General features: G+C 69.8%; 50 protein-coding genes and 1 pseudogene (1 of these 51 only partly in view). 36 read left to right on the forward strand and 15 right to left on the reverse strand.

Annotation, left to right across the window (positions count from 1 at the left end; all coding sequences use genetic code 11):
* The 4 genes and pseudogenes from MET9862_RS29795 to MET9862_RS03095 all read left to right on the forward strand — a co-directional run.
* Window positions 1-254, forward strand: a pseudogene (locus MET9862_RS29795) (hypothetical protein); the annotation flags it as partial.
* A gap of 22 nt (window positions 255-276) precedes the next feature.
* Window positions 277-930, forward strand: coding sequence for an HAD-IA family hydrolase (locus MET9862_RS03085; protein ID WP_142581648.1), 654 nt, complete (start codon window positions 277-279; stop codon window positions 928-930).
* A 70-nt stretch (window positions 931-1,000) separates the two neighbouring features.
* Window positions 1,001-1,789 carry an ATP12 family chaperone protein gene (locus MET9862_RS03090; RefSeq protein ID WP_142581745.1) on the forward strand — a complete coding sequence of 263 codons (789 nt, stop codon included), beginning with the start codon at window positions 1,001-1,003 and terminating at the stop codon, window positions 1,787-1,789.
* A gap of 137 nt (window positions 1,790-1,926) precedes the next feature.
* The gene (locus MET9862_RS03095; protein WP_142581649.1) at window positions 1,927-3,459 is read left to right on the forward strand and encodes an acyl-CoA carboxylase subunit beta; all 1,533 of its coding nucleotides are present in this window, start codon (window positions 1,927-1,929) and stop codon (window positions 3,457-3,459) included.
* Between the two features lie 46 nt (window positions 3,460-3,505).
* Here the strand turns inward: MET9862_RS03095 and MET9862_RS03100 are convergent, their stop codons facing one another.
* Window positions 3,506-4,573, reverse strand: coding sequence for a GSCFA domain-containing protein (locus tag MET9862_RS03100; RefSeq protein WP_142581650.1), 1,068 nt, complete (start codon window positions 4,571-4,573; stop codon window positions 3,506-3,508).
* 79 nt (window positions 4,574-4,652) lie between these two features.
* On the opposite strand from MET9862_RS03100, the gene MET9862_RS03105 reads away from it, so the two are divergent.
* A complete protein-coding gene (locus MET9862_RS03105) occupies window positions 4,653-5,681 on the forward strand; it encodes a WcbI family polysaccharide biosynthesis putative acetyltransferase (RefSeq protein ID WP_142581651.1) in 1,029 nt (342 codons plus the stop codon).
* Between the two features lie 9 nt (window positions 5,682-5,690).
* Here MET9862_RS03105 and MET9862_RS03110 read toward each other — a convergent pair whose 3' ends face one another.
* The gene (locus tag MET9862_RS03110; RefSeq protein ID WP_142581652.1) at window positions 5,691-6,086 is read right to left on the reverse strand and encodes a response regulator; all 396 of its coding nucleotides are present in this window, start codon (window positions 6,084-6,086) and stop codon (window positions 5,691-5,693) included.
* 409 nt (window positions 6,087-6,495) lie between these two features.
* On the opposite strand from MET9862_RS03110, the gene pal reads away from it, so the two are divergent.
* The 5 genes from pal to glmM all read left to right on the forward strand — a co-directional run bounded on the left by pal (window position 6,496) and on the right by glmM (window position 12,683).
* The gene (pal, locus tag MET9862_RS03115) at window positions 6,496-7,005 is read left to right on the forward strand and encodes a peptidoglycan-associated lipoprotein Pal (RefSeq protein WP_142581653.1); all 510 of its coding nucleotides are present in this window, start codon (window positions 6,496-6,498) and stop codon (window positions 7,003-7,005) included.
* Window positions 7,006-7,175: 170 nt separating this feature from the next.
* On the forward strand, window positions 7,176-8,144 hold the full coding sequence (ybgF, locus tag MET9862_RS03120) for a tol-pal system protein YbgF (RefSeq protein ID WP_142581654.1): 969 nt from the start codon (window positions 7,176-7,178) through the stop codon (window positions 8,142-8,144).
* Window positions 8,141-9,148, forward strand: a complete 1,008-nt coding sequence (tilS, locus tag MET9862_RS03125) for a tRNA lysidine(34) synthetase TilS (protein ID WP_142581655.1) — start codon at window positions 8,141-8,143, stop codon at window positions 9,146-9,148. Before ybgF ends, tilS begins: the two co-directional genes overlap by 4 nt.
* Window positions 9,149-9,229: 81 nt before the next feature.
* Complete coding sequence (gene ftsH / locus MET9862_RS03130; RefSeq protein WP_142581656.1) at window positions 9,230-11,152, forward strand: ATP-dependent zinc metalloprotease FtsH; 1,923 nt, start codon at window positions 9,230-9,232, stop codon at window positions 11,150-11,152.
* Window positions 11,153-11,342: 190 nt separating this feature from the next.
* Complete coding sequence (glmM, locus tag MET9862_RS03135) at window positions 11,343-12,683, forward strand: phosphoglucosamine mutase (protein WP_142581657.1); 1,341 nt, start codon at window positions 11,343-11,345, stop codon at window positions 12,681-12,683.
* Between the two features lie 7 nt (window positions 12,684-12,690).
* On the opposite strand, the gene MET9862_RS03140 is transcribed toward glmM, so the two are convergent.
* On the reverse strand, window positions 12,691-13,941 hold the full coding sequence (locus MET9862_RS03140; RefSeq protein ID WP_142581658.1) for a NupC/NupG family nucleoside CNT transporter: 1,251 nt from the start codon (window positions 13,939-13,941) through the stop codon (window positions 12,691-12,693).
* 360 nt (window positions 13,942-14,301) lie between these two features.
* On the opposite strand from MET9862_RS03140, the gene MET9862_RS03145 reads away from it, so the two are divergent.
* From MET9862_RS03145 to MET9862_RS03155, 3 genes are read left to right on the forward strand one after another with little or no spacing between them, the layout of a single operon-like run.
* A complete protein-coding gene (locus tag MET9862_RS03145) occupies window positions 14,302-15,153 on the forward strand; it encodes an SDR family NAD(P)-dependent oxidoreductase (protein WP_142581659.1) in 852 nt (283 codons plus the stop codon).
* Window positions 15,154-15,155: 2 nt separating this feature from the next.
* On the forward strand, window positions 15,156-16,043 hold the full coding sequence (locus MET9862_RS03150) for an alpha/beta hydrolase (protein WP_142581660.1): 888 nt from the start codon (window positions 15,156-15,158) through the stop codon (window positions 16,041-16,043).
* Window positions 16,040-17,518, forward strand: coding sequence for a flavin-containing monooxygenase (locus MET9862_RS03155; protein ID WP_142581661.1), 1,479 nt, complete (start codon window positions 16,040-16,042; stop codon window positions 17,516-17,518). Before MET9862_RS03150 ends, MET9862_RS03155 begins: the two co-directional genes overlap by 4 nt.
* Window positions 17,519-17,528: 10 nt before the next feature.
* Here the strand turns inward: MET9862_RS03155 and MET9862_RS03160 are convergent, their stop codons facing one another.
* From MET9862_RS03160 to MET9862_RS03185, 6 genes are all read right to left on the reverse strand, one after another.
* The gene (locus MET9862_RS03160; protein WP_142581662.1) at window positions 17,529-18,404 is read right to left on the reverse strand and encodes a polysaccharide deacetylase family protein; all 876 of its coding nucleotides are present in this window, start codon (window positions 18,402-18,404) and stop codon (window positions 17,529-17,531) included.
* Between the two features lie 102 nt (window positions 18,405-18,506).
* Window positions 18,507-19,139, reverse strand: coding sequence for a TPM domain-containing protein (locus MET9862_RS03165; protein WP_142581663.1), 633 nt, complete (start codon window positions 19,137-19,139; stop codon window positions 18,507-18,509).
* Entirely contained in the window at window positions 19,129-19,887 is a 759-nt protein-coding gene (locus MET9862_RS03170; protein WP_142581664.1) for a TPM domain-containing protein, read from the reverse strand. Before MET9862_RS03170 ends, MET9862_RS03165 begins: the two co-directional genes overlap by 11 nt.
* A gap of 92 nt (window positions 19,888-19,979) precedes the next feature.
* Window positions 19,980-20,618 carry a LemA family protein gene (locus tag MET9862_RS03175; RefSeq protein WP_244612536.1) on the reverse strand — a complete coding sequence of 213 codons (639 nt, stop codon included), beginning with the start codon at window positions 20,616-20,618 and terminating at the stop codon, window positions 19,980-19,982.
* A gap of 243 nt (window positions 20,619-20,861) precedes the next feature.
* Window positions 20,862-21,401, reverse strand: coding sequence for a GcrA family cell cycle regulator (locus tag MET9862_RS03180; protein WP_142581665.1), 540 nt, complete (start codon window positions 21,399-21,401; stop codon window positions 20,862-20,864).
* A gap of 384 nt (window positions 21,402-21,785) precedes the next feature.
* A complete protein-coding gene (locus tag MET9862_RS03185; protein ID WP_244612537.1) occupies window positions 21,786-22,220 on the reverse strand; it encodes a hypothetical protein in 435 nt (144 codons plus the stop codon).
* A gap of 259 nt (window positions 22,221-22,479) precedes the next feature.
* Here MET9862_RS03185 and MET9862_RS03190 point away from each other — a divergent pair, with 259 nt between their 5' ends.
* The 3 genes from MET9862_RS03190 (at window position 22,480) to MET9862_RS03200 (ending at window position 26,658) form a co-directional block, all read left to right on the forward strand.
* On the forward strand, window positions 22,480-23,238 hold the full coding sequence (locus MET9862_RS03190; RefSeq protein WP_244612538.1) for a PRC-barrel domain-containing protein: 759 nt from the start codon (window positions 22,480-22,482) through the stop codon (window positions 23,236-23,238).
* Window positions 23,235-24,599 carry an MFS transporter gene (locus MET9862_RS03195; protein WP_142581666.1) on the forward strand — a complete coding sequence of 455 codons (1,365 nt, stop codon included), beginning with the start codon at window positions 23,235-23,237 and terminating at the stop codon, window positions 24,597-24,599. Before MET9862_RS03190 ends, MET9862_RS03195 begins: the two co-directional genes overlap by 4 nt.
* 295 nt (window positions 24,600-24,894) lie before the next feature.
* On the forward strand, window positions 24,895-26,658 hold the full coding sequence (locus tag MET9862_RS03200; RefSeq protein ID WP_142581667.1) for an ABC transporter ATP-binding protein: 1,764 nt from the start codon (window positions 24,895-24,897) through the stop codon (window positions 26,656-26,658).
* Window positions 26,659-26,780: 122 nt separating this feature from the next.
* Here MET9862_RS03200 and MET9862_RS03205 read toward each other — a convergent pair whose 3' ends face one another.
* Complete coding sequence (locus MET9862_RS03205) at window positions 26,781-27,176, reverse strand: response regulator (protein ID WP_142581668.1); 396 nt, start codon at window positions 27,174-27,176, stop codon at window positions 26,781-26,783.
* A 490-nt stretch (window positions 27,177-27,666) separates the two neighbouring features.
* Here MET9862_RS03205 and MET9862_RS03210 point away from each other — a divergent pair, with 490 nt between their 5' ends.
* From MET9862_RS03210 to MET9862_RS29140, 3 genes are all read left to right on the forward strand, one after another.
* Complete coding sequence (locus MET9862_RS03210; RefSeq protein WP_142581669.1) at window positions 27,667-28,458, forward strand: class II glutamine amidotransferase; 792 nt, start codon at window positions 27,667-27,669, stop codon at window positions 28,456-28,458.
* Between the two features lie 121 nt (window positions 28,459-28,579).
* Complete coding sequence (locus MET9862_RS03215) at window positions 28,580-30,022, forward strand: NAD-dependent succinate-semialdehyde dehydrogenase (protein ID WP_142581670.1); 1,443 nt, start codon at window positions 28,580-28,582, stop codon at window positions 30,020-30,022.
* 58 nt (window positions 30,023-30,080) lie between these two features.
* Complete coding sequence (locus tag MET9862_RS29140) at window positions 30,081-30,245, forward strand: hypothetical protein (RefSeq protein ID WP_185156739.1); 165 nt, start codon at window positions 30,081-30,083, stop codon at window positions 30,243-30,245.
* A gap of 120 nt (window positions 30,246-30,365) precedes the next feature.
* On the opposite strand, the gene MET9862_RS03220 is transcribed toward MET9862_RS29140, so the two are convergent.
* Entirely contained in the window at window positions 30,366-31,376 is a 1,011-nt protein-coding gene (locus tag MET9862_RS03220; RefSeq protein WP_142581671.1) for a 1-aminocyclopropane-1-carboxylate deaminase, read from the reverse strand.
* A 127-nt stretch (window positions 31,377-31,503) separates the two neighbouring features.
* Here MET9862_RS03220 and MET9862_RS03225 point away from each other — a divergent pair, with 127 nt between their 5' ends.
* On the forward strand, window positions 31,504-31,992 hold the full coding sequence (locus MET9862_RS03225; RefSeq protein ID WP_142581672.1) for an Lrp/AsnC family transcriptional regulator: 489 nt from the start codon (window positions 31,504-31,506) through the stop codon (window positions 31,990-31,992).
* Window positions 31,993-31,998: 6 nt separating this feature from the next.
* Here the strand turns inward: MET9862_RS03225 and MET9862_RS03230 are convergent, their stop codons facing one another.
* Both MET9862_RS03230 and MET9862_RS03235 read right to left on the reverse strand, forming a co-directional pair.
* Window positions 31,999-33,417 (reverse strand): DEAD/DEAH box helicase family protein, encoded by a 1,419-nt coding sequence (locus MET9862_RS03230; protein ID WP_142581673.1) that lies wholly within the window; start codon window positions 33,415-33,417, stop codon window positions 31,999-32,001.
* Window positions 33,418-33,439: 22 nt separating this feature from the next.
* Window positions 33,440-34,318 (reverse strand): NAD(P)-dependent oxidoreductase, encoded by an 879-nt coding sequence (locus MET9862_RS03235; RefSeq protein WP_142581674.1) that lies wholly within the window; start codon window positions 34,316-34,318, stop codon window positions 33,440-33,442.
* A 226-nt stretch (window positions 34,319-34,544) separates the two neighbouring features.
* Between MET9862_RS03235 and MET9862_RS03240 the strand changes: the two genes are divergently transcribed.
* From MET9862_RS03240 to MET9862_RS03270, 7 genes are all read left to right on the forward strand, one after another.
* Window positions 34,545-36,602 (forward strand): carbon starvation CstA family protein, encoded by a 2,058-nt coding sequence (locus MET9862_RS03240; RefSeq protein ID WP_142581675.1) that lies wholly within the window; start codon window positions 34,545-34,547, stop codon window positions 36,600-36,602.
* A 4-nt stretch (window positions 36,603-36,606) separates the two neighbouring features.
* A complete protein-coding gene (locus tag MET9862_RS03245; RefSeq protein ID WP_142581676.1) occupies window positions 36,607-36,828 on the forward strand; it encodes a YbdD/YjiX family protein in 222 nt (73 codons plus the stop codon).
* A gap of 99 nt (window positions 36,829-36,927) precedes the next feature.
* Window positions 36,928-37,128, forward strand: coding sequence for a DUF3606 domain-containing protein (locus MET9862_RS03250; RefSeq protein WP_142581677.1), 201 nt, complete (start codon window positions 36,928-36,930; stop codon window positions 37,126-37,128).
* 111 nt (window positions 37,129-37,239) lie between these two features.
* Complete coding sequence (locus MET9862_RS03255) at window positions 37,240-37,674, forward strand: tellurite resistance TerB family protein (protein ID WP_142581678.1); 435 nt, start codon at window positions 37,240-37,242, stop codon at window positions 37,672-37,674.
* A gap of 26 nt (window positions 37,675-37,700) precedes the next feature.
* On the forward strand, window positions 37,701-38,975 hold the full coding sequence (locus tag MET9862_RS03260) for a DUF898 family protein (RefSeq protein WP_142581679.1): 1,275 nt from the start codon (window positions 37,701-37,703) through the stop codon (window positions 38,973-38,975).
* The gene (locus MET9862_RS03265) at window positions 38,975-40,117 is read left to right on the forward strand and encodes a M48 family metallopeptidase (RefSeq protein ID WP_142581680.1); all 1,143 of its coding nucleotides are present in this window, start codon (window positions 38,975-38,977) and stop codon (window positions 40,115-40,117) included. The genes MET9862_RS03260 and MET9862_RS03265 overlap by 1 nt, the downstream gene beginning before the upstream one ends.
* A 453-nt stretch (window positions 40,118-40,570) precedes the next feature.
* Window positions 40,571-43,831, forward strand: a complete 3,261-nt coding sequence (locus tag MET9862_RS03270; RefSeq protein WP_142581681.1) for an efflux RND transporter permease subunit — start codon at window positions 40,571-40,573, stop codon at window positions 43,829-43,831.
* An 85-nt stretch (window positions 43,832-43,916) separates the two neighbouring features.
* On the opposite strand, the gene MET9862_RS03275 is transcribed toward MET9862_RS03270, so the two are convergent.
* A complete protein-coding gene (locus tag MET9862_RS03275) occupies window positions 43,917-44,606 on the reverse strand; it encodes an HAD family hydrolase (RefSeq protein WP_142581682.1) in 690 nt (229 codons plus the stop codon).
* A gap of 188 nt (window positions 44,607-44,794) precedes the next feature.
* Between MET9862_RS03275 and MET9862_RS03280 the strand changes: the two genes are divergently transcribed.
* The 8 genes from MET9862_RS03280 (at window position 44,795) to MET9862_RS03315 (ending at window position 53,368) form a co-directional block, all read left to right on the forward strand.
* On the forward strand, window positions 44,795-46,750 hold the full coding sequence (locus MET9862_RS03280) for a putative bifunctional diguanylate cyclase/phosphodiesterase (RefSeq protein WP_142581683.1): 1,956 nt from the start codon (window positions 44,795-44,797) through the stop codon (window positions 46,748-46,750).
* Window positions 46,751-46,822: 72 nt separating this feature from the next.
* Complete coding sequence (locus MET9862_RS03285; RefSeq protein WP_142581684.1) at window positions 46,823-47,284, forward strand: hypothetical protein; 462 nt, start codon at window positions 46,823-46,825, stop codon at window positions 47,282-47,284.
* Between the two features lie 169 nt (window positions 47,285-47,453).
* A complete protein-coding gene (rpiA, locus tag MET9862_RS03290) occupies window positions 47,454-48,182 on the forward strand; it encodes a ribose-5-phosphate isomerase RpiA (protein ID WP_142581685.1) in 729 nt (242 codons plus the stop codon).
* Window positions 48,183-48,226: 44 nt separating this feature from the next.
* Window positions 48,227-48,760, forward strand: coding sequence for a DUF2059 domain-containing protein (locus MET9862_RS03295; RefSeq protein WP_142581686.1), 534 nt, complete (start codon window positions 48,227-48,229; stop codon window positions 48,758-48,760).
* 18 nt (window positions 48,761-48,778) lie between these two features.
* The gene (locus MET9862_RS03300) at window positions 48,779-49,990 is read left to right on the forward strand and encodes an O-antigen ligase family protein (protein WP_185156735.1); all 1,212 of its coding nucleotides are present in this window, start codon (window positions 48,779-48,781) and stop codon (window positions 49,988-49,990) included.
* Window positions 49,987-51,372 carry a glutathione-disulfide reductase gene (gene gor / locus MET9862_RS03305; protein WP_142581687.1) on the forward strand — a complete coding sequence of 462 codons (1,386 nt, stop codon included), beginning with the start codon at window positions 49,987-49,989 and terminating at the stop codon, window positions 51,370-51,372. The genes MET9862_RS03300 and gor overlap by 4 nt, the downstream gene beginning before the upstream one ends.
* Window positions 51,373-51,422: 50 nt before the next feature.
* The gene (locus tag MET9862_RS03310) at window positions 51,423-51,749 is read left to right on the forward strand and encodes an RNA polymerase sigma factor region1.1 domain-containing protein (RefSeq protein WP_142581688.1); all 327 of its coding nucleotides are present in this window, start codon (window positions 51,423-51,425) and stop codon (window positions 51,747-51,749) included.
* 236 nt (window positions 51,750-51,985) lie between these two features.
* Window positions 51,986-53,368 (forward strand): class II 3-deoxy-7-phosphoheptulonate synthase, encoded by a 1,383-nt coding sequence (locus MET9862_RS03315; RefSeq protein WP_142581689.1) that lies wholly within the window; start codon window positions 51,986-51,988, stop codon window positions 53,366-53,368.
* A 263-nt stretch (window positions 53,369-53,631) separates the two neighbouring features.
* On the opposite strand, the gene MET9862_RS03320 is transcribed toward MET9862_RS03315, so the two are convergent.
* Window positions 53,632-56,478, reverse strand: coding sequence for an EAL domain-containing protein (locus MET9862_RS03320; RefSeq protein WP_244612542.1), 2,847 nt, complete (start codon window positions 56,476-56,478; stop codon window positions 53,632-53,634).
* A gap of 227 nt (window positions 56,479-56,705) precedes the next feature.
* On the opposite strand from MET9862_RS03320, the gene MET9862_RS03325 reads away from it, so the two are divergent.
* On the forward strand, window positions 56,706-56,865 hold the 5' portion of the coding sequence (locus tag MET9862_RS03325) for a cupredoxin domain-containing protein (RefSeq protein ID WP_142581690.1). 206 nt of this gene lie beyond the right edge of the window; 160 of the gene's 366 nt are visible here — the first part of the coding sequence; the start codon lies at window positions 56,706-56,708; its stop codon lies off the right edge, out of view.

Consider the following 56,865-nt stretch of genomic DNA (forward strand, 5'->3'; position numbering starts at 1 on the left):
CAGCGGCCCAGCCGCCGGCGGCGCCTTCCGCCTCGGTCGGCCGCGCCGGTCCAGCCGGGACCCGCGCCGAGCGGCGCCGGCGCTCCTACGCAGCCTGCAACCGCGCCTCTCACCAGCGCGGCCTCAGCGGTGGGCGCCGGCGCCGCTTCCTGATCCGCTGCCGCCTCGGTTACGAGCGCCCACGTCAGCCCCCGGCGGTGCAGGCGGCGCCTCCGGCGCCGACCCAGCAGCCTGCACAGGGAGCGCGGCCGTGAGGCGGCCCGCCCGCGCCCAGCCGTGAAGCTCGTCGTGTTCGACGTCGACGGCACCCTCGTCGACAGCCAGCACCTCATCGTCGCGGCGCAGGGGACGGCCTTCGCCGAGCACGGCATCCCGGCGCCGGGCCGCACCGAGGCGCTCTCCGTCGTCGGCCTCTCGTTGCCGCAGGCCTTTCGCCGCCTCGTGGGCGATGATGGGCCCATCATGGAACTGGCCGAGAGCTACAAGCGCGCCTTCCAGGCTTTGCGCCTCGATCCGACCTACGAGGAGCCGCTCTTTCCCGGCATGGCCGAGCTCATCGCGCGGCTCCATGCCCGCGCGGACGTGCAGCTCGGCATCGCCACCGGCAAGTCCCGCCGCGGCGTGGACCACCTCATCCGCGCCCACGGCTGGGACGGCTGGTTCGTCACCACGCAGACCGCCGACGATGCGCCCTCGAAGCCCGATCCGGCCATGCTGCAGATGGCGATGGCCGAGGCGGGGCTCGGACCCGAATCGACGGTGATGGTGGGCGATACCACCTACGACATGGCGATGGCGGTGAGTGCCGGTGCCGCAGCGGTCGGTGTGGGCTGGGGCTACCACGAGGCCGGCGCCCTCTACGCCGCAGGTGCGGTCACGGTGGTGGACGACGCTGCCGGCCTCGGTGCTCTTTTCGGCAAGTCCGATTGAGGTGCGAACATCGGCGAACAGACGATCGGCGGCCCTCGCGCCAGGGTGGACGATGGCCTATCTGGCCCTCATGAGCGACGACAGCATGAAGGACCGGACCGGTGACGGCTCGGAGGCGCCCCTCGACCCGCTGAAGGCGGTGCGCAACCAGACCAAGCCGGCCCTGCCGAAGCGGTTCTACAAGGAGGCCGGCTTCGCGGCGGGGGAGGGCGGCTATCGGCTGACTCTCGACGGCCGTCCGGCCAACACACCGGCCCGCAGTCCCCTCCAGGTGCCGAGCGCCGATCTCGCGGCGATCCTGGCGGCCGAGTGGGAAGCACAAGGCGCGGAGATCGATCCCGCGACGATGCCGGTCACCCGCCTCGTCAACACGACGCTCGATGGCGTCGCGCCGCGCCGGGAGGCCGTGGTCGAGGATCTCGCGGCCTATGCCGGCACCGACCTGCTCGCCTACCGGGCCGAGGGACCCGATCGCCTCGTCTCGGCCCAGGCCGCGGCCTGGGACCCCGTGCTCGACTGGGCGCGTGAGGCGCTCGGCGTCCGGCCGATCCTCAGCGAGGGCGTGATGCACGTGGCCCAGCCCGCGGAATCGGTGGCGGCCCTGCGCCGGGCGATCGAGGCCGTCGAGAGCCCGTTCGGGCTCGCCGCGCTCCACACCATGACGACGCTCACGGGCTCGCTGATCCTCGCGCTCGCCGTCCTGCGCGGGCGCCTCGATCCCGCCGAGGCTTGGGCGGCGGCGCATGTGGACGAGACCTACCAGGCCGAGGCCTGGGGCCACGACGCGGAAGCCGAGGAGCGCCTCGCCAAGCGCCGGGCCGAATTCGAGGCGGCGGCCACGGTGGCGGCCCTCGCCTGAGGATCTTGGCCTGAAGGCCCGTTTTCGCCGACGAAACCTTCGTGCTAAGGGGCCCGCATAGTTCGACCGTCAAGCTCGCCGTAGAGAGCGGCTGCCGGCCGGGACGCCAACGCCAATCCAGCCCCGAGGCCCACCCCATGAAGGACATTCTCGAGAAGCTCGAGCAGCGGCGCTCACAAGCGCGGCTCGGAGGCGGCGAGAAGCGGGTGGAAGCCCAGCACAAGCGCGGCAAGCTGACGGCGCGCGAGCGCATCGAACTCCTGCTCGACCACGGGTCGTTCGAAGAGTTCGACATGTTCGTGCAGCACCGCTCCACCGATTTCGGCATGGAGAACCAGAAGATCCCCGGCGACGGCGTGATCACCGGCTGGGGCACGGTGAACGGCCGCACGGTGTTCCTGTTCTCGAAGGACTTCACGGTCTTCGGCGGCTCGCTCTCCGAGACGCATGCCGCCAAGATCGTGAAGGTGCAGGACATGGCGCTGAAGATGCGCGCTCCGATCATCGGCATCTTCGATGCCGGCGGCGCGCGCATCCAAGAGGGCGTGGCCGCGCTCGGCGGCTACGGCGAGGTCTTCCGCCGCAACGTCATGGCGTCCGGCGTCATCCCGCAGATCTCGGTGATCATGGGCCCCTGCGCGGGCGGCGACGTCTACTCGCCGGCGATGACCGACTTCATCTTCATGGTGCGCGACACGAGCTACATGTTCGTGACCGGCCCGGACGTGGTGAAGACGGTGACGAACGAGGTCGTTACGGCCGAGGAGCTCGGCGGCGCCAAGATCCACACCACCAAGTCCTCGATCGCCGACGGTGCCTTCGAGAACGACGTCGAGGCGATCCTGCAGATCCGCCGCCTGCTCGACTTCCTGCCCGCCAACAACATCGACGGCGTGCCGCAGATCGAGAGCTTTGATGATCCGCTCCGCCTCGACACCGCCCTCGACACGCTGATCCCGGACAACCCGAACAAGCCCTACGACATGGGCGAACTGATCCGCCGCGTGGTCGATGAAGGCGACTTCTTCGAGATCCAGGGCGCCTATGCCCGCAACATCATCACGGGCTTCGGCCGCATCGAGGGCCGCACCGTCGGATTCGTGGCGAACCAGCCCCTTGTTCTGGCGGGCGTGCTCGATTCGGATGCCTCGCGGAAGGCGGCCCGCTTCGTGCGCTACTGCGACGCCTTCTCGATCCCGATCGTCACCTTCGTGGACGTGCCGGGCTTCCTGCCGGGTACGGCGCAGGAATACGGTGGCCTGATCAAGCACGGCGCCAAGCTGCTCTTCGCCTACAGTCAGGCGACGGTACCGCTGGTCACGGTGATCACCCGGAAGGCTTTCGGCGGCGCCTACGACGTGATGGCCTCGAAGCATGTCGGCGCCGACGTGAACTACGCCTGGCCCACCGCGCAGATCGCGGTGATGGGCGCCAAGGGCGCGGTCGAGATCATCTTCCGCGCGGAGATCGGTGACGAGGCCAAGATCGCCGAGCGCACCAAGGAGTACGAGGACCGCTTCCTCTCGCCCTTCGTCGCGGCCGAGCGCGGCTATATCGATGAGGTGATCATGCCCCACTCCACGCGCAAGCGCATCGCCCGGGCGCTCAGCATGCTGCGCACCAAGGAGATGGAGCAGCCCTGGAAGAAGCACGACAACATCCCGCTCTGAGCGGGCGCCATCTCCCTCCCCCGCGACGGGGGAGGGGGACGCAGCCTCACGCCACGCTGCGCTCGATCTGCTCCTCGTCGCAGATCACGCCGGCGGAGCCCTCGTACTCCGCCGTGATGTCCGCTGCCGCCGAGGCCGGAGCAGGCGTCGCGCGGTCCTTGGCGAAGGTCGAGAGGAACAGGCGCATCACGTGCCGCACGCCCGCGTCGTTGATGGTGCGCTGGTCCTCGTTGTAGTAGCGGCCCGCATTCACGTTGCTGGTGACGATGTCGTAGGCGGGGAAGTACACGGCCCGCGGATCACCCGATGCGCAGACCTCGCCCGCGGCCACGCGCAGCACCGACTTGGAGTAGCTGTTCGACTCCATGACGTGCCGGTCCATGTAGGTCGCGATCATCGGCACCGGCGAGACGGTGAAGATCACCCGGGCCTTCGAGTTCACGCTCCAGAGCCGCTCCAGGAAGCCCTTGAGGTCGCCGAGCACCTCCGCGGCGCCCGCGTTCACGCACTCGTAGAGGTCCGGATCGAAGGTGCCGCCGGCCACGCCCGGGGCGAGCGGCAGGGCTGCCCCGTCACCGCGCCAGCGCCAGCCCTCGGTCAGCCCCAGAGTCAGCACGAACACGTCAAGCGTCTCGAAGAGGTGGCGCACGGCGGCGAGGTGCGCGTCGCGGGCGGCCACCACCTCGGCCTCGCTGGCGAAGCCCGCGGGTTCGACGGTCGGCCGGAACGGATCGACGTAGCGTCCGTCCTCGCGCAGCCAGGCCTTCAGCTCGGGCTCGTAGCGGCCATAGGCCCTGTCGAAGAGCTGCACGAACTGGCGCGTGTAGTAGAGGTTGCCGTAGCGGGCTGAGAAGGTGCCGAACTGGCGCTCATGCGCCTCGGCGGCGCTCATGTTCCCCGGTGCCGATTCGGTCAGGTAGTAGTTGAAGCCGGCCTCGCGCAGGGCCTCGGCGACGCGCTGGGCGAAGCAGGAGCCGCCCGTTGCGACCCGGTCGCCGCGGCCGATGGCGAAGGTCTCCTTCGGATGCGGGTTGACGGCGAAGGGCGGCACGTTGGTCACGACCTTGCGCCAGAATCGCTCGGCCGGTAGACCCGTATACGGATTTGCACCCATTCCCGATCCTCAGAGTTCGACACGTCCGGACGGTCGCGATACCCCGACCCTCCGGCTTTCGCGAGACCCGGCGCGCACCTTGGCCCTGCACGACCTGCCCCGACGCGCCCGCAGCGCGTTCACCTTGTCGGCACCTTCCTGGGCAACACCGTGGCGGGCGCGGGCCGCCGAGGCGCCCCGCACGGGCCCGAGCGTGGCCGTGCTCGGCAATTGCCAGGCCCGCGGCGTGGCGCAGGCCTTGCGCCTCCTCGCGCCGGACGCGCGCGTCACCTACTTCTCGATGGGCACGCTGAAGCGCGACCACGGCGACATCGAGGGGCTTGTCCGCACCGTCGCGGGATTCGACCACGTCTTCTCACAAGCCTTCCCCGGCGGCCTGCTGCCGGGCGGCGACATCGGCACCCTGCACGCGCGCGAGGGCCGGCTGAAGCAGTTCCCGACGATCGTGTTCTCGGCCTTCCACCCGGACATGGTCTATGCCGGGCGCACGCAGAGCCTCGCCGACCAGAAGCTCGCTCCGTCGCCGCTCGGCCAGTACCATTCGGCCATCGCGCTCTGCGCCTACCGCCTCGGCCTCGACGTGGCGCAGACGGCGAGCCTGTTCCGCGAGGACGTGTTCCAGCGTCTCGGCTATCTCGACCACTGGGATCCGGCGGTGCGGGAACTCATCGCGAACGCGGCCTCGATGAATTTCGGCCTGGAGCGTGAGGTTGCCCGCTGGAGCCGCCGCGGCGCCTTCATGCACGTGGTCAACCACCCGAAGGCCTTCGTGATCGGCGATATCGCCCGACGTCTTCTGGTGGAGAGCGGCTTCAACCCGGAGCCTGTCGAGATGGAGGATTATCTCGGCGACGAACTGGTCCGCGACGTGGTTTGGCCGGTCTACCCGGCGATCGCCGACCTGTTCGGGCTCACTGGTTCGTACCTGTTCAAGACCAAACCCCAGGGCGAGGCCTTCCCGCAGCTGTACGATCTGCGCGGCTTCCTGGCGAAGAGCTTCGCGATCTACGACACGCTGAAGCCGGAGGCGCTGGCTTGTCCGCGCGTCGACACCTGGGTCGAGGCGCCCTGGATCACCGAGGTTTTCCTGGCAGCGAAGACGCGGTGACGCGCGGTCTCAGCTCGCCGCCCGCAGGTCCGTATCGGAGATGCCCTCGATCATCATGCGCACCAGCGCGTTGACCTCGCGGATCTGGAAGGGCTTGCGCAGGTAGAGGCTGCCCGGCACGGCCCGCGAATTCCGGCCGGTGCCCGACGAGGTGTAGACCACCGGACGATCCGGATGCAGGGCGCGGAAGGCCTCGGCCACGGTCCAGCCGTCGATGAGTCCCGGCAGATGGATGTCGGTGAACAGCCAGTCGATCTCCTGGCCTCGGCCGCGCAGGACGGTCAGGGCCGCCTCGCCGCTCGACGCCTCGATGACCCGGACGCCTTGCGAGGCGCAGAGCTGCGCGACAATGTCGAGCAGGATGTAGCTGTCTTCGACCACGAGGACGTTCTGTACGGGACGCATGGGCCGATCCGGTGTGCCGTTCGGACTAGATCGCCGCCAAGATGGTTGAGGCCCCGTTAACTCGCTCTTACGCAACCGATCGCGCTATGCGGATCCGGTTCGCCGAATTCCTGTTGCACTGCCGCAACGCGCGGGCACCACATGATCGTCCCGCAACAGGCTGCCGCTGCCGCGCCGTATTCCGCGCGCGAGAACAGGCAGCCGGATCTCCGGCACGGACGCCTTGGAGGAGGTGCGCGGGCGCACGGCACTGCGTGCGGGAGCCTGCTCGAAAGCGCCTGTCAAGGTTGACGGAACCTTCGCTTAACTCGGCCATCCTATGACGGCCGTAGAGTGAAGCGGCATCGGAACGGCCGCCCCCCCGCATCCGGCGGATGGCCCGCGATCCGCCTCAAGGAGCTTGAGAACCATGAGCCATCCCCCGCGTCTGCGCGCCGTCTCGGTTGGCCTCGCGCTCTGCGCAGCCCTGAGCCTTGCCGCCTGCTCGAAGGATTCGGATCTCGCGGACGCCTCCGGCCTCGCGGGCGGTGTCGGCGGCGCCGGCACGCCGGGCAGCGCCCAGGACTTCGTCGTCAACATCGGTGATCGCGTCTTCTTCGAGTCGGACTCGACCGATCTGACTCCGACCGCGACCGCCACCCTCGACAAGCAGGCCGCCTGGCTGCAGCGCTACCCGCGCTACACCTTCCTCATCGAGGGCCATGCCGACGAGCGCGGCACCCGCGAGTACAATTTCTCTCTCGGCGCTCGCCGTGCCCAGGCCGTGAACGACTATCTCGCGTCCCGCGGCATCGCCTCCGGCCGCATGCGCACGGTCTCCTACGGCAAGGAGCGTCCGGTGGCGGTCTGCAACGACATCTCCTGCTGGTCGCAGAACCGCCGTGCCGTCACCGTGCTCGACCGGGGGGCCGGGTCCTGACACGCGACATCTGACCTGCGTCGGCGCCGCATTTTTGCCGCGGCGCCGCGCATCTGCTACCCGGGGCCGCCGCGGCGCAGGAGCGCCGCCGACCCCGGGGGCATTCTCCGCCGAAGCGGCTTCCGACCGGCGCGAGAGAGTGCCCCGTCCGCTTCGACGTGCCGACAGCCATGCTCCGCGCAACCCTGCTCTCGACTTGCCTCGTCCTCACGGCCTGCTTGCCCGCCGGCGCCCAGGACGCGGCGGAATTCGTGGTGCGCCTCAATCGCCTGGAGAACCAGTCGCGGATGATGGCTGGCCAGATCGAGACGCTCCAGTACGAGAACCGTCAGCTCAAGGAGCAGCTGCGCAAGTTCCAGGAGGACGTCGAGTACCGCCTGCAGGAGGGCAAGGGCGGTGGCGCCAAGCCGGCGCCCACCAGTCCCGGCAAGGTCGATGGCGCCAATCCCGGTTCGGGCAGCCCGGCGGCCAAACCTCATAAGCGCGGCGACGCCTTCGATCCGGAGCAGAGCCCCGGCCAACCCGGAGCGCCGCAGCAGTTCGGCTCCACGACGCCCTCCATGCCGCTCGCCGCGGCGCCGTCCGCCCAGCCGCGGCCGCTGCCGCGCGGGGCGATCGAGCCGTCCGACGACGCGGAGGCCGGCACGCCCGGCTACGACGAGCCTGTCGATCTGCGGCCGCCATCCCGCGTCGGAACCACCGGCGCCCTGCCGGACCGGCCGAGCGGCAGTGTCGCCGCCACGGCCACGGGCGACGCCGTCTCGGACTTCGAGACGGCGATGGGCCATATCCAGGCCCGCCGCTACGAGCAGGCCGAGATGGATCTGCGCCAGTTCATCCAGTCCCATCCGCGCGACGGGCGCGTGCCCGCCGCCACCTTCTGGCTGGGCGAGAGCTACCTGCAGCGCAACCGCAACCGCGAGGCAGCAGAGCAGTTCCTGAAGGTCTCGACCGACTATGCCCGCTCGGCCCAGGCCCCCGAGGCCATGCTGAAGCTCGGCGTCTCGCTCAACGCGCTGGGCGCCCGCGAGCAGGCCTGCGCGACTCTGGCCGAGCTCGAGCGTAAGTTCCCGAGTGCCGGCTCGAACGTCCGTCAGGGCGTGGCGCGGGAGCAGAAGCGCGCCCGCTGCGCCGCTTGAGCGGCGACTCCCTCGACGAACGCCTGAACGCCGCGCTTGCCCCCTATCTGCGAGCCGGTTGCCTGCTCGCCGTGTCGGGCGGCCCCGATTCGACCGCGTTGATGCTGGCCGCCGCCGCGTCGCGTGGCCCGGCATCGCTGACCGTCGCCACCGTCGATCACGGCCTGCGCCCGGAGGCGCGGACGGAGGCCGAGGCGGTGGCGCGGCAGGCGAACGTCCTCGGCCTCTCCCACCGGATCCTCGTCTGGACAGGCCCCTATCCGCGCGCCGGGCTCCAGGCGGCGGCGCGTGCCGCGCGCTACCGTCTTCTGGCCGCCCATGCCGCGCAGACGGGCGCGGCCTTTCTCCTGACCGGGCATACCCTGGATGATCAGGCCGAGACGGTGCTGATGCGGCTTGCCCGCGGCAGCGGCCCGGCGGGGCTCGCCGGGATGCGACGCGAACGCAGCCTGACCCCCGGCCTCGTCCTCGCCCGGCCGCTCCTCGCCTTCGCCAAGGCCGACCTGGTCGCGTGGTGCGAGGCGAAGGCCATCGCTTACCAGCGCGATCCGTCGAACGCCGACGAGCGCTTCGCCCGCACCCGGCTCCGCCAGTTGCGCCCGCTCCTCGAACGGGAGGGGCTCACGGCCGCGCGTCTCGCCCGGTTCGCCGAGCGTGCGGCCCGGGACGACGACGCTCTGCGTGTGATTGCGGAGGATGCTCTCGCGCGTCTCGCATCGAAAGAATCGCGTTGCCTCGACGGCCGAGCCCTGGCCCATCTCCCCGAGGCGATTGCCCTGCGGGTGCTCGACCTCGCGCTCGCGCGGGCCGGCGCCGCGGAGGGGCGGCTGGAGCGGCTGGAGCGGCTCCTCGGCGAGATCCGGCCAGCGCTTGCCGCCGGGATGCCCCTGAGACGCACCTTCCGCGGCTTTCTGGTCGCCGTCGGAGGCGACGGCACGATCCGCCTCGCTCCGGCGCCCCCGCGCCGCGCCGCAGGGCCGACCGAGTTACTTGGCAAGGGATAGGCCACTGCCTACATTGGGCGGGCGTGCAGGATCGACCGGCGGAGCCGGCCGAGGGGGGCGGCACGCCTCAAGGATCGGTAGATGAACCCGAATTTTCGCAATTTTGCCTTGTGGGTCGTCATCTTCCTGCTCGTGCTCGCCCTCGTGACCCTGTTCCAGAATCCGGGTCATCGCGGCGGCGGCAGCGAGATCGCCTACAGCCAGCTTCTGAATGATGCCGATGCCGGCAAGATCCAGTCGGTGGTGATCTCCGGGCAGGACGTCAGCGGCACCTATGTGGGCGGCGGCAACTTCACCAGCTACGCGCCGAACGACCCGAGCCTGGTCTCCAAGCTCCAGGGCAAGGGCGTCCAGATCACCGCGCGTCCGCCGTCCGACAACACGCCGTGGTTCATCCAGCTTCTTGTGAGCTGGCTCCCGATTCTCGTCTTCATCGGTGCCTGGATTTTCCTGTCGCGACAGATGCAGTCCGGCGCGGGCCGTGCCATGGGCTTCGGCAAGTCGAAGGCCAAGCTCCTGAACGAGGCTCATGGCCGCGTCAGCTTCGAGGACGTCGCCGGCGTCGAGGAGGCCAAGGAGGACCTGCAGGAGATCGTCGAGTTCCTGCGCGACCCGCAGAAGTTCCAGCGACTCGGCGGCCGCATCCCGCGCGGCGTACTCCTCGTCGGCCCGCCCGGCACCGGCAAGACCCTGATCGCCCGCGCCGTCGCGGGTGAGGCGAACGTGCCGTTCTTCACGATCTCCGGTTCGGACTTCGTCGAGATGTTCGTCGGCGTCGGCGCAAGCCGCGTCCGCGACATGTTCGAGCAGGCCAAGAAGAACGCGCCCTGCATCATCTTCATCGATGAGATCGACGCCGTCGGCCGTCACCGTGGCGCCGGCCTCGGCGGTGGCAATGACGAGCGCGAGCAGACCCTCAACCAGCTCCTCGTGGAGATGGACGGCTTCGAGGCGAACGAAGGCGTCATCATCATCGCCGCCACCAACCGGCCCGACGTGCTCGACCCGGCGCTTCTGCGTCCCGGCCGCTTCGACCGCCAGATCATGGTGCCGAACCCGGACGTGACCGGCCGCGAGCGCATCCTGCGCGTCCATGTGCGCAAGGTGCCGCTCGCTCCCGATGTCGACCTGAAGACCATCGCCCGCGGCACGCCCGGCTTCTCGGGCGCGGACCTGATGAACCTCGTCAACGAATCGGCTCTGCTGGCGGCCCGTCGCGGCAAGCGCATCGTCACGATGCACGAGTTCGAGGACGCCAAGGACAAGGTCATGATGGGCGCCGAGCGGCGCACCCTGGTGATGACCGAGGACGAGAAGCGGCTCACCGCCTACCACGAAGGCGGCCACGCCATCGTCGCCCTCAACGTGCCGGCGACCGATCCCGTCCACAAGGCGACGATCATCCCGCGCGGCCGGGCGCTCGGCATGGTCATGCAGCTGCCGGAGCGTGACAAGCTCTCGATGAGCTACGAGCAGATGACCTCGCGGCTCGCCATCATGATGGGCGGCCGTATCGCCGAGGAGATGATCTTCGGCCCCGAGAAGGTCACCTCGGGCGCGCAGTCGGACATCGAGCAGGCGACGCGGCTCGCCAAGATGATGGTCACCCGCTGGGGCTTCTCGCCGGAGCTCGGCACCGTGGCCTACGGCGACAACAACGACGAGGTCTTCCTCGGCATGTCGATGGGCCGGCAGCAATCGGTCTCGGAGGCGACCGCCCAGAAGATCGACGCCGAGGTCCGCCGCCTCGTCGAGGCCGGCCTGGAAGAGGCGCGCCGCATCCTCGGCCTGCACAAGGACGACCTGGAGGCGCTGGCGCAGGGGCTCCTCGAATACGAGACCCTGACCGGCGAGGAGATCCGCAACCTCATCAAGGGTCAGCCCCCGGTCCGCGACGGCGGCGACGTGCCGCCGACCCCGGCCCGCGGCTCCTCCGTCCCGACCGCCGGCCGCGGCCGGCCGAAGGAGAATGACGGCGGACTGGAGCCGCAGCCGCAGGCCTGAGCCGTACGACAGACAGCGACGCGACGGCGGGGCATGCCCCGCCGTTTCGCGTTTTTGCGCTCCGTCAGAAGCACGCGCCCCTGACAGGTTAAGCCTATCTGAAGCCGGTACCATCGATTCGCCACGCTTCGATACCAGCCCGGCAGACAGCTACGGTATAAGGGCCTCGAGAGAACCGGGATCGACGGCAGTGAGAAAGTACTTCGGCACCGACGGCATCCGCGGCCGGGCGAACGGCGTCATCACGCCGGAGCTGGCGCTCAAGGTCGGCCAGGCGGCGGGCCTCGTTTTTCAGCGCGGCGAGCATCGCCACCGCGTCGTCATCGGCAAAGATACCCGGCTCTCGGGCTACATGATCGAGACGGCTCTGGTCGCCGGCTTCACCTCGGTCGGCATGGACGTGCTGCTGCTCGGTCCGGTGCCGACGCCGGCGGTGGCCATGCTGACGCGCTCCATGCGCGCCGATCTCGGCGTGATGATCTCCGCCTCGCACAATCCCTACGAGGATAACGGCATCAAGCTGTTCGGTCCCGACGGGTTCAAGCTCAACGACACGATCGAGCGCGAGATCGAGGCATTGATCGATGGCGAGCTGCACAAGCGGCTCTCCGGCTCGCAGGATCTCGGCCGGGCCAAGCGCATCGAGAGCGTGCATGCCCGCTACGTGGAGTTCGCCAAGCGCACGCTCGGCCGTTCGGTCACCCTCGACGGGCTGCGCGTGGTGGTCGATTGCGCCAACGGCGCCGCCTACCGCGTCGCTCCGGAGACGCTGTGGGAGCTCGGCGCCGAGGTCATCGCCATCGGCACGGAGCCTGACGGCTTCAACATCAACCGCGATGTCGGCTCGACGGCGCCGGCCGCCCTGGTCGCCAAGGTGCGCGAGCGCCGCGCCGATATCGGCATCGCCCTCGACGGCGATGCCGACCGCGTGCTGATCGTGGACGAGAAGGGCCATGTGGTCGACGGCGACCAGCTCATGGCGGTGGTCGCCCGGTCTTGGAAGGAGGACGAGCGCCTCGCCCAGCCCGGCATCGTCGCCACCATCATGTCGAATCTCGGCCTGGAGCGCTTCCTCGGCGGGATCGGCCTCGGACTCGCCCGTACCGCGGTCGGCGACCGCTACGTGCTCGAACATATGCGCGAGCACGGCTACAATCTCGGCGGCGAGCAGTCCGGTCACATCATCATGTCGGACTACACCACCACGGGCGACGGGTTGGTGGCGGCGCTCCAGCTTCTCAGCGTGGTGCAGCGGCAGAACCGGCCGGTGAGCGAGGTCTGCCACTGCTTCGAGCCGCTGCCCCAGATCCTCAAGAACGTCCGCTACCGCTCCGGCGAGCCGCTGCGCCACGACAGTGTGGTGACGGCCATCGAGCAGGCCCGCGAGCGGCTCGGCCAGTCCGGCCGCCTCGTGATCCGGCCCTCCGGCACCGAGCCGGTCATCCGCGTGATGGCCGAGGGTGACGATCGCGGACTCGTCACCGAGGTGGTGGACGAGGTCGTCGACGCGGTGACGCGCGCCGCGGCCTGACGACCGCTCAGGCGCCGATGAACAGGCCGGCGATGGCCGCGCTCGTGAGGTTCGAGAGCGTGCCGGCCAGGATCGCGCGCAGGCCGTAGCGGGCGACCTCCGCCCGCCGCTCCGGCACGAGGCTCGAAAAGCTCGCGAGCTGGATCGCGATCGAGGCGAAGTTCGCGAAGCCGCAGAGTGCGAAGCAGACGATGGCCGTGCTGCGCGGGTCGAGGCTGCCGGCTTTCAGGGTCGGTGACAGGTTGGCGTAGGCCAGGAACTCGTTGAAGGCGATCTTCTGGCCGATCGCGCCGCCAACCAGGGCCGCCTGCTCCCAGGGTACGCCGAGGAGCCACGCGATCGGGCTCAGCGCCGGCCCGAGAAGGCCCTCGATCGAGACCTGCGGGAAGCCAAGAAGGGCTCCGAGGCCGCCGAGAAGGCCGTTGGCGAGGGCGATCAGGCCGACGAAGGCGATCAGCATCGCACCCACCGCGACGGCCACCGCGAGGCCCTTCTGCGTGCCGTCGGCCGCGGCCTCGATGAGGTTCGCCGCCCGGGTCTCGCCGAAGGTCACGCGCGTCGTCAGAATGCGCGTCGGCTCCGTCGAGGGCATCAGGATCTTCGCGTAGAGGAGCCCGCCGGGGATGGCCATCACCGAGGCTGCGAGGAGGTAGGTCATCGGCACGCCGAGGGCCGCGTAGCCGGCCAGGATCGAGCCCGCGGTGGAGGCCGCCCCACTCGTCATCACGGCAAAGAGCTCGGACCCGGTCAGCAGCGGCAGGAACGGGCGCAGGGCCACCGCGATCTCGCTCTGCCCGATGGCGATGGTGATCACCGCCGAGAAGGATTCAATCGGCGATGTGCCGAGCAGCCGGCGCAGGGCGGCGCCGAGGGCCCGCGCGAAGGCCTGCATGACGCCGAGATGGTAGAGCACGCCGATCAGGGCCGAAACGTAGAGGATCTGCGGCAGCACCCGGAGGGCCAGGATGAAACCCGAGCCGCCGAACAGCTCGAACATCTTCGGCTCGACGAGGCCGCCGAACAGGAAGGCGGTGCCGCGGTCGCCGTAGGCGAGGACCGTCTGCACCGCATCGGCGGCCACCCTCAGGCCTTCGCGTCCCGGATCCCAGAACAGCACGAGGGCACCGAGTCCCACCTGCAGCGCGAGCGCCGAGAGCACCACACGTGGGCGGATCGCCCGCCGGTTCGTGGAGAACAGCACCGCAACCGCCAGGAGGAGCGTGATGCTGAGGAGAGCGTGGATCAGACGGTCGATCATGGTCTCGCGCGGGCGTGTCGGGGTTCGAGGTCCGATGGAAGCTTCGGGCCAGTCCGCGTCGGGGGCGCCGTGCGAGGCTCTGACTGCGACTCCGGGGGCACACCGGTCGGCACCGGGATGGGGTAATGGCCTCGGAGCGCTCGCCGCCGGTTCGGCGGAGAGGCGCGCAGGGTATCGATCGGCTCTCGAGTATTTTTGCGAAACCGGTTCCCGGTTCCGCGAGAGACAAGGCGGGAGACGCGATCGGACAGAGCACCGTCCGTGATCCCGAGATCGTCGACGATGCTCTAGACAATTGTGCCCGGCGTCGCTGTCGCGCCGGCGCCGCAGGTGGCTCGGGAACGGCGCTGGGGGTTGGCCTTGGCTCAGAACTTTCGGTTTCGCGGGTCCGTGGCGCTTGTCACCGGCGCGGCCAGCGGCATCGGCGCCGCGCTCGTCATCGCGCTCACGGCGCGCGGCTGCGCCGTCGCGATGGTCGATCGGGACGCGGCCGGCCTCGACGCGGTGGAGGGGATCGTCGAGCCACACGGCGTCGCGGTCTCGAAGCATGTGGCCGACCTTACGGATGCCGAGGCGATCCGTGCGCTCCCACGGGCGGTCGAGGCGGAATTTGGCCGGCTCAACCTGCTGGTCAACAATGCCGGCGTGGCGCTGGGCGGCCGCTTCGCCGACGTCCATCCCGACGACGTGGACTGGCTTCTCGACATCAATCTGCGCGCCGTGATGCGGGTCACGCACGCCTTCCTGCCGATGCTGGCGCGGGAGCCCCTGGCCCAGATCGTCAATATGTCGAGCCTGTTCGGGCTGATCGCGCCGCCGGGACAGGCAGCCTATGCCGCGAGCAAGTTCGCAGTTCGCGGCTTCTCGGAAGCCCTGCGCCACGAATATGCTGGAACCGGCCTCGGCGTGACGGTGGTCCATCCGGGCGGCGTCGACACGCCGATCGCGCGCAGTGCGCGCGGCCCGCGGCCCGAGGGTGACGCCGCCACGGTGGAGGCGACGCGCCTCGCCTTCGAGAAAGCGCGGGCCGATTTCCAGTCCTTCCTGAAGCTCTCGCCGGATTTCACGGCGCGCAAGGTCCTCGACGCCGTGGAGCAGCGGGAAGCGCGGGTGGTGATCGGCAAGGATGCGCGCTACGCCTCGCTGATCCAGCGCTTGCTGCCGGTCGATTACTGGCGGCTGATCCAGCGCCTTTCGCGAGCGGCGAACTGAACATGGCAAGCCTGCGCGCTTATATCGGAGCCTGGATGGTCAGACGGAACGTCCGTGCGCGGCTCGGCGCGATGGACGACATCGCGCAGGTGCGGCGGATCTTCGACGGCGCCACCTTCCCGGATCCACCAGCCGCCACCTACGAGTCCGGAAGCCTCGGCGGCGTGGCGGGCGAGTGGGTGCGGCCCCGGTCCGGGGACAGCCTCCGCCTGTTCTACATCCATGGCGGAGGCTTCGTCGCCTGCTCGCCGAAGACCCATCGTCCGGTGACGGGCGGCTTGGCCGCGCGCGGCTTCACCGTGTTCGCGCCGGATTACCGGCTTGCTCCCGAGAACCCGTTTCCCGCCGGCCGCGACGACGCTCTGGCGGCGTGGTGCGCCTTCGCGGAGGGCGGTCCGGCCTGCATCGCGGGCGATTCAGCTGGCGGCAACCTCGCGCTCGCCGTGATGCTCGCCGCCCGCGACCGAGGCCTGCCGATGCCGCGCGCCGCCGCCTTGTTCTCGCCGGTCACGGACCTCGCCGCCACCACCGGATCGCGGGTCTCGAACGCGCTGCGGGACGCGATGTTCAACCCCCAATCGCTCGCCAATCTCGGGCCGATGTACCTCGCCGGGCACGACCCGCGCGATCCGGAGGCCTCGCCGATCTATGCGGACCCGACAGGTCTGCCGCCGCTGCTGTTTCATGTCGGCGAGCGCGAGATCCTGCGCGACGATTCCGTCCGGATGGCGGAGAAGGCGCGGGCCCACGGCGTCGACGCCACCGCCGAGGTCTTTCCGGTGGTCAACCACGTCTGGCAATTCGCCGATCACCGCCTGCCGGAGGCGCGCCGCTCCCTCGACACCGCCGCCGCCTTCATGAGGCGGCACGCCGGCGCGGGCCGGGCATGAACGGCGAGCCGACCCTGCCGCGGGAGGTGCTCGGCCTCCTCGTCGTCGGGGCGGGTTTCTCGGGAATCGCCATGGCGATCCGCGCCCGCGCGGCCGGGGTCGGCCCGCTCCTCGTGATCGAGAAGGCCGAGGCGGTCGGCGGCACCTGGCGCGAGAACACTTATCCGGGCGCGGCCTGCGACGTCCCCTCTCATCTCTACTCGCTCTCCTTCGCTCCCAAGGCCGACTGGACGCGCGCCTACGCCCGCCAGCCGGAGATCGCGGCCTATATGCGCGATGTGGTCGCGCAGGAGAGGCTCGGTCCGCTCCTGCGTCTCTCGACGGCCTTCCGCGGCGCCACCTGGGATGAGGCCGCAGGGTTGTGGCGGGTCGAGACCAGCCGCGGACCGCTCGAGGCCCGCGCCATTGCCTCGGGAATGGGCATCTTGCACCATCCGGCCGTCCCGCCGATCCCGGGCCGCGAGAGCTTCGCCGGCGCGCAGTTCCACTCGGCGACCTGGGACCATGGCTGCGATCTGCAGGCCAAGCGCATCGGTGTCATCGGCACGGGCGCGAGCGCGATCCAGTTCGTTCCGCAGATCGCGCCGCTGGCCGGGCAACTCACCCTGTTCCAGCGCAGCCCGCCCTGGATCGTGCCGCGCGGCGACCGGCCGGTCGCGGCTTGGCGGCAGGCGCTCTTCCGGCGCCTGCCTCTCACCCGCCGCCTGGAGCGGGCACGCCTGTTCTGGCGGAACGAGGTGCGGGCGCTTGCCGGCTTCACCCGCGTCTCGACCCTGACCGGCCTGGCGGAGAAGCTCGCCCGCCATCACCTGTTCCGGTCGGTGCCGGACCGGGCCCTGCGCGCCAAGCTGCGGCCGACCTACCGTCTCGGCTGCAAGCGCGTATTGATCTCCGACGATTACTACCCGGCGCTCCAGCGGGCGAACGTCACGGTGGAGACTGGCTCGATCCGCGCGATCACGCCGTCCGGCGTGGCGATGGAAGACGGGACGGAGCACGTTCTCGACGTGCTGATTTTCGCGACCGGCTTCGACGTGGCGGCGAGCCTGCCGCGCGCCTCCATCGTCGGGCGCGACGGCCTCAGCCTGGCGGCGGCCTGGGCGGACGGAGCGGGCGCGCATCAGGGCATCAGCGTCGCTGGCTTCCCGAACTTCTTCCTGCTGCTCGGACCGAACACCGCACTGGGGCACAACTCGATGCTGCTCATGCTCGAGGCTCAGGTGCAGCATGTGCTCGACTGCCTCGCGGCCCTGACTAAGGTGGGCGCGCGGGCCATCGAGGTCCGTCCCGAGGCGCAGGCGCGGTTCCTCGACAGGCTGCAGGCGCGGCTCGATAGCAGCATCTGGCAGCGGGGCGGCTGCATGAGCTGGTATCGCGACGCGAACGGGCGCAACAGCGTGAACTGGCCGGATTCGGTGCTCGCCTATCTGCGCAGCGCCCGCCGCGCGCGGCCGAAAGATTACAGCCTGCGCTGAGTGGGGCCGGTCACGCCGGCGCCTGCGCGGCCGCGTGCTCGGCGATGGCGCCGGCCGTGGTGATCCAGATGCCGTCCCGGTGCCGGGCGATGTGGGCGAGCGCCTGCCGGAGGGGACGCAGGCGCTGCGGCTGGCCAACGATGTAGGGGTGAAGGGCGATGCCCATCACCAGAGGCGCGGATTTCGACTGCTCCAGCATCTCGTCGAAGGCGTCGACGATCGCCTCCGCGAATTGGCGCCCGGTATCCTTGCGAGCGACGATGGCCGGGATGTCGTTGAGCTCCTGCGGGTAGGGCACGGCCAGGATGCGTCCGCCGTTGCGGGTGGCGAACCAGATCGGCTGGTCGTCATGGCACCAGTCGAGGAGATAGCGGTAGCCCGCCTCGGCCAGGAGATCGGGCGTGACACGGGATTGCGAGATCCAGGGCCCGAGCCAGCCGGCCGGCGCTTTGCCCTCCTCGCGGGTCAGGATCCCGGTCGCCTCGGCGATCAAGGCTCGTTCCTCTGCCTCGTCGAGGATGCCCTGGCGCTCGGAATTGGTGCGCCCATGTCCGACGATCTCGTCGCCGCGGGCGCGGAACGCCTCGATCAGGCCCGGACAGTCCCGGTAGATCCGGCTGTTGACCAGAATGCTCGCCGGCATCTGCAAGGCATCGAGCATGTCGCGGATGCGCCAGGCGCCGACCCGGTTGCCCCAATCGCGCCAGGCGTAGTTCAGCACGTCCGGCTGCGGGCCACCCGGCGCCAGCTCCGCGCCGAGCCCCGAACCGAAATCGAAGGTCTCGAGGTTCAGCGCGACGTAGACCGCGAGGCGCTTGGCGCCCGGCCAATCATAGATCGGGCGTCCGGGCAGGGGGCTGAAGGGGTAGCGTCCGTGGTCGGTCATCGGGTCTCGAACTCCGTCAGGCCGCAACGGGATAGGCCGCTTCGAGCCTCTTGTCCCGGCAGGATCCGCGGCCGTCCCGGCGGATGCGCGGCTCATGCCGGATCAATCGGTCAGGATCACTCGGTTCGGCAACTCGTCCGGATCGGCCGGACCTGCCGGCAGCGCGGTCATCAGGCGCTCGCCGATTCGGCCAACGGCTTGGATGAGCCCTGCCTCCGCCTCGCCGCGCCCGAGCGCGCCAGCGAGATCGGACAGGATCGACTCCCACGATTCCGGAGCGATCCGGTCGAGGATCCCGCGATCGGCGACGATCTCCGCGTGGTGCTCGGCAAGGGCGATGTAGAGCAGCAGCCCTGTCCGGCCGCGCGTCCGGTCGAGGCCGCGGGCTCGGAAGGCACGAAGGGCGGCGGCCCGAACCCGGGTCCGCCGCGCGCCGCGCGGCACCAGGGCGAGGCGGGCACCCTCATGAAGCCCGGCCACCAGGATCAGGGTGGCGAGCCCGGCCTGGGCAAGGGCGATCGCCGCGGCGCTCCAATGCGTGAGCAGGATGAGCGGCCATGGCAGGAGCAGAGCAGCGACGAGGGTAGCCACCAGTATGGCGGAACGATAGAGCCCCGAGCGGGCGCAAAGCATTACGACGATCTCGCCCGCCGTGCCGGCCTCGGCTCGTGCCACGGCGGCGGCGATGCGCTCCAGCGCCTCCGGCGTGAGCTCGGTTCGCGGATCACCAGTCACCGGACGCACCTCCGCCCCCCGACGATCCGCCCCCGCCGGAGAAGCCTCCACCGTACCCGCCCGACGAGCCGCCGGAATAGCCGCCGCTCCAGCCTCCGGATCCCGGCCCCGGCAGGACGATGATGCCGCCGCGTCCGCCGCCCGCACGGTTCATCCGCCACATCACGAACAGGATCACGAGGAACAGCACGACGAACAGGGTGACCTGGGCGGGATCGACCTCGTCGCCACGGACCTGCGGCTTGCGCTGCCATCCCTGCGCATCCCCGGAGAGGATGGCGAGGATGCCGTCGATCCCGGCTCCGATTCCGCCAGCGAAGTCGCCCTGCTTGAAACGTGGCGTGATCGCGCTCGCGATGATCACCTTGGACAGAGCGTCGGTGAGCGCGCCCTCCAGCCCGTAGCCGACCTCGATCCGTACCTTGCGCTCGGCCGGCGCGACGAGGAGCAGCACGCCGTTATTGGTTTTGGCTTGGCCGAGTTTCCAATCCCGGAACAGCCGATTGCCGAAATCCTCGATCGTGGTGCCCTGCAGGCTCGGCACCGTCGCGACCACGACCTGATCGGAGGTCTTGTCCTCGTGCGCCTTCAGCTTGGCCTCGATCCCGGCGCGCTGGTCCGGGGTGAGGAGGTTGGCCGCGTCGACCACGCGTCCGGTCAGCGCCGGAAACTGAAGGTCCGCCGCGAGCGCCGTGGCCACCAGCCAGAGAAGGGCCGCCGCGCAGGCGAAGGCGCGGCGTCCGATCATGCTGGACGGCGCTGCCGGCACGGCAGCCCGCGATCCAGGGCGTGATGCGCTTTCCTGCACCGAACCGGCACCCAAGTCGGCTGAGGAGCGCTCTAGAACTTCACGTTCGGCGGCCGGTCGGCATCACGGGTCGCCGCGAAGGTCTCCATCGGCTTTGACTCCGGATAGAACCAGCTCGCGATCCAGCGACCGGGGATGGTGCGGATCTCCGTGTTGTAGGCCTGGACCGCGCCGATATAGTCCCGCCGCGCCACGGCGATGCGGTTCTCGGTGCCCTCGAGCTGCGATTGCAGGGCGAGGAAGTTCTGGTTCGACTTGAGGTCGGGATAGCGCTCCACCGTCACCAGCAGGCGACCCAAGGCGCCGCTCAGCTGGTTCTGCGCGTCCTGATATTCCTTGAACTTCTGCGGATCGCTCACCGTGCCGGCATCGACCTTCACGCTCGATGCCTTGGCCCGTGCCTCCGTGACGCCGATCAGCACGTCCTTCTCCTGCTGGGCGTAACCCTTCACGGTCTCGACGAGGTTGGGAATCAGGTCCGCCCGACGCTGGTACTGGTTCTGCACTTCGCTCCAGGCGGATTTCGCCTGCTCCTCCAGAGTTGGCACGCGGTTGATTGCGCCGCAGCCGGAGAGGCAGGTCGCCAGCACCAGCGCGACGAGCGCCGAGGCGAACCGCGCGAGCGGGGAGGTGTCTCCGCCCGAACGCCGCGACCAAGTCCCTGCCTGCATGGTTGTGAGCCCCCGATGACACGCGGCAGCCCGCCGCACCCTGGTCTAGATAGGAGCCGGAATGGCCGCGTTCAGCCCCGCTGACGTCTCTGGTGGCCGATCTTTTGCCGGATCGCCCACTGAAGACGGGCCATACACCGTCCCGCATATGCAAAAGCCCACCCGCTGCCGGATGGGCTTTGCTCAAGGATCAGAGGCTGCGCGCCGCCGATCGTCTTCGGCAGCGACGCGGAGAGGCGCCGTTCAGCGGAATCCCGCCACGCGCCGGTCACGCTTGCGCTCGGCCGCGGGCTGGTAGGCGATCTCGGCGTGATGCGTGCAATAGGGCAGGCCGGTGATGCTGCGCGCCCCGCAGAACCGGAATTCCGGCGTCGTCGGATCGCCGAGCGGCCAGCGGCACATGGATTCACGCAGGTCCATGATCGTGACGCGCTGGGATACCGCGAGGGATACAGCTTCGGCGGGAGCCGCCTGCGCGGGCGTCGGCATCGGAAATTCCGGCGCCGGGCGGTGTGTGACGATCGCCACGGGCTCAGGCGCTTCGGCCTCCACCACGGCGATTGCGGTTTCGATCTCCAGAGCCGGCTGGGCGCGGACCGGCGCCTGACCGTCCTCGCCCGTCTTCGCCCGGCCAGCGAGGCCGAGGCGATGCACCTTGCCGATCACGGCATTGCGGGTGACCCCGCCGAGCTGCGCGGCAATCTTGCTCGCGCTCTGGCCGTCCTCCCACAAGCGCCGAAGAAGCGCGACACGCTCGTCCGTCCAGCTCAGACCTGCTTCCATCGTCCCCCTCCCAACCCTGCGCGCCTGCGGGCCGCCCGATTGGTCGGCACGGGGTCGGCGCGCGATCAGGGCGTCCGTACCGGCCGGCTGCCCGCACGAACGCTGTCAGCCGGATCGAGCCCGGCCCCGCCACGCAATCGGTCTGGCCGCCGCGGAGGAGCAACCGCCGGGCGACGCAGTGGAACCTACAGGAGGGCTCGCGGCGCTTGCAAGGGTCGGGGAACCGGCCGAGTCGGGCCACAAGAGGGCTGTCCACCGGCAATGCCGGCCGGGGTGGCGGCTACCCGATCTGACGAAAAAGCCGTGCCCGACCGCATCGCGGTCGGGCACGGCTCCTCATTCCGTCATCGCGCCGCGCCACTCACGCCGCGGCGGGAAAAGGCGTCAGAAACGGCCGCCGACGCCCATGCCGCCGCTCGGCGTCAGGGCGGGGGCCATGCCGCTGGATCCGCTGGGACCGCTCTCGGCGCCCTCGATCTCCTCGCGGCGGATCCGGCGCTCGGCGGTCGCCTGGGCACGGCTCTCGCCGCGGACGTTCTTCGGCAGGTCGAGGGAGCGGGTCGGAGCCGTGGCGGCCGGGGCCGCGTCGGGGTCGACATCGGCGCGCGCGGTCCGCGTGGGAACGCTGCCCCGCAGGGAAGGCGGGGGGCCGACATCGCCAGCCGGCATCACGCCGCCGCCGCCGCCGAGGATCTTGCCGAGGCCGCCGCCGACCGATTGGCAGCCACCGAGTGCCGCGAGGCAAACGGCGAGCAGCAGCGCGCGCCGCGGTCGCGCGCCGAGCGCGAGGCGCGCCGGGGTCAGGGGCGACAGGGGCATGGGTCGATCCTCGCGCTCTCGCGGCCGCTTTCGCGCGGCCCGCGTCGTTCCAGTGCCTCTCTACGCCTGAGATTGCGCGAAAACCAAGGCACACCCTGTGGCCAGCCTGCCGCGGCCCGGAACTTGCCGCGTCACGCAGCGCCTGGATCCACAACTTCGCCTTGGTCGGCCGTCAAGGACCCATTGCCCCCTGGCGGAACCTGCTCCCGAAGGCGCGGTTGTGACGCCAGCCGTGACGCCCCAACGACAAGGACACCCCGTGTTCAGACTCGACCGGATCCTCGCGACTGCGACGATCGCCCTGTGGACCGCGTCCGCTTCGGCCGAACCGCCACAGACCGGGGAGGGGAGCTCGCAGCCGGGCACCACACAGACCGCGCCGTCCGCGACGCCCGCCGTTCCACCCAATGTCCCGGCGCCGGTGCCGCCGGCCGGGCAGGCCCAACCCGCTCCGCAGGGGGCGCCTGCCCAACCGGCTGTGCCGCCCGTGGCCCAGCCCGTGCCACAGCAGGGAACGCCGGCCACCGTCCTCGACACCCAGGATTACGAAAGCCTGCTCGGCAAGGGCGTACGCAGCGCAAACGGCGATGAACTCGGCCGTGTCATCGACGTGATCATCGACAAGGACGGGCGCCCTCGCGCGGCGATCATCGATTTCGGCGGGTTCCTCGGCGTCGGCACCCGCAAGATCGCGGTGGATTGGCGGGCGCTGCGCTTCACCACCGACGGAAAGCCCGGCCGCCTCTCGCTGCAGCTCAGCCGCAATCAGGTCCGCGTCTCTCCGGAATACAAGGCCGGCGAGCCGATCGTCGTGCTGGGCCCGGCGAGCCCATCGGTCGAGGGCGAGCAGCCGGCAGCCGCGCCGCAGGCCCAAGCTCAACCTCAAGCTCAGCCGCCCGCCCCGGCACAGCCATCGGTCCCGGTCCAGCCCTCGGCACCGGGCGCCGCCCAGCCGGCACCTCAGCCTGTCCCAACGCCCTCCGTCGAGAAGCCGCCGGAGAAGGCCCCGGATAAATGACGGTGGTTCGCCCGAAAGACCGGCGTGCCATCCCGCACCGGGAGCGCGAAGTGCCTCGCCATGAACTCCGCGCGCGCCCGGGCCGCCTGAAGGACGCCGCCCCCGAGGCACCGCGCGAGGCGGCGCCGGCGATGCCCGAGCCGGTCGCGGGCATCGGCGCCGAGGTCTCGCGCGGCAGCCGCCGGGGCCTCGACGCCTTCGCCTTCTTCGTCGCCAACCTGCAGACGGGCTTCGGGCCCTTCCTTGCCGTCTATTTCTCGCAGGCCAAGTGGACGCAATCCGACATCGGATTCGCGCTCACCGTCGGCAGTCTGGTCAGCCTTCTCGGGCAGGTGCCGGGCGGGGCGTTCGTGGATGCCGTGCGCTCGAAGCGCTTCGCGGCGGGCGTCGCGGTAATCGGGATCTCGGCGAGCGCCCTCGCCCTGGCCCTCTGGCCGAGCTTCCTCATCGTGCTGCTCGCCATGGCGGTGCACTCCGCGGCGAGTTGCGTGCTGACGCCCGCCATCGCCGCGATCAGCATCGGCCTTGTCGGCCATGCGCGTGCGGGAGAGCGGCTCGGCCGAAACGCGAGCTTTCAGGCGCTCGGCAACGCGCTCGCGGCCGCCGGCATGGGCGCCTGCGGCTACTATCTGACGAACGATGCCGTGTTCTACCTTACCGCAGTCCTGGTGGTGCCGACGCTGATCGCGCTCTCCCGCATCCGCGCCGAGGAGATCGATGCGAATGTTCGCATGCAGGAGGCAACTCCGGCACCCGCTGAGGCTGGCGCCCTCCGTGCGCTCTTGCGCAACCGCGGGCTGCTCATCTTCGCCGGCTGCATGACCCTCTTCTTCCTCGCCAACGCGGCGATGCTGCCCCTGGTCGGCAGCGCCCTGACTCTGCGAGCGAGCGAGATCGCCACCGTTCTGGTCGCGGCCTGCATCATGGTTCCCCAGGCGGTGCTTGCCGTCTGCGCACCCGCTGTCGGGCGCGCGGCCGAGCGATTCGGGCGCTGGCCGGTCCTGCTGGTCGGCTTCGCCGCCCTGCCGCTGCGTGGCCTGCTCCTCGCCTACACCACCAACCCCTATCTCCTGGTCGCCATCCAGGTCCTCGATGGGGTCTCCGCCTCGGTGCTCGGGGTGATGGTGCCGCTCATCGTCTCCGACCTGACCCGCGGCACCGGGCGGTTCAACCTGGCCCTCGGTGCAGTCGGCACCGCCATGGGCATCGGCGCCGCGCTTTCCACCTCGCTCGCCGGCATCATGGCGGATCGGCTCGGCAGCCACCCCGCCTTCCTGGGCCTCGCGTTGGTCGGCCTCGCCGCCACGCTGCTGGTCGCCTTCGCGATGCCGGAGACGCGCCGGGATCCCGACCCGCGCTGAGGCGGCATCGAAATCGCTTGCCGGTCAAGCGACGTTCAGATTGGACGGATTAGGATTAGCGCGCGTGACCGGATCGGCGCGGGACACTGCAACATATGGCGACGCTCTCGCGTTGCCGCCCTGGAGCGCTCTCTGCCGAGACGGATGCCGGATCGGCGACCGGGAGCGCGACACGGCGACGGTTCAGATCCGGGCCCGGCGGTATCGCCACCGGGCCCGGGTCTGAACCGTTGTCCGCCCGTATCGGTCCGCCCCGCCGCCGTCAGCGTCGTTCGAATTCGAGATGGTCAACGCGATGGAAGACCTCTGCCAATATGCCGAAAGGCCTTTCGCCTTCGTCGGGCGCTACCTCAAGCGGCGTGCACTGCCGCATGCCGTGATCCTGGTCTCGGTCCTCGGCGCCGTCGCCTTCTCGGTGAGCACCGACTATGCCCTGAAGGGCGTGGTCGACGCGCTCGGCAAGGGACCGGGGTCCGGTCTCGTCTGGAACGCGCTCGCGCTCCTGATCTTCTTCATCGCGGCCGACAACATGCTCTGGCGTGTGGCGGCGCTCGTGGGCGCCTTCACCTTCGTTGGCGTGACCGGGGATATCCGCCGCGACCTGTTCAAGCACATGACCGGGCACTCGCCGACCTTCTTCGCCGACCGGCAGCCCGGCACGCTGGCCTCACGCATCACCGCGACCTCGAACGCGATCTTCACGGTCGAGAACATGTTCGTGTTCAACGTGATGCCGCCCTGCGTCGCGGCTGCGGGCTCGCTCGTCTACATCGCCACTGTCAACATCACGATGGCGGCCGTGCTCGCCGGGGTCTTCGCCTCGGTCGTGGTGCTGATGTTCAAGATGGCCTCGGCCGGCAAGCCGCTGCACCACGACTTCGCGGCCAAGGCCGCGAGCGTCGATGGCGAGATGGTCGACCTCGTCGGCAACATGCCGCTGGTGCGCGCCTTCTCGGCGTTCAAGCGCGAGGGCATCCGCTTCGAGGGCACCGTCGCCACCGAGATGAGCGCCCGCCGGGCCTCGCTGCTCTACCTCGAGAAGCTGCGCATCGTGCACGCGGTGCTCACCGTGCTCGCGATCTTCGGCCTGCTCTACTGGGCGATCTCGATGTGGCAGGTCGGCCAAGCCACCAACGGTCAGGTGGTGCTCGTCTGCACGCTCGGCATCCGCATCCTCGCCGCGACGCGCGATCTCGCGGTCGCCCTGGTGGATGCCACCCAGCATACCGCCCGCCTCTCGGAGGCCCTGCACACCCTGCTCCAGCCGCACGACCTCGTCGACCATCCGGAAGCGAAGGCGCTGACCGGCCAGGGCGCGAAGATCGACTTCCAGCACGTGGCCTTCGACTATCCGGACGGGCGCAGCGTGTTCACCGATTTCGACCTCGCCATCGAGCCTGGCCAGAAGGTCGGCCTTGTCGGCAAGTCGGGCGGCGGCAAGTCGACCCTGTTCTCGCTGATCCAGCGCTTCTACGACGTGAAGAGCGGCCAGATCCTGATCAACGACCAGAGCATCGGCCTGATCACGCAGGATTCCCTGCGCGAGGCGATCACCGTGGTGCCGCAGGACGTGTCGATGTTCCACCGCTCATTGCGCGAAAACATCCGCTACGGCCGCCCCGACGCCACCGACGAGCAGGTCTGGAAGGCGGCCGAGGCTGCGCATTGCACGGATTTCATCAACGCCCTGCCGGAAGGGTTCGACACGATCGTGGGCGATCGCGGCGTGAAGCTCTCGGGCGGCCAGCGCCAGCGCATCGCCATCGCCCGGGCGATCCTGAAGGATTCGCCGATCCTGCTCCTCGACGAGGCGACCTCGGCCCTCGACGCGGAATCCGAAGAGGCGATCCGCCACGCGCTCGCCAACCTGATGAAGGGCCGCACGGTGATCGCCATCGCGCACCGGCTCTCGACCCTCAAGGATTTCGACCGGATCGTGGTGCTCGAGGGCGGCCGCATCGTGCAGGACGGCTCGCCCGAGAAGCTGACCCACCTCGACGGCTTCTACCGCGAGCTGATCAAGAAGGAGTCCCTGTCGATGGCGCTGGCGGCGGCCTGAGCGTCTGATTGGGCCGGATCGCCATCGATGGTCCGGCTCGTCCCATCGCGCCACCTCAAGATGAAATCGTGAAGTGGATGGACGGGGAATGAGCGGGATCAGGGATCCCGCTCGATCCAGCCTCAGGCGGCTGCGCGGGCCGCGAGCGTCGCGCGCTCGGCCTGGACGAGAACGTCGAGCGCCCGCCAGGGCTTCTGCATGAACACGGCCTGGGGCGGCAGACGATCGTCGGTGCGGGCATCGTAGCCCGACGTCACCACGACCCGCACGTCCGGCCAGCGGCGTTCGACGGTGCTGGCGAGGGCGAGGCCGTCCATCGCGCCGGGGAGGCGAACGTCGGCGAAGAGCAGCGCGACGTTCACGTCGGGCCGTTCGAGCACGGAGATCGCCGCTTCGGCGCTCTCGCATGCGATGACGTCCAAGTCCGTCTCCTCGAGGACGGCGGACGCAAGGTCGCGGACCGCTGCGTCGTCCTCGACCACGAGTGCGACGGGACAGTCGGGCAGGGCGTAGCCCATGGGGTCTCCTTCACATCTGGATGCTGGTCTGATGCATTCCCGGGCTTCGCAGCCTCTACCGGACCGCTGATTCCCCCCGAGTCGATCATGCTGCGCCGTCTGGAACGCGCGAACAAGAGTCGGACGGCCTGTGCCGAGCCTCCGATGCACCCCGCGAACGCCCCGCGCACTGCCGGAGCCATTCGGTCCCGCGGGTGACGCTAGGTCTTCCATGAGCGACATCGAGCCTCGCCCGCAGAATCCGCCGCGGGACGCACCTGCAACACTGGAACGCCAACGCGCGCACCGGCCTGGCGTTTCCCGGCTGTTAAGACATCGTTCACCAACCCGGCCGGACAGTTACGGTTCGATGACAGGAGCGGAACGCATCTTGCGTCACCGCTTCGGATCGCCCTCACGCCGAGATCCCGGTCGCGCCTTCTCCGCTCCTTGGCGAGGACGCAATCGGGGTGCTCATGCCCGGACCCCGAACAGGAGGTGTGCGTCAGCCATGTGCCGCTTTCTCGCCTATAGCGGTGAGCCGGTCTTCCTCTCCGATCTCGTCTGCTCGCCCGTGCACTCGCTGGTGCACCAGTCGCTTCACGCGGATGAGGGGAAGACCGAGACCAATGGCGACGGCTTCGGCATCGGCTGGTACGGTGAGCGGCCCGAGCCCGGGATCTATCGGGACATCTCTCCGGCTTGGTCGGACGAGAATCTCGCCAATCTCTGCGGCCAGGTCCGGGCGCGGACCTTCTTCGCCCATGTGCGCGCCTCGACCGGCACAGCGACGGCGCGTGCGAACTGCCATCCCTTCGCCCATGGCCGCCACCTGTTCATGCATAACGGCCAGATCGGCGGCTACCACCGGATCAAGCGGCGGCTCGAGGCCCTGATCCCGGACGAGTATTACGATGGCCGCCGCGGCAGCACGGATTCCGAGGCGATCTTCCTCCTCGCCCTCGCGAACGGCCTGAAACAGGATCCGGTCGGCGCCATGACCGAGACGATGGCGCAGGTGCGCGGACTGATGCGGACGGCGGGCGTCGCCGAGCCGCTGCGCTTCACCGCCCTCCTCACCGACGGCGAGGACCTCACCGCCTATCGATGGGCCTGCGACGGACGCCCGCCGAGCCTCTACTACCGGCAGGACGAGACCGGCCTTGTCGTCGTCTCGGAGCCGATCGACGGCTGCCGCGAGGGCTGGACCGTGGTGCCGAAGGGCGGAACGCTGCGCGCGCGCCGCGGCGGCGGGGTCACCGTCGAGCGTCCGGCGTCCGAGGCCGCCCTCTGCGCAGCCTGACCGGCAAGCCTCGCCGTCACCGGGTGGGAGCTATGCCGACAGGCGCCTTGTCAGGGCGCAGCACGTGACAAACATGGCGGGCGCCGGCCCGCGAGGCCGGGCACGAGCGACGGCTGCCCCGATGTCTTCCGAGTATCCCGATACAGACCTCCATATCGGCGGCGCCTGGACCGCCGGATCCGACCGTCAGACCCTTCCCGTCCTGAACCCGGCTACCGGCGAGGCCATCGGCCAGTGCGCCGTCGCGACCGAAGCCGACCTCGACCGGGCGCTGGAGGCCGCGGCCCGGGGTTTCGCCGCTTGGCGCAAGGTGGCGCCGTTTGAGCGTGCCAAGGTGATGCGCAAGGCCGCCGACCTGCTGCGCGAGCGCGCCGACGGGATCGCCCGGGTGATGACGCTGGAGCAGGGCAAGCCGGTCGCTGAGGCGCGGATCGAGGCCCTGGCGGCGGCCGACATCATCGACTGGTTCGCGGAGGAGGGGAAGCGCGCCTATGGCCGCGTAATCCCGGCCCGCGCCGACGGCGTCCTGCAGATCGCCGTGAAGGAGCCGGTCGGGCCGGTCGCCTGCTTCACGCCGTGGAATTTCCCGATCAACCAGGCCGTGCGCAAGGTCTCGGCAGCGCTCTGCACCGGCTGCTCGGTCATTCTGAAGGGACCTGAGGACACGCCGGCCTCCTGCGCCGCGATGATCCGCGCCTTCCTCGACGCGGGTGTGCCCGGCGACGTGCTCTCGCTCGTCTACGGCAACCCGGCGGCGATCTCGGGCTACCTCATCCCGCACCCGGTCATCCGCAAGATCTCGTTCACCGGTTCCACCCCAGTCGGCAAGGAACTCGCGGCGCTCGCCGGGCGCCACATGAAGCGGGTGACGATGGAGCTCGGCGGCCACGCACCCGCGATTGTGTTCGAGGATGCCGACGTCGAGAAGGCGGTGAGCGTGCTCGGCGGCTCCAAGTTCCGCAATGCCGGACAGGTCTGCGTCGCGCCGACCCGCTTTCTGGTGCACGATTCCGTCTTCGATCGCTTCGTCGATGGCTTCACGGCGGTCGCGAAGGCGGTGAAGGTCGGCGACGGGCTCGATCCCAGCACGAAGATGGGCCCGCTGATCCACAGCCGCCGCCTCGACGCGATGGAGGCGCTCGTCGCCGACGCCACGGCGCAAGGCGCGACCTTGAGGACCGGCGGCAAGCGCATCGGCAATCGCGGCAACTTCTTCGAGCCGACCGTCTTCACGGAGGTGCCGCTGACGGCGCGCATCATGAACGAGGAGCCGTTCGGGCCGATCGCCGCGATCCAGCGCTTCTCGAGCGAGGACGAGGCTCTGGAGGAGGCCAACCGTCTGCCCTACGGCCTTGCCGCATACGCCTATACCCGCTCGGCCGAGCGGGCGACGCGGGTGGCGCAGCAGGTCGAGAGCGGCATGCTTTCGATCAACCACCACGGCCTCGCCTTGCCCGAGGTGCCCTTCGGCGGCGTGAAGGACTCGGGCTACGGCAGCGAGGGCGGCTCCGAGGCGCTGGAGGCCTATCTCGTCACGAAGTTCGTCACCCAGGCGAATTTCTGAAACACCGGACCGATCTCGCGCGTTCGCTCCCGATAACAAGTCATCAGGGAGCGAGCCCGTGAGCCAGATCTACACCGACGGCCATCCCACCGCGGCCGATGCGCCCGAACATCGGCGCGGCCAGAGCGTCGATAGTATCGACCAGGCCAGCAGCGTCACGATGCTGGGCCTTGCCGCGGCGGGCGCCGCCGCGGCGAGCCTTCTGCTCATCGCCATCGTCTGAGGCGAGAACCGCGGCGGCGCCCAGAGCATTTTTCGCATCGAAAAATGCGTCTTCATCCATGAGTGAGAGCGTCTTCCCTGATTCCGGAATCAGGGAGGACGCTCGCGCGGCCGCGACGGATCAGCCGTTGCGGAAGGTGTAGCTGTAGCCGTTGATGGCCGGCGCGCCGCCGAGATGGGCGTAGAGCACCTTCGAGCCCTTAGGGAAGAAGCCCGTCTTCACGAGGTCGATCATGCCCTGCATCGACTTGCCCTCGTAGACCGGGTCCGTGATCATGCCCTCGAGACGGGCCGAGAGACGGATCGCCTCAACGGTCTCCTTCGAGGGCACGCCGTAGACCGGGTAGGCGTAATCTTCCATGAGCACCACGTCGTCGGCGACGATGTCGCCCGCACCGACTAGGGCGGCGGTGTTCTGGGCGATGTCGAGCACCTGCGCCTTGGTCTGCGCCGGGGTGCAGGAGGCGTCGATGCCAATGACGTTGCGGGCGCGCCCATCGGCCGAGAAGCCGACCAGCATGCCGGCATGGGTCGAACCGGTGACGGTGCAGACGACCACGTAGTCGAACGTGATGCCCATCTCGGCTTCCTGGGCCCGCACCTCCTCGGCGAAGCCGACATAGCCGAGGCCGCCATATTTGTGCACCGAGGCGCCAGCCGGGATCGCGTAGGGCTTACCGCCCTCCGCCTCGACCTCGGCGATGGCCCGCTTCCAGCTGTCGCGGATGCCGATGTCGAAGCCATCATCGACGAGTTGCGCCTCGGCGCCCATCAGGCGCGAGAGCAGGATGTTGCCGACCCGATCGTAGACGGCGTCCTCATGCGGCACCCACGCCTCCTGGATCAGCCGGCACTTCATGCCGATCTTCGCGGCCACCGCGGCCACCATGCGGGTGTGGTTCGACTGCACGCCGCCGATCGAGACGAGAGTGTCGGCGCCGCTCTTGATTGCGTCCGGCACGATGTATTCGAGCTTGCGCAGCTTGTTGCCCCCGAAGGCGAGGCCGGAATTGCAGTCCTCGCGCTTGGCGTAGAGCTCGATATCGCCACCGAGATGGGCGCTGAGCCGCTTCAGGGGCTCGATTGGGGTCGGGCCGAAGGTGAGGGGATAGCGCTCGAATTTCGACAGCATGGGATCCTCGCGGAACGAAAGCCCCTGGACGCTAGCAGACACTTCGCGGAAGGTGCTCCCGAAATGACCCCCTCGAGTGGGAGCGGAACGGCTCGGCTGTCGTAGGTTAGGCCACAGCCTTCCGGAAATGCAGCCAGAAGCGAAAGGATCTTTCGTGGACGCCCTGGACCGGATGGACCTCAGGATCCTGCGCCTGCTCCAGCAGGACGGACGCATGAACAACGCCGAGATCGCCAAGCGCGTGAATACCAGCCCGGCGACCTGCCACCGCCGCACGCAGCGCCTGTTCGAGGAGGGCTATGTCCGTGGCGTCCGCGCCGAGATCGCGCCGGAGAAGGTCGAGCGCGGCTCCCTCGTGATGGTCGGCGTGGTGCTCGACCGCTCGACACCGGAGAGCTTCGGCGCGTTCGAGACGGCTGTGCGCAAGGTGCCGGCGGTGCTCGATTGCCACCTCGTCGCGGGCGACTTCGACTATTTCCTGAAGATCCGCGTGCGCGACATGGCCGATTTCAACCGCCTCCACAGCGAGACGCTGATCGCGCTGCCGGGCGTGCGGCAGACACGTACCTTCTTCGTGATGAAGGAGGTCATCGACAACGCACCGCTTGCCCTGTGAGGCGCCTCATGCCGCCTGGTCGAGGCAGGCGGCGACGGCGTCGATCAGGCGCGTGTCCTCGCCGGCCATCGCGTCCATGGCCGCCATGCGACGCAGGACGGTGCGGGTGATCGCCTCCTCCACCGTATCTTCGGCAAAGGCATAGTGGATCACGGCCGCCTCGCCGTCGCGGTGACAGCGCCCTTCGATCTGGGCAAGCTGGATCGCGCTGTGACGCATGTCGTGGACGATGAGGGCCCGGTCCCGCGCGCCGCCCGGCATCTCGTTGCGGTGGAGCGAGATCGATTCCGTCACCGTGAAGACGATGGCGTCGAGCTGCCCCGTCTGGAAGGCCACGCGCTCGGCCTCGTTGATCTCGGCGGCTTGCGTGCCGTCGATCGAGCCGACCCGCCAGCCGCGGCCGCGCAGGGTCTCGGCCAGGGCGGCCCCGGTCTCCAGGAAGGCCACCGAGAGCGCGACCTGCTCGCCGGCTTCCAGAAGCAGATCCGCAAGATCGGCGGTGCCGGCGACCCGCAGCAGGCTCGCCTTCTGCCGGAAACGCAGGTCCGCGGCCCAGCCGGCCGCGCGCCGAGTGCTGCCACCCGACAGTCCCCATTCCCGGCGGAACTCCCGCCAGGTCGCGTCGTAGAGCCGACGCTCCTCCGGCTTCAAGGCGGTGGGGCTGAGTTCACGCTGCACCTCCGGCCAGCCGGCGATGTCATTGGGGCGCCGCCGCAGGCCGATGGCGCCCGGACCCGCATAGAGCAGGTCGGCCATCACGGCGCAGTCGCGGGCATTGGCCTGCCAGGACCAGTTCACCCAGCGGCCCTTGGCGCGGCCGATGCCGAGACGCTGCATCAGGGCGCGGAACTCGGCGAGCGTCCCGGTCGGCTGCCCGACGGCCGCGCCGAGGAGGGGCCCGAGATAGCCGAGTTCGTGCGGGGCCTGACCCGCGGTCGCGCTCATATAGACCGTGAAGGCGGCGGCCTCGGCGAGATGGCGGCAGACCTGGGTCTGCTGCGCGTAGGGGTTGCGCAGGCGGTGGCTCTCGTCGAACACCACCAGCGGCCAGGTCCGTTTCAGGCTGCCGTGCTTGGCGAGCGCGTTGTTGCGCGCCCGCGCCGAGCGCCGCGCGGGGGCGGTCTCCGACGCCATCAGTGACTTGGTCCGCTCGTAGTTGATGAGCGTCACCGCCTTGGCCGAGGGCCCGGCATCGCGGATGGTGCGCCGCCATTGCGGCATCGCGCCCTTCGGGCAGACAACGAGCACCTCCAGCTCCGGCATGGCCGCGAGCGCGGACCAGACCGAAAGTGTCTTGCCGAGGCCCGTGGCGTCGCCGAGGAGGAAGCCCGGACGTCCTGCGGCTCGCGCCGCCAGGATCGCCCGCGCCGCCTCAGCCTGATGCGGCCGTGGGACGAGGGCGCGGGTCTCTGCGACGGCCCTCACCGGCGCGGGCCCTCGGGGTACGTCAGCGCTCCAGCCGGGCCACGAGGCTCGACGTATCCCAGCGGCCGCCGCCCATGGCCTGCACCTCGGCGTAGAACTGATCGACCAGCGCGCTCACCGGGAGCTTGGCCCCGTTGCGGCGGCCTTCCTCCAGCAGGATGGCGAGGTCCTTGCGCATCCAGTCCACGGCGAACCCGAAATCGAAGCTGCCAGCATTCATGGTCTTGCCGCGATTCTCCATCTGCCAGGAGCCGGCGGCCCCCTTGGAGATCACCTCCAAGACGGCCTCCACGTCGAGCCCGGCGCGCTTGGCGAAGTGGATGCCCTCGGACAAGCCCTGGACGAGGCCCGCGATACAGATCTGATTGACCATCTTGGTGAGCTGGCCGGCGCCCGCCGGGCCCATCAGGCGGCAGGCGCGGGCATAGGCCATGATGACCGGCTCGACCTTGGCATAGGTCTCCGGCTCGCCGCCGCACATCACGGTGAGCACGCCGTTCTCAGCGCCGGCCTGACCGCCGGAGACCGGCGCGTCCACGAAGCCGAGCCCGGCCTCGGCCGCCGCTGCGGCCAGTTCCCGGGCCACCTCCGCCGAGGCGGTGGTGTGGTCGACGAAGATCGCGCCGCGCTCCATGCCGGCGAGCGCGCCGTCCGCGCCCAACACGACGCTGCGCAGATCGGCGTCGTTGCCGACGCAGGCGAACACGATCTCGGCGCCGCGCGCCGCCTCGCGGGGCGTCGCCGCAGAGGCGCAGCCAGCGACGTCCCCATGGGCCTTCACCCAGGCTTCCGCCTTGGCCGGCGTGCGGTTGTAGACCGTGACCGCGTGACCCTTCTTGGCGAGGTGCCCGGCCATCGGGCCGCCCATCACCCCGAGGCCCAGGAACGCAACCTTCGCCATCGTGTCCTCTCCGCCGCTCGTGGCCGGTCCGGCCCTCATGCTGTGCGGTCTAGATTTCGGAGCAGGCCCGGTCAAACGCCCCTGGTCCACGGACTCGGCCGCTGTTGAGGCCGGTCGCGATGTGTTCCGAAAAAGGACGACCCCCTATTCTCAGATGCAACCGCCTGCGCCAAAAGGGCGGCTTCTGCCGGCCGTCGAAGAGCCGGACCTCTGGAGTGGGACGCCGATGGGCGCGATCAGCAAGCACGGGCCATGGGCCCTCGTCGGGGCGCTCGGCGCCGCGGCACTCTCCATCGTGGCGGTCGAGCGGGGGGAGGTGGTCAACGCCCTCTGGCTCGTGGTCGCCGCAGTCTGCGTCTACCTCATCGCCTATCGCTATTACGCGAAGTTCATCGCCGACAAGGTGATGCGCCTCGACGCCAAGCGCGAGACGCCCGCGGTTCGCCACAACGACGGGCTCGACTACGTTCCCACCAACAAGTCCGTGCTGTTCGGCCACCATTTCGCGGCCATCGCGGGGGCAGGCCCGCTGGTCGGCCCGGTGCTCGCCGCACAGATGGGCTACCTGCCCGGCATGCTCTGGATCCTCGCGGGCGTCGTGCTCGCGGGCGCCGTGCAGGATTTCATGGTGCTGTTCATCTCGATGCGGCGCGACGGGCGCTCGCTCGGCGAGCTGATCCGCTCGGAGCTCGGCACCATCCCCGGCATCATCGCCCTGTTCGGCACCTTCCTGATCATGGTGATCCTGCTCGCGGTGCTGGCCCTCATCGTGGTCAAGGCGTTGGCCGAGAGCCCGTGGGGCACCTTCACCGTGATGATGACGATCCCGATCGCGATGCTGATGGGTATCTACACCCGCTACATCCGTCCGGGTAAGATCGGCGAGGTCTCGGTCATCGGCTTCCTCCTGCTGATGGCCGCCATCGTCGGCGGCGGCAGCGTCGCCGCTCACCCGGTCTGGGGCCCGGCCTTCACCTTCACCGGGACGCAGCTCTGCTGGCTGCTGATCGGCTACGGCTTCGTTGCCTCGATCCTGCCGGTCTGGCTGCTGCTCGCCCCGCGCGACTACCTCTCGACCTTCCTCAAGATCGGCACCATCGTGGGCCTCGCCCTCGGCATCGCCGTGGTCGCGCCGCAAATGCAGATGCCGGCGATGACGAAGTTCGTGGACGGAACCGGCCCGGTCTGGTCCGGCCAGCTCTTCCCGTTCCTGTTCATCACCATCGCCTGCGGCTCGGTCTCGGGCTTCCACGCGCTGATCTCGTCGGGCACGACCCCGAAGCTGATCGCCAACGAGATGGATGCCCGCTTCATCGGCTATGGCGGCATGCTGATGGAATCCTTCGTGGCGATCATGGCGCTGGTCTCGGCCTGCGTGATCGATCCGGGCGTGTACTTCACCATGAACTCGCCCGCGGCCCTCGTGGGCACCACGCCGGAGACCGCCGCCGCGGCCGTGACCAAGCTCGGCTTCGCGATCACGCCGGAGACGATCACCCAGACCGCGCAGGATGTCGGCGAGCACACCATCATCTCGCGCGCCGGCGGCGCCCCGACGCTCGCGGTCGGCATGGCGCACATCATCTCCTCCGCCATCGGCGGCAAGGCGATGATGGCCTTCTGGTACCACTTCGCGATCCTGTTCGAGGCCCTGTTCATCCTCACTGCGGTGGATGCGGGCACCCGCGCCTGCCGCTTCATGGTGCAGGACCTGATCGGCCTGGCGGTGCCGGCCTTCAAGGAGACCGCGTCCTGGGGCCCGAGCATCGTCGCCACCGCCATCGCGGTGGGCGCCTGGGGCTACTTCCTCTACCAGGGCGTCACCGACCCGCTCGGCGGCATCAACACCCTGTGGCCGCTCTTCGGCATCTCGAACCAGATGCTGGCCGCGGTGGCCCTGACGCTCTGCACGGTGGTGATCTTCAAGATGAAGCGCGAGCGCTACGCCTTCGTCACCATCATCCCGACCATCTGGCTCTGCATCTGCACCCTGACGGCGGGCTGGCAGAAGATTTTCTCGGCCGACCCGCGCATCGGCTTCCTGGCCCATGCCGACCGCTACGCGACGGCGCTCGCCGAGGGGAAGGTGCTGGCCCCCGCCAAGAACGCCGACCAGATGGCGCAGATCATCTTCAACGACCGGATCGACGCCGTGCTGGCCGCGATGTTCATCGGGCTCGTCCTGGCGATCGGCGCCTTCGGCATCCTGTCCTGCCTGAAGGCGCTGCGCGCCTCGGGCTGGACGGCGCTGGAGAGCGATCCGCGCGCCGTTCCGGCGGAGTGAGGCGATGCAGCGGTCGCCGAACCTGATGGAGCGCTGGAAGACGCTCTCGAAATGCGTCTGCGACGGTGCCAAGCTGATGGTGGGGCAGGGGGACTACGCGGCCTATGCCGAGCATGTCCGCCGCACCCATCCGGACCGCCAGCCGATGAGCGAGCTGGAATTCTTCCGTAACCGGGAGAACGCCCGGTTCGGGGTCGGCAACACCAGCGGCTTCCGCTGCTGCTGACCGGCGCCGGGATCGGCTCCGGGGACCAAAATCCGGCGCCCGCGCGTTTGTCCGACGCGCGGGCGTCGTGGTGTCCGCGGGGCGGCTTCGGAGATCGGGATGGCGGATGAGGCGGATGGCACGGCACACGAGCCGAAGCGCGTGAACACGGCCGAGCCGTGGGAGCGCGCCTACTGGGCACGCCGTTTCATGGTCCCGGTGGAGCAGGTGGTGGCGGCGGTGGAGGTCGTGGGCGAGGAGCCTGAGCGGGTCGCCGCCCATCTCGGCCGCGATTGGCCGGGCCAGGAGTCGATCACCTGACGCGCCGCCGCCGCACCCGGCCGCCGCCGCGTCCTCAGCCGTGCGCAACCGCGCCGAAGAGCTTGACTTGATGGGGACAATGCCTGCCATTCCTCGAGCGGGGAGAACGGCATGAGCATTCTTCAGGACGCTATCCTGCGGTTCGGCCGGACGATCATGTCCTATGCCGGCGACGCGGTCTTCTTGCAGGCCGCCGTCTCGGCCGCGGCCAACGTCATCGTGGCGGACGGCGACATCGCCGAGGAAGAGATCGAATCGGCGATCACCGGCATGCGGGCCAACCCGATCCTTGAGAAATCCTACGACACGCTGCGTATCGAGCAGGAGCTCTACGAGGCGATCGCCCGGGCCAAGACCCGCGCCGGGCGGCTGGAAAACCTGCGCCACGCCCAGGCCATCGCCGACCGCCCCATCGAGCAGCGTCAGGATGTGTTCCTGATCGCCGCTGACGTCGCCGATTACGGCGGCATCAGCGAGATCGAGCACAAGGCCCTCGACGAGATCGGTGCGGCCCTGCAGGTGGACAAGACCACGCTTCTGAGCTGAGCGGCCGCGTGCCCGCGGAGGATCCCATGGATGCGAGCCACCGGGATCCGGGACCCCGCGGCACAGCCGTCGCCTTCGATACCCGCCTCGGCGGCCTGACCGGCATCGCGGTGACGGGCTTCCTGCTCTCCCTCGTCACCTTCGGGATCTACCGCTTCTGGTACATGACCAACCTGCGGCGCTTCTTCTGGAGCCGCACGCTCGTGGACGGTTCGCCGGCCGAGTATACCGGCAACGGCAAGGAGCTGTTCCTCGGCTTCCTGGTCGCCCTGGCGATCCTGGTGCCGGTCTATCTCGGGCTCTTCGCCCTCTCGCTGCTGGTCCCGTCGCTCGCCCCGCTCTCGGCGCCGATCTCCTTCCTCGTCCTGTTCCTGCTCGGGCAATACGCGCTCTATCGCGGGCGGCGCTACCGGGCGATGCGGACCCTCTGGCGCGGCATCCGCCTCGGCCAGGACGGCTCGGGGACCGCCTACGCCGCGCGGGCCGCCGGGTGGTGGCTCCTCACCCTGCTGACCCTCGGCCTCGCCTTCCCCTTCATGCGGGCGGCCCTGGAGCGCTACCGTATCCGCCATACCCTGATCGGCGTCGAGCGGATGGGCTCGACGGCGCGGGGCCGCACCATTCTCGGGCCCTGGCTGCTGATCTACGCCGTCGCGCTGCTGCCGCCTCTGGCGCTCGGCCTCGCCTTCCTGGCGGCCTCCGATTTCGCGCCGCCGACGGACCTCTTCGTATCGAAGGGCGGCAAGGGCGCCACGGTGATCAATCCGGCCTATGACGGCACGACGATCGGTCTGCTGCTTCTCGGCTTCATCGGGGCGCTCGCCACCTGCCTGCCCCTCGCCCTGCTCCTGATCCCCTATTACCGGGCGCGGGAGACGCGCGCCTTCATGAACGCAGCGCGGCTGGGCGAGGTGCGCCTCGTCTCGACGCTGCGCGCCCGACAGTTCTACTGGCCCTATCTCGTCTATGCCCTTTCGGTGATCGGATTCGTCGCGCTCGTCGGTCTCGCCGTCGCCATCGTCGGATGGGCTGTCCGGAGCCGGATCGGCGGGGATGGCGGGGCGGGCTTCCTGCCGCTCCTGATCCTGCCGCTCTATCTCGGCGGCGCGCTGATCTTCGCCGTCCTCTACGTCCGGGTGATCCAGGCGCGGCTCTGGGCGGCGGTGGCCAATACCACAACGGTGAGCGACGCGGCCGGGCTCGGTCGCATCCTCGCCGCCGCGCACGGCCCCGGCAGCGGTCTCCAGGAAGGTCTCGCCGACGCGCTCGATGTCGGTGGCGCGCTCCAGATCGGCTTCTGATGGAGGAAGCCCTCACGGCGCAGGGCCGCTACTTCGACGGTGTCAGCGCCCGGCCGCACCCGGTCACGGTCACCTTGACGGACAGGCTCGCAGTCTCGGGTCCCGGCCTTCGCCGTGATTGGAATCTGCTGGACCTGCGCGCGGCCGAGACCGTGCCGCCGCTGACGCGCGTCGGCGCCGCCGGGGAGGTGGCCCGGGTCGAGTTCTCGGACGAGGCTCTGGCCGCGGCGCTCGCCGCCCGCTGCCCGGACCTGCACCGCCATGAGAGCCGGGGCGGGATGCTGCGCCTTGTGCTCTGGTCCATCGCGGCCGGGCTCTCGGTGCTGCTGGTCGCGGTGTTCGGCGTGCCCGTCCTGGCGCGCCTCGCCGTGCCGCTGGTGCCCGACGCGGCCGAGACGCGGCTCGGCCGGGCAGTCGAGGATCAGGTCGTGCGCCTCCTCGGCGACCCGCCGCTCTGCGCGGATCCGGCGGGGCGTGCCGTGCTCGACGCGCTGGTGGCGCGGCTCGCGGGCGCCGCGCCGGACCTGCCGCGCGACGTCACGGTCTCGGTGCGCCGGAACGGGCTTGCCAACGCGCTGACCCTGCCGGGCGGCCGGATCGTGGTGCTCTCCGACCTGATCGCCAAGGCCCGCAGCGCCGACGAGTTCGCGGGCGTCCTCGCGCACGAACTCGGCCATGCCGCTCTGCGAGATCCGACCCGCTCCCTGATCCAGGCCTCGGCCACCTCCTTCCTGCTCAGCCTCGTGCTCGGCGATCTGACCGGGTCGACGGTGATCGTCGCGGTGGGGCAAGCGGCCCTGTCTGCGGGCTACAGCCGCGCGGCCGAGCGCGCGGCCGATGCCTATGCCGTGGCGCTGATGGGCCGGGCAGGCGGCAACGGTGCCGCACTCGCAGTGATCCTCGAGCGGATCGCCCGCGACGAGGGGGATGACGACCTCGCCTTCCTGCGCAGCCACCCCTTCACCCGTGAGCGCGCCGCGGCGATCCGCGCGCTGGCCGGGCCGGAGGCCGAGGGCATGCGGATCCTGCCCGACGCCGACTGGGCGAGCCTGCGCGCCATCTGCGGGCCGGGCGTCGCCGAGGATGCCGCCAAGCCGGACAAGCCACGCAGGCGGCGCCCAAGCTCGGATACGCCGCTCTGAGAGCCTGTTTGGGCTGGATCGACGAATCGTCATGCAGAGACTTGGCTCATCCCACCCATCCACCTCATCCTGAGGTGCGAGGCGACAGTCGAGCCGCGAAGGAGGCCTCCAGGGATCGCAGGGATATCTGGAAGCCTCCTTCGAGCCGTTCGCTGCGCTGCGGCGCCTCAGGATGAGGTCGAGGAGGGGATAGGGCGGATCAACACCCGCTCGATCGGCTCAAGCAGGCTCTGACCAGCCGGTTCGACCATCCTGCGCCCGAGTCGGCTCGCGACGATTGTATCCCCGGCCTCAGGGCGCGGTCATGGGCGACACGCGGGAGCGTCGACGCGGAGAAGCCGTGAAAAGCCGCGACACGGCCGCGCGCCTGCCATTCCGACATCCTCCCGAAACATTTACACCGCCGGTTGTGCGACCGATCCCGCAGCGCCTCGGCTGGAGGGTGGAGACGGCATGGGCCTCGTTCAGTACGCGCTGAAGTTCCGCATCACGGTCTATGTTCTGGCCGTACTGATGACGCTCGCGGGCGGCGCCGCGGTGATCGTCACCCCGAAGGACGTGCTGCCGGTGGTCGATATCCCGGTCGTCGTCGTGGTCTGGACCTATACCGGCCTCTCGACGCCGGAGATGGAGCGGCGCGTCACCACCTACGCGGAGTTCTCGCTCTCGAACAACGTCAACAACATCCGCCGGATGGAATCGACCACGCTGCAGGGCACGGCGGTCCAGAAGATCTATTTTGACGACGAGGTGAGCGTCGACCTCGCCATCTCGCAGACGGTCTCGGCGATGAATTCGATCCGCGCCGCGATGCCGCCCGGCATCCAGCCGCCGATCGTGCTGCGCTTCTCCGCCTCCTCGGTGCCGGTGATCCAGCTGGCGCTCACCTCGACCAAGGAGAGCCTGACCAAGGTCAACGACTACGCCCAGTACCGCATCCGTCAGCGGCTCACGCAGGTGCCCGGCTCGACGCTGCCCTCGCCTTTCGGCGGCACGCCGCGCCAGATCATGGTCGATCTCGACCTGCATGCGCTGCAGGCGCTCGGGCTGACCGCGCTCGACGTCACCAATGCCGTCTCGGCCCAGAACCTCACCGTGCCCTCGGGGCTCGCCAAGATCGGCGAGCAGCAATACCCGATCCAACTCAACGCCACCCCAGAGGCGATCGAGGCGCTGAACCAGATCCCGATCCGCACGGTGGCCGGCCAGCCGATCCTGGTGCGCGATGTGGCCCAGGTGCGCGACGGCGGTCCGCCGCAGGTCAACATCGTGCGCGCCGACGGCGTCCAGTCGGTGCTGATGCGGGTGTTCAAGAACGGCACCGCCTCGACGCTCGACGTCGTCAACAACGTCAAGAAGGCGCTGCCCGACATTCGCGCCGCAGCCCCCGACGGGCTGCAGATCAAGGAGTTGTTCGACCAGTCGGTCTTCGTCTCCGCGGCGATCGAGGGCGTGCTGCACGAGGCGATGATCGCGGCCGGGCTCACCGGCCTCACCATCCTGCTCTTCCTCGGCTCCTGGCGTTCGACGCTCGTCGTTCTGATCTCGATCCCGCTCTCGATCCTGACGTCGCTCGCGGCGCTCGCCGCGCTCGGCGAGACCATCAACGTGATGACGCTCGGCGGCCTCGCCCTCGCCGTCGGCATCCTGGTGGACGACGCCACGGTCGCCATCGAGAATACCTATCGCCTGTTCGAGGAAGGAGAGCCCTTCCGCAAATCCGTGGTCGAGGGCGCGGCCAGCATCGCCAAGCCGACGCTGATCTCGACGCTCTCGATCTGCGCGGCCTTCACCTCGGTCTTCGCACTCACCGACACGCCGAAGTACCTGTTCACGCCGCAAGCGCTCGCGGTCGTGTTCGCGATGCTGACCTCCTACGTCCTGTCCCGCACCCTGGTGCCGGTGCTGATCGACGTTCTGGTCGCGCGGGAATACGCGATGCATCACGGCGAGGGCGCCGAGGAGCCGCGCCGCAGCCGGATCGGCCGGGCGCTCGCCTTCGTCTTCGGCCCGGCCTTCCGTATCGCCGGCGCGTTCCGGCACGGTTTCGAGGCGCGGTTCGCGCGCTTCCACCGCGCCTATCTCGGGCTGCTGCACGTGGTCCTGCGCCGCCGCGTCGTGACCCTCGTCTTCGTCGGCCTGATCTTCGCGGGAACCGGGGTGCTCTTCACCTTCGTCGGCCGTGACTACTTCCCGCAGGTCGCCTCCAGCCAGATCACCCTGCACCTGCGCACGCGGCCCGGCATGCGCATCGAGACGGCGGAGCAGACCTTCGCCGCCGTGCAGGCGACCGTGCGCGAGGTCATCCCCGAGAACGAGATCGAGCAGATCCTCGACAATATCGGCCTGCCGTCGAACAACTATAACTTCGCGTTCTCGGACGGCTCCTTCGTGGCCTACAACGATGGCCAGATGCTGATCAGCCTCAAGGACAACCACGGCTCGACGGCGCTCTACACCAAGCGCCTGCGCGAGACGCTCCGAGAGCGCTTCCCCGATCTGATCGTCTATACGCAGCCCTCGGACATCATCACGCAGATTCTCAATTTCGGCACGCTGGCGCAGATCGACATCCAGGTCTCGGGCCGGAACACCGAGAAGGATCTCGCCGCCGCACAGCGGATCGTACAGCGCCTCAAGGAGGTCCGCGGCGCCGTCGACGTGCATCTCCACCAGATCGTCGGCACGCCGCAATATTTCGTGGATGTCGACCGCCGCCTCGCCTCGGAGCTTGGGCTGACACAGCAGCAGGTCGCGCAGGCGATGAATGTCTCGCTCGCCGGCTCCTTTCAGGTGACGCCGAACTTCTGGTCGGACCCGAAGACCGGCATCCCCTACCAGCTCTGGGTGCAGACGCCGGAATACCGCAACGACTCGCTGACGGCGCTGCGCAACACGCCGCTCCTCGTCCAGGGCGGCAGCGACCGGCCCGGCGTGCTGACGCTGCTCTCCAGCGTCGCCGATTTCCGCCGCCAGGGCGTGCAGACGGTGATCAACCATGTGAACACCGCGCCGACCTTCAACATCTATGCGGCGGTGCAGGATTCCGATCTCGGCTCGGTCGCCAAGGAGATCACCCGGATCGTGGAGGAGGAGCAGAAGACCCTGCCCGCGCCCGACAAGATCACCGTCCGCGGCCAGATCGAGAACATGGACTCGGCCTTCTTCCGCCTCGGGATCGGCCTCTCGGTGGCTCTGGTCGCCGTCTATCTGCTGATGGCGGTGAACTACCAGAGCTGGGGCGATCCTTTCGTGGTGCTGCTCGCGCTCCCGCTCGCGTTCTGCGGCATCGTCGCCAGCCTGTTCGTGACCGGCACGACCTTCTCGATCCCATCGCTGTTCGGGGCGATCATGTCGGTGGGCATCGCCTCGGCCAACTCGATCCTGCTCGTCACCTTCGCCCGTGAGCACCGGGAGGCGACCGGCTGCTCGGCCCTCGAGGCTGCCCTGCTCGCCGGCGAGACCCGGCTGCGGCCGGTCCTGATGACGGCGGGCGCGATGTTCCTCGGCCTGATCCCGATGGCGCTGGGCACGGGGGAGGGCGGCGAGCAGAATGCGGCGCTGGCCCGCGCCGTGATGGGCGGCATCGCCTTCGGCACGCCCTCGACGCTGCTCTTCGTCCCCTTCCTCTACACGCTCCTGCGCAGCGCGCCGGTCAAGGCGCCGGAGGATTATCTCGGGACGGAGCCCGCGCCGTCCGGCCTGCCGAGCTGAGGCCGGCACGTTTGACGGGAGTCGGACCGGCAGAGCCGGCCGGCACTCCCCTGGGGTCGGGCGGCGCGCCGGGCGCGCGTGCCCGTCAGGCGGCCTTGCGCAGGAGCAGCGCCTCGACGGCGCCGACAAGCTCGGAATAGTGGTCGATCACCCGGTCGGCGCCGAGCTCGCCCACGGGCGTGTCGGTGTAGCCGAAGGTGACGCCGACCACCGGGATGCCAGCGGCCTTGGCCGCATCGATATCGGCCCGCGAATCGCCGACCATCACCGCCCGGGCCGGGTCGCCGCCGGCCCGCTCGATCGTGTGGGTGATGTGCCGTGGATCCGGCTTGAAGAACGGGAAGGTCTCGCGCCCGCAGATCGCGGCGAAGCGGTGACCGATGCCGAGCCGATCGAGCAATTCGACCGCGTGCGGCTCGATCTTGTTCGTGCACACGGCGAGGCGGAACCCGTCCGCCTCCAGGCGGTCGAGCGCCTCGACGAGGCCCGGATAGAGGTGCGACTTCTCGCAGAGATGCGCGCCGTAATGCTCAAGGAAGTCGAGGAACAGTTGCTCGTGCCGGCTCGGGCTCAGCGTCGCGCCCGCGGCGTCGAAGCCGCGCCGGATCAGCGCCTTGGCGCCCGCCCCGATCAGGTCCCGGGCCTCCGCGACCGGCAGCTCGGCCAGGCCCTCGCGGGTCAGGAGGACGTTCAGCGTCCCGATCAGGTCGCCGGCCGTCTCGGCAAGCGTTCCATCGAGGTCGAACACGGCGATCGGGGGCAGGGACATCGGCATTCTCGGCGCGGGGACGTCCTTCGCTAGCCGGAGCGGCGGCGCCGGGCAACCCGAGCTCAGCCGGCCGCCGTCCCGCGTCCCCCGGAGCGGATCCCGCCGCGGAATTCAGGTCCGAGTCATGATTTCCTACAATCAGGAATTAACGGGTTTTCGGTAGATTAAACCGTGAGAATGGGGGTGCTGGGCTGATGCAACCGCCGATTTTAATCAGGTACTTGCTGCACGGTTTGGTTTCAGGCCGGACGTACGACCGGCTCGCGCGCTATCAGCTTGGCGAGTTGCAGAAGCAGATCCCGTCGCTTCACATCCTGGTATCCATCAATGCTTGTGCATTAGCCTATATCTATGCCGGGCTTGCTCCGGCTTGGCTCACGTTCGCGCCGCTGGCGCTCATCCTGGCCATGGCAACAGTGCGCTGCATCCACTGGCGGCGTCTGCGCCCCGAGGCCGTGAGCAAGGCGCAGGCTCTGCGGTCGCTGCGGACGACGATCGCCCTCACGGTGGTGTACGCAGTGGCGCTGGTCTCCTGGTCGACGGCGCTCGGCAGCTATGGCAGCTCCCTCGAGCAGAGCCACGCCGCCATCGTCGTGGCGATCACCGTGGTCGGCTGCATCTTCGGCCTCACCCACCTGCCGGCTGCGTCCTTCCTCGCCAGCGCCGTGGTGATGGGGGCCTTCCTGACCCACTGCCTCTTCGCGCGCAACGCCGTCTTCCTCGCCATCGCCCTCAACACGGTCTTCGTCATCGTCGTGATGGCGCGCATCCTTCTCAGCAACTTCCGGACCTTCATCGAGCTGATGGAATCGCAGGACCGGGCGACGCGCCTCGCGGAGGAGAACGCCCGCCTCGCCCATACCGACAGCCTCACCGGCCTGCCGAACCGGCGCTACTTCTTCCAGCGCCTCGACGCGCTGATCGAGTCCTCGCGCCGGACCGGTGCGCCCTTCGGCCTGGCGATCTTCGATCTCGACCGATTCAAGCCGGTCAACGACACCTATGGCCATACAACCGGCGATCGCGTCCTCACCGTGTCCGGACAGCGCTTCGCCGCTTTCGCGGATGCGAATGTCACCGTCACCCGGCTCGGGGGCGACGAATTCGGCGTGCTGTTCGAGGCGCCCGGCAGCCCCGAGGAGGCGGTGGCCCTCGCCGACCGGATCTGTCAGGCCCTGCAGGAGCCGATCCGGCTCGGTGAGATCCAGGTGGTTGTGGGCTGCTCCGGTGGCCTCGCCCTCTTCCCCGATGCGGGCCGCCGGGCGGAGGCCCTGTTCGACCGGGCCGACCACGCCCTCTACCACTCGAAGCAGAGGCGGCGCGGCGTCACCACTCTGTTCTCGCAGGAGCACGAGGACGCGATCCGGGCCGAGCGCGCGGTGGAATCGGCGCTGCGCGGCGCCGACCTCGCGGCCGAGATGGAGGTTCATTACCAGCCGATCCTCGATACCCTCACCGACGAGATCGTCATGGTGGAGGGGCTCGCCCGCTGGACCAGCCCGACCCTCGGCCGCGTGCCGCCGGACCGCTTCATCGCCGTGGCCGAGCGCTGCGGCATGATCCACACGCTGACGCTCCTGCTGTTCCGCAAGGCTCTGGCGGATGCGGCCCGGCTGCCGCCGCAGATCGAACTCTCGTTCAACCTCTCCTCGCACGACCTGACCTCGTCCGGGACGGTGATCGCCCTGATCGTCGCGGTGCGCCAGAGCGAGATCGATCCGCGCCGCATCACCCTCGAACTGACCGAGACCGCGCTGATGCGCGACTTCGACCGGGCGCGGGATGCGATCCGGGCGCTGCGGGCGCTGGGCATCAGGATCGCGCTCGACGATTTCGGTACCGGCTATTCGAGTCTCGGCTACGTCCACCGCCTGCCCCTCGACCGGATCAAGATCGACCGCAGCTTCATGGCCGATATCGGCACCGATCTCGGCCGCAGCGTGGTCTCCACCATCCTCGACCTCTGCAAGAATCTCGGCGTCGAGGGCGTTGCGGAGGGCGTGGAGACGGCCGACCAGCTCGTCACGATGCGCCGGTCCGGGTGCCGCTACGTCCAGGGCTACCTGATCGGCGCGCCGATGCCGCTGAACGCGCTGCTGGACAGTCTGGACCTTCGCGCGCAGGCCGCGGCCGGACGCCTCTCCGCCTGACGGAGCGGCCCTGCGCCCTCAACTTGCCCGAATGGCCCTGAAGAGGGGAGCGGTCTCAACCGGACCGCTCCCATGATCCTTCGCACCGCCCTCGTCTCGCTCTGCCTCGGCCTTGCGGCTACCACCGCCTCTGCCGCCTCCTTCGAGTTCGTGCCCGCGCCCCAGGCCGACCTCAACCGGATGTATCGGGTCGACAAGGTCACCGGCGAGGTCGTCTCCTGCCAGTACGGGTTGCAGGAGAGCGGCGGCGGCATCGGGCTCACCGTCTGCTTCGGCCCCGGCGAGGGCGCCGGCCCGCAGCCGCCGTCCGAATACGGCCTCGTCGCCACGCGCCACACCCGTGAGGCTGGGGTATTCCGCGTCAATTACCGGACCGGCGAGATGAGCATCTGCTTCGTGCTGGTGAAGAAGGAGCAGGTCGTCTGCACGCAGCAGGCCAACCCCGCCGCCGACGGCGCGGCCGACGGTCCGCCGGCGGCCGCCCAGGGCCGGGCGGGCGCGGGCGCGACCCCGTCGCAGGGCGGCCGCCCCTGAGGGCGGGATGACAGCATGCGGCCGCTGGTCAAGATCGGCGTTCCTGTCGCGCCGCCGCCATGCTAGGGGCGCCCGCATCCGCCGAGGACGCGGCCCGTCCGGGCCGGGCCTCCCGCTCCCTCACCCCGTGCCCGCCTGAACCGGGCCGGCATCCGCGAACGCGACCGACATGAGCGCAACCGATACGAGCGGGCCCGACCTGCGCCGCGCCGCGGCCGCCCGCGCCCTCGATCTCGTCAAGCCCGGCATGCGGCTCGGCCTCGGCACCGGCTCGACGGCCGCGTCCTTCGTGACGCTGCTCGGCGAGCGCGTCCGGGCCGGCCTCGACGTGGTCGGCGTCCCGACCTCCGAGGCGACCCGCGTCCAGGCCGAGCGCGAGGGCATCCGCCTCGCCACCCTCGACGAGATGCCGCAGCTCGACCTGACCATCGACGGGGCCGACGAGGTCGACGACGCCCTGCGCCTGATCAAGGGCGGCGGCGCGGCGCTGTTGCGCGAGAAGATCGTCGCCTGCGCCAGCCGGCGGATGGTGGTGATCGCCGACGCGGCCAAGCGCGTCGAGACCCTGGGCGCCTTCCCGCTGCCGATCGAGGTCAACGCCTTCGGCCTCGCCGCGACGCAACTCGCGATCGCCGCCGCGATCGGGAAGGCCGGCTGCACCGGCGGAATCCGCCTGCGCGTGGGCGCGGACGGCGCGCCGGTCGTCACCGATGGCGGGCACCGCATCGTCGATGCCCATCTTGCCCGGATCCCGGATCCCGAAGCCCTCCCGGCCGCGCTCGGGGCGGTGCCCGGCGTGGTCGAGCCCGGCCTCTTCCTGGGAATCGCCTCCGCCGCGATCCTCGCCGCGGCGCGGGACGGCGCGGCGCACGTCCCCGTCCTGGGCGCCCTCGGCTGAGGCCTTCGCCGAGTTCCTCTCGTCTCGTCCTTGGGAACCCCGCCATGACCCGCCGCCTCCTCGCCGCCGCCGCGGTGCTCGCCATCGTCGCGCCCGGCATCGCCGCCGCGCAGGCCCAGAAGCCCGCGCCCGCGACCCAGGCCGCGGCGCCTGCCGGCCCGAGCGCCGCGCACGTCGCCCTGGCCCGCGAGGTCGTCCTCTCCTCCGGCATCGCCCGCTCGTTCGACTCGGTGATCCCGGCCTTCGCCGACCAGATCCGCCAGCAGACCGTGTCGCGGCCCGAGTTGCAGAAGGACCTCAATGAGGTGCTGAAGAGCCTCGAGCCGGAGATGGACCTGCAGAAGCAGCGCATGCTCAACATCACCGCCCGGATCTATGCCGAGAAGCTGACCGAGCCGGAGCTGAAGGAGATCGCCGCCTTCTTCCGCTCGGCGCCGGGCAAGCGCTACGTCGAGACCCAGCCCATCGTGCTCGACCAGATGGTCCAGGCCATGCAGACCTGGACCCAGGACGTGTCCGAATACGTGATGGTGCGGGTGCGCGCCGAGATGGGCAAGCGCGGCCACCAGTTGCAGTAGCCGTTTCCGGCGGGCCCGATGCCCGTGAACGCCGCGGCCGGCTTCTACGGCGCGGGCGCGGCGGCGCTCGCGCTGATGCCCCTCGTGATGACGCTCGCCAATCGGTCGAGCCCCGCCCTGGTGGCCGTCGCGGCGCTCCTCGTCCTGGCCGGCCGGTTCGCCGAGGCGCCGCGCGGCGTCGCCCGGCTCCTCGTCGCGCCCCTGGCGACGCCGCCCGGCATCGCGGCCCTGGCCTTCCTGCTCTGGTGCCTCGTCTCCTGCGCCTGGAGCCCATTTCCGGACGTCACCGCGCGCGCGGCCCGCGAATTCGGGCCGACGCTGGTCGCGGCCTATCTCCTCGCGCGGCTGGCGCCCGGGCGGATTCCGGATTTCGCCGGCCCGCTCGCCCTCGCCGCCATCGCGGCCTCCGGCCTTCTCATCGCCGTGGGACTCGCCTTCGACCTGCCGTTGCAGAGGCTGCTCGGCCAGCGCGCCATCGCCTTCGTCTACAACCGGCCGGCGATGACCCTGGTCCTCGTGATGGGGCCGCTGGCGCTGGTGCTGTGGCGGACCGGGAGGCCGCTCGCGGCGCTCGCCCTTCTCGCCGTCGCGCTGCCCGGCATCCTGCGCTCGATCAGCGGCGCGGCGATGCTCGGCCTCGCGGCGGGCCTCGCCACGGCCCTCGTCGCCTGGCTGTTGCCGCGGCGGTTCGCCATCGGCCTCACGGGTCTCGGCCTCGGCCTCGCCGTCGCGCTGGCCCCGGTCGAGGGCGATCTTCTCCTGCGCCTGATGCCCGAGGCGGCTCACGCGCGGCTGGAGCATTCCTCCTCCCGCGCCCGGGTCGCGATCGCGCGCAGCTTCGGTGCGGCGGTGGCGGCCGATCCCTGGCGCGGGGCCGGTTTCGGCGTGGCGCCGCGCTTCGCGGAGGCACCGGTGGCGGAGCGGATCGAGCCGGAGCTGCGCCCGATGCTCGCGGTTGGCCACCCCCATAACAGCTTCCTGCAGGTCTGGAGCGAGCTCGGCCTGCCCGGCGCCGTCCTGCTCGCCCTGAGCCTGCTGCTCGCCCTGCGTGCCGTCGCGGGGCTGGACCGGCCGGATCGGGTCGCCGCGCTCGGCCTCGTCGGCGCAGCGGCGGCCATCGCCTTCGTCGAGCACAACGCCTGGGCGGCGTGGTGGACGGCCGGGCTCGGGGCTGCCATCACGTGGCTGCGCGAGGCGGGTCTTCGCGCGCAGCGGAGCGGACAGGGATGAGCGAAGGCTTCGACGTCGACCTCTTCGTCATCGGCGGCGGCTCGGGCGGGGTCCGCGCGGCGCGGATCTCGGCGGGCTACGGCGCGAAGGTCATGCTCGCCGAGGAGTATCGGGTCGGCGGCACCTGCGTGATCCGCGGCTGCGTGCCGAAGAAGCTCATGGTCTATGCCGGCCGCTTCAGGGACGAATTCGAGGACGCCGCGGGCTTCGGCTGGCATGTCGAGGCGCCGCGCTTCGACTGGTCGGTCCTGAAGGCGCGCCGCGACGCCGAGGTGACGCGGCTCGAAGGCATCTATGACGCCAACCTGATCCGGTCCGGCGTCGAGATCGTGCCCGAGCGCGCGGTGATCGAGGATCCGCACACCGTTCGCCTCGTGGCCTCCGGCCGCCGGGTGCGGGCCCGCTACATCCTTGTCGCGGTGGGCGCGATGCCGGTGAAGGAGCCGCTCATTCCCGGCGCGGATCTCGCCATCACCTCGAACGAGGTGTTCGAGCTGGAGACGCAGCCCGAGCGCATCCTCGTGGTCGGCGGCGGCTACATCGCAGTGGAGTTCGCCGGCGTCTTCGCGGGCCTCGGCACGAAGACCACCCTGCTGCACCGGGGCGACAGGCTGCTGCGCGGCTTCGACGACGAGATTCGCGATGCGCTGGGCGAGGCCTATGCCAAGCGCATGGACCTGCGGCTCGGGCGCACCGTGCAGCGCCTGGAGCAGGCCGGGGCGGGCATCCGGGCGCATCTCGACGACGGCACGACCCTCGCGGTCGATCAGGTTCTGGTGGCCACCGGGCGGCGCCCGAACGTCGCCGGCCTCGGTCTGGAAGGCGTCGGGATCGCCCTCGACGGCGCGGGCGCGATCCCGGTCGACGCCTATTCCCGTACGGCGGTGCCCTCGATCTACGCGGTCGGCGACGTCACCAACCGGGCGAACCTGACCCCCGTCGCCATCCGCGAGGGTCACGCCTTCGCCGACACGGTGTTCGGCAACCGGCCGGCCTGCGTCGACCACCGCCTGATCCCGACGGCGGTGTTCTCGACGCCCGAGATCGGCGTCGTCGGACACAACGAGGACGTGGCCCGGCAGGTCTACGGCGAGATCGACGTCTACAAGGCGGCCTTCCGTCCGATGAAGGCGACGCTCTCGGGCCGGGACGAGCGCACCCTGATGAAGGTCATCGTCGATTGTGCCAGCGACAAGGTCGTCGGCGTCCACGTCTTCGGCCACGATGCCGGCGAGATCATCCAGGCGGTCGGCATCGCGGTGACGATGGGCGCGACCAAGGCCGATTTCGACCGGACCATCGCGGTCCACCCGACAGCGTCGGAGGAACTCGTGACCATGCGGGTGCCCGCGGTCACCAAGGCGCCGGTCGGGGTCGGCTAAGCCGCGGCGACAGGGCTCGACGCGGCGCATCACCGGTCCATATCAGGCACATGGGCAAGCGGGCATCAGGCAAGGGGCAGCCGGGGCGGGACGAAGGCGCGCATGCGCGCCGTCAAGCCATCATCGACGGCATGCTGGCCGATGCCCTGCGGCCGGCCTTCAGCTACCGCCTGCCGAGCCAGGAGGCGCTGCCGGCCGACATCCGGCGGGCGATCGACACGTTGCTGGCCAAGGCGGCGGCCCAGCGCAGCCGCTGCCTGACCTACGAGGACCTTGAGGAAGCCCTGCCCCCGCGGGACGTCTCCGCGGAGGATCTGGAGGCGATCTTCTGGATCCTGGCCGAGCACGGCATCGAGGTCGAGGACGGGGATCTCTGAGACCGCCTCCATGCGATCTGCCCGGACGCGGGACAGGCCGTGCCTGCGCGCCGCCCCGGCACCAACGCCCCTTGCCGGCCGGGATCACGCGGACATCGGATGAGAATCGGCCTGCGCCGATCGCAGGCCGGACCCTGACCGCCGGCACTCGCGCGCGCCCGGAAAGCTCTCTATAAGCGCCGCTTCGCGCGATTCCGCGCGCGAACGAGCCACCGAGAGGTGCCGGGAGTTACGTGATGGCCGAGCGTTGGACACCGAAGACATGGCGCAACCTGCCGATCCAGCAGGTCCCGGCCTATCCGGACGCTGCGGCCCTCCAGGCGGTCGAAGCGCAGATCGCGAGCTTTCCTCCGCTGGTTTTTGCCGGTGAGGCGCGCAAGCTGAAGGCGTCGCTCGCCCGCGTCGCCGCCGGCGAGGCCTTCCTGCTCCAGGGTGGCGACTGCGCCGAGAGCTTCGACGAGCACTCCGCCGACAACATCCGCGACTTCTTCCGCGTCTTCCTGCAGATGGCGCTGGTCCTCACCTTCGCGGGCAGCTCGCCCGTGGTGAAGGTCGGCCGCATCGCGGGCCAGTTCGCCAAGCCGCGCTCCTCGCCGACCGAGACCCTCGACGGGGTCGCGCTGCCGAGCTACCGCGGCGACATCGTCAACGGGATCGGCTTCACGGAGGAGGCGCGCGTGCCCGATCCGCGCCGCCAGCTCGAGGCCTACCGGCAGTCGGCCGCGACGCTGAACCTGCTGCGCGCCTTCGCGACCGGCGGCTACGCCAATCTCGAGAACGCGCATCGCTGGATGCTGGGCTTCGTGAAGGACAGCCCGCAATCCTCGCGCTACCAGGACGTGGCCGGCCGGATGTCGGACGCGCTGCACTTCATGCGCGCCATCGGGATCAACCCCGAGACGCACCAGGAGGTGCGCACCACCGACTTCTTCACCAGCCACGAGGCCCTGCTCCTCGGCTACGAGGAGGCGCTGACCCGCGTCGATTCGACGAGCGGCGACTGGTACGCCACCTCGGGCCACATGCTCTGGATCGGCGACCGCACCCGCCAGCCGGACCACGCGCATGTGGAATATGCCCGCGGCATCCGGAACCCGATCGGCCTGAAATGCGGGCCGTCGATGACGGCGGACGGGTTGCTCGGCCTGATCGATCAGCTCAATCCGGAGAACGAGGCCGGGCGCCTGTCGCTGATCTGCCGCTTCGGCGCGGACAAGGTGGCCGAGCACCTGCCCAAGCTCGTCCGGGCGGTGAAGCGCGAGGGCCGCAGCGTCGTGTGGGTCTGCGACCCGATGCACGGCAACACCGTCACGGCCGGCCGCTACAAGACCCGGCCGTTCGAGCGCGTGATGCAGGAGATCGAGGGCTTCTTCGGCGTCCACCGCGCCGAGGGCACCATCGCCGGCGGCATCCATCTGGAGATGACCGGCAAGGACGTCACCGAGTGCACGGGCGGCGCCCGGGCGCTGACGGCCGACGACCTGCAGGACCGCTACCACACCTACTGCGATCCGCGCCTCAACGCCGAGCAGGCGCTGGAGGTGGCCTTCCTCACGGCCGAGCTGATCAAGCGCGAGCGCGCCGAGATCGAGCGTCCCCGCCTCGACGCGGCGGAGTAAACGTGACGGCGGACCGGAACGATCCGGTCCGCCAGTCCCGGCTCAGTGCAGCCAGGGCGTGAAGAAGTAGATCAGCAGGATGATCGGCAGGGGGATGCCGATGAGCCAGAGCAATCCACCTTTAAGCATCGCGGAACTCCTACAACCGTAAGCTGCGTTGAAACCGCGCAGCTCACGGCATGGTTCCGGGGATTCTCAGGGCGGAGCGAATGATGTCTTCGGCCGCCCGAATCTGACCTTCGTTCGGACTCGCGGGGATCGGGTCAGGCGATCGCCTGCGCCGCGCCGTTCCAGCGCTGGAGCACGGCCGCGACGTCCGAGGCCGGCACCGGGCGGCTGAACAGGTAGCCCTGCACCTCGTCGCAACCCTCGGCGCGCAGCCGGGCCAATTGCGCCTCGGTCTCGACGCCCTCGGCCGTCACCGTCATGCCGAGGCTGCCGCCGAGCCCGATCACCGCACGGACGATGAAGTCGGTGCCGTCGGGCTCGCCGAGATGGCGGACGAAGGACTGGTCGATCTTGATCTTGTCGAAGGGGAAGCTGCGCAGGTAGCTGAGCGACGAGTAGCCGGTGCCGAAATCGTCCATCGACACCCGCACCCCGAGCCCCTTGAGGCTGTGCAGGATCGCCGTGGTCGCGCCCGGATTGCCCACGAGCACGGATTCGGTGATCTCCAGTTCGAGCCGCCGGCCGGGAAGGCCGGTGGCGCGCAGGGTCTCGCGCACGGCGGTCACCAGGCTGGCGGAGGTGAACTGGACCGCCGAGACGTTGACCGCGATCTTCAGATCGGCCGGCCAGCGGCTCGCCTCCTCGCAGGCGCGGCGCAGCACCCATTCGCCGAGCGGCACGATCAGGCCGATCTCCTCAGCGAGCGGGATGAACTCGGCCGGCGAGACCGGTCCGCGCACTGGGTGGAACCAGCGCACCAGGGCCTCGAACCCGCAGACCCGCTCGGCGGCGAGATCGTAGATCGGCTGGTAGTGCACGTTGAACGCGCCGGCGGCCAGGGCGTCGCGCAGGTCACGCTCAAGGAGGCGCTTGGCCTGGATGCGGGCATCCATCTCCGGCTCGAAGAAGCGGAAGCCGCCGCGCGCCTCGGATTTGGCGCGGTCGAGGGCCATGTCGGCGCTCTTCATCAGCCGCTCGCCGCTCATGCCGTCGCCCGGCGCCAGCGCGATGCCGATGGTGACGCCGAGCGTGACGCGGTGGCTCGACAGGGTATAGGGCGCGCTGATCACCTCGCCGATGCGCTTGGCGAGGACGGCGACGTCCTCCGCCCGCTCGACACCGCGCTGGATGACCGCGAACTCGTCGGCACCGAGGCGGGCGACGCAATCGACCTCGCGCACGCAGGCGCTGAGCCGGTTGGCCACCGCCTGCAGGACCTCGTCGCCGACCACCCGTCCGAGCGTGTCGTTGATCGGACGGAAGCCGTCGATGTCGATCGAGAGGAGGGCGAAGCCGTCGTCCCGCCCGGCCTGGGCGATGGCACCCTCGATCTGCTCGGCGAATTTCAGGCGGTTCGGCAGCCCCGTGAGCACGTCGTGGTGGGCGAGGAAGGCGATGCGCTCCTCCGCCTGGCGGCGCTCGGTCACGTCCTCGTAGGTCGCGACGAAGCCGCCATCGCCGGTCGCCCGGCCCATGATCGCGATGATGCGTCCGGTCTCCGTCGTCTGGAACAGGGTGTGCTCGAAACCCTGGCCGAAGGCGTCCCGAGTCTCGCGCACCAGATCCTCGAGCCTGCGGCCGCGCATCGTGCCGGTCTCGATGTTGCGGGCGAGGACTTGGAGCGCGGTCATCCCCGGAGCCACGGCGCCGGGCGGAAGCCCGTAGATCTCGCCGTAGCGGCGATTGACCACCATCAGGCGGTGGTTCGCGTCATACAGGCAAAGGCCCTGCGACATGTTGTCGAGGGCCGCGTCGAGGCGTCGGTTGGTCTCGGTCAGGCGCTGGTCCTGCTCCATCAGCTGGGTGACGTCGCTGCAGACGGCGACGAATCCACCTCCCTGGATCGGAGAGCGGCTGACCCGCAGCCAGCGCCCGTCCGAGAGGTGGTGCTTCCCGTTCTCGGCGAGCACCGCGGCATATTCCGTCGTCGGCGCCTCGCCCGGAGCGGGCATCATGGCCGTGCCGGCTTCGACCTCCGCCCCGAGCCCGCCGAAGAACTGGGCGGCCTGCGCATTGGCGACGACGATACGCCCCTGCGCATCGACGACGACGATCCCCTCGCGCGAACTCTGAAGGGCGTCGGCGAGCAGGGCCTCCGCGGAGCGGCGCTGGCTGACCTCGCGCTCCATCATCGCGCGGATGTTGTCCCGCATGGTCGCCATGGCGGTGAGCAGTCGCCCGAGCTCGTCCCGGCGTCCGGTCGGGATCGCGTCGTCGAGGCGCCCGGCCGCGATCCGCTGCGCGACGGCCGAGGCGGCCGAGAGCGGACCGATGATACGCCGATGCAGCAGCCATGCGACGATGCCGGCGAGCACCATGGCCGCGCCGACGGAGAGGGCGGTGAAGGTGATCTGATCGGACACCACCGTCCGGGCCGATTGCCGGAAGGCGAAGCCATCGCCCGCGGTGTAGTTCACGAGCAGGTCGATCTGCCCGTCGATCACCGCCGCCTGATGGTCGAGATTGTCCCAGGCCTCGCTGTGAACCTCGGCCTGCTCCGGGTGGAAGCTCCGGCGCATTTCGTCCCAGACGGTCACGCCCGCCTGGACGGCCTCGGCGGTCCGCCGGGCGCGGATCGACTGGGAGCGCTCGACCGCGACGGTCAGATCCTCAGCGAGGGTGACGACGAGGTCGGCGATCTCCTGATCGAGCTTGGCGATCACCGCGGCGTTCCGCGACTCGACGCGGCGGGCAAAGGCGGAGCGCATCTTGGCGAAATCCGCCGCGGTCGCCCGGGCGTAATTGATCGACATGAGCGACTCGTCATAGGTCCGGTGGACGAGGTCGCCGACCTGCTGGATCCCCGCGATCGCGTAGAGGCCGAGCGCGCCGGTGATCAGGCTCATGGTCAGGAAGGCGAACAGGATCCGGCCGCGGATCGTGGAGACCGCATCGGAAACGCTCCGCCCGAGCGCGCGGAAGCGCTGGTGCAGCGGGGCGATCGGCCCTGTCGTCCGATAAGGGGTCAAGTCAGGCTCTGTCGGTTAGGCCAGGTTCGATGAAAATCAACGCAAGACCTTAAGATGAAATTAGCTGCGCTGCGACGGATCCACCGCGATCTGCCCCACGTGCTGGAACGACTTCGGCATGCAACCTGAAAGAATTCGTCAACGGGTTTCGTCCTAGTCTTCGTAGGTGCGCCCGATCAGGCGGGCGGACGAGGGATCTCATGCGCCTCATCGGCCCCCATATCCGTCCGCGCGGGTGCGTCGCGCTGGCGATCTGCTTCGGCGCCATCCTGGCCGGCGGCGCGCTCGTCTCGACGCGGCTCGAAGCCTCCGGATTTCTCGTCTCGCAGAAGGGGCGCGCCTTTCAGCCGGGCAGCCTGG

Origin of the sequence: Methylobacterium symbioticum (genome assembly GCF_902141845.1) — a bacterium.
Classification (GTDB): Bacteria; Pseudomonadota; Alphaproteobacteria; order Rhizobiales; family Beijerinckiaceae; genus Methylobacterium; species Methylobacterium symbioticum.

Coding starts and splice junctions, on each gene's coding strand:
- MET9862_RS03090 (WP_142581745.1), top strand. CDS start 1,001: ATGAGCGACGACAGCATGAAGGACCGGACCGGTGACGGCTCGGAGGCG.
- MET9862_RS03095 (WP_142581649.1), top strand. CDS start 1,927: ATGAAGGACATTCTCGAGAAGCTCGAGCAGCGGCGCTCACAAGCGCGG.
- MET9862_RS03100 (WP_142581650.1), bottom strand. CDS start 4,573: ATGGGTGCAAATCCGTATACGGGTCTACCGGCCGAGCGATTCTGGCGC.
- MET9862_RS03110 (WP_142581652.1), bottom strand. CDS start 6,086: ATGCGTCCCGTACAGAACGTCCTCGTGGTCGAAGACAGCTACATCCTG.
- pal (WP_142581653.1), top strand. CDS start 6,496: ATGAGCCATCCCCCGCGTCTGCGCGCCGTCTCGGTTGGCCTCGCGCTC.
- ybgF (WP_142581654.1), top strand. CDS start 7,176: ATGCTCCGCGCAACCCTGCTCTCGACTTGCCTCGTCCTCACGGCCTGC.
- ftsH (WP_142581656.1), top strand. CDS start 9,230: ATGAACCCGAATTTTCGCAATTTTGCCTTGTGGGTCGTCATCTTCCTG.
- MET9862_RS03140 (WP_142581658.1), bottom strand. CDS start 13,941: ATGATCGACCGTCTGATCCACGCTCTCCTCAGCATCACGCTCCTCCTG.
- MET9862_RS03150 (WP_142581660.1), top strand. CDS start 15,156: ATGGCAAGCCTGCGCGCTTATATCGGAGCCTGGATGGTCAGACGGAAC.
- MET9862_RS03155 (WP_142581661.1), top strand. CDS start 16,040: ATGAACGGCGAGCCGACCCTGCCGCGGGAGGTGCTCGGCCTCCTCGTC.
- MET9862_RS03160 (WP_142581662.1), bottom strand. CDS start 18,404: ATGACCGACCACGGACGCTACCCCTTCAGCCCCCTGCCCGGACGCCCG.
- MET9862_RS03170 (WP_142581664.1), bottom strand. CDS start 19,887: ATGATCGGACGCCGCGCCTTCGCCTGCGCGGCGGCCCTTCTCTGGCTG.
- MET9862_RS03175 (WP_244612536.1), bottom strand. CDS start 20,618: ATGCAGGCAGGGACTTGGTCGCGGCGTTCGGGCGGAGACACCTCCCCG.
- MET9862_RS03180 (WP_142581665.1), bottom strand. CDS start 21,401: ATGGAAGCAGGTCTGAGCTGGACGGACGAGCGTGTCGCGCTTCTTCGG.
- MET9862_RS03185 (WP_244612537.1), bottom strand. CDS start 22,220: ATGCCCCTGTCGCCCCTGACCCCGGCGCGCCTCGCGCTCGGCGCGCGA.
- MET9862_RS03195 (WP_142581666.1), top strand. CDS start 23,235: ATGACGGTGGTTCGCCCGAAAGACCGGCGTGCCATCCCGCACCGGGAG.
- MET9862_RS03200 (WP_142581667.1), top strand. CDS start 24,895: ATGGAAGACCTCTGCCAATATGCCGAAAGGCCTTTCGCCTTCGTCGGG.
- MET9862_RS03205 (WP_142581668.1), bottom strand. CDS start 27,176: ATGGGCTACGCCCTGCCCGACTGTCCCGTCGCACTCGTGGTCGAGGAC.
- MET9862_RS03210 (WP_142581669.1), top strand. CDS start 27,667: ATGTGCCGCTTTCTCGCCTATAGCGGTGAGCCGGTCTTCCTCTCCGAT.
- MET9862_RS03215 (WP_142581670.1), top strand. CDS start 28,580: ATGTCTTCCGAGTATCCCGATACAGACCTCCATATCGGCGGCGCCTGG.
- MET9862_RS03220 (WP_142581671.1), bottom strand. CDS start 31,376: ATGCTGTCGAAATTCGAGCGCTATCCCCTCACCTTCGGCCCGACCCCA.
- MET9862_RS03225 (WP_142581672.1), top strand. CDS start 31,504: ATGCAGCCAGAAGCGAAAGGATCTTTCGTGGACGCCCTGGACCGGATG.
- MET9862_RS03235 (WP_142581674.1), bottom strand. CDS start 34,318: ATGGCGAAGGTTGCGTTCCTGGGCCTCGGGGTGATGGGCGGCCCGATG.
- MET9862_RS03240 (WP_142581675.1), top strand. CDS start 34,545: ATGGGCGCGATCAGCAAGCACGGGCCATGGGCCCTCGTCGGGGCGCTC.
- MET9862_RS03245 (WP_142581676.1), top strand. CDS start 36,607: ATGCAGCGGTCGCCGAACCTGATGGAGCGCTGGAAGACGCTCTCGAAA.
- MET9862_RS03250 (WP_142581677.1), top strand. CDS start 36,928: ATGGCGGATGAGGCGGATGGCACGGCACACGAGCCGAAGCGCGTGAAC.
- MET9862_RS03255 (WP_142581678.1), top strand. CDS start 37,240: ATGAGCATTCTTCAGGACGCTATCCTGCGGTTCGGCCGGACGATCATG.
- MET9862_RS03260 (WP_142581679.1), top strand. CDS start 37,701: ATGGATGCGAGCCACCGGGATCCGGGACCCCGCGGCACAGCCGTCGCC.
- MET9862_RS03265 (WP_142581680.1), top strand. CDS start 38,975: ATGGAGGAAGCCCTCACGGCGCAGGGCCGCTACTTCGACGGTGTCAGC.
- MET9862_RS03270 (WP_142581681.1), top strand. CDS start 40,571: ATGGGCCTCGTTCAGTACGCGCTGAAGTTCCGCATCACGGTCTATGTT.
- MET9862_RS03275 (WP_142581682.1), bottom strand. CDS start 44,606: ATGCCGATGTCCCTGCCCCCGATCGCCGTGTTCGACCTCGATGGAACG.
- MET9862_RS03280 (WP_142581683.1), top strand. CDS start 44,795: ATGCAACCGCCGATTTTAATCAGGTACTTGCTGCACGGTTTGGTTTCA.
- MET9862_RS03285 (WP_142581684.1), top strand. CDS start 46,823: ATGATCCTTCGCACCGCCCTCGTCTCGCTCTGCCTCGGCCTTGCGGCT.
- rpiA (WP_142581685.1), top strand. CDS start 47,454: ATGAGCGCAACCGATACGAGCGGGCCCGACCTGCGCCGCGCCGCGGCC.
- MET9862_RS03295 (WP_142581686.1), top strand. CDS start 48,227: ATGACCCGCCGCCTCCTCGCCGCCGCCGCGGTGCTCGCCATCGTCGCG.
- MET9862_RS03300 (WP_185156735.1), top strand. CDS start 48,779: ATGCCCGTGAACGCCGCGGCCGGCTTCTACGGCGCGGGCGCGGCGGCG.
- gor (WP_142581687.1), top strand. CDS start 49,987: ATGAGCGAAGGCTTCGACGTCGACCTCTTCGTCATCGGCGGCGGCTCG.
- MET9862_RS03310 (WP_142581688.1), top strand. CDS start 51,423: ATGGGCAAGCGGGCATCAGGCAAGGGGCAGCCGGGGCGGGACGAAGGC.
- MET9862_RS03315 (WP_142581689.1), top strand. CDS start 51,986: ATGGCCGAGCGTTGGACACCGAAGACATGGCGCAACCTGCCGATCCAG.